Source organism: Segatella bryantii (genome assembly GCF_022024215.1).
Taxonomy (GTDB): Bacteria; Bacteroidota; Bacteroidia; order Bacteroidales; family Bacteroidaceae; genus Prevotella; species Prevotella bryantii.
In genome coordinates this window covers 1,431,201-1,488,871 of record NZ_CP091798.1, presented here as the reverse complement: position 1 = coordinate 1,488,871, position 57,671 = coordinate 1,431,201, and the positions used below count along the sequence as shown (strand labels likewise).

Sequence of the window (57,671 nt, the reverse complement as noted above, 5' to 3'; positions counted from 1 at the left end):
ATTAATTGTTGGCCATGAAGTTTTCCACGTCTTTTGGATGATATGGAATGCGGTCTTTACCTATAAAGCGACATCCGTCTTTAGTGATGAGTACATCGTCTTCAATGCGAATACCTCCAAAGTCTTTATAGGTTTCGAGCTTATCGAAGTTTATAAACTCTTTACAGTGGCCTGATGCCTTCCATTCGTCAATGAGGGCTGGGATGAAATAGATACCTGGTTCATCAGTTACGACAAAACCTTCTTCGAGTTTTCTTCCCATACGTAGACAATTTGTACCAAATTGCTCAAGGTTAGGGCGGGTTTCTTCGTCAAAACCTACATTAATTTGGTCAAAATTCTCCATGTCATGTACGTCCATACCCATCATGTGTCCAAGTCCATGAGGAAGAAACATTGCATGGGCACCTGCAGCTACCGCTTCTTCAGTATCGCCCTTCATCAGACCTAGCTCTTTGAGCTTGTCTGTCATATGCTTACAAACAGCGAAATGTACATCCCAATACTTTACGCCTGGTTTTGCCAATTTAAGTGTCAAGTCGTGACAACTTTCCACGATAGAGTAAATTTCCAGCTGTCGCTGAGAGAATTTACCATTAACAGGAAAGGTTCGTGTGTTATCAGAGCAATAATGGTTTATGGTTTCAGCTCCGGCGTCGCATAGTGCGAGACGACCACTTTCCAAAATGTTCATGGAAGGATTTCCATGCATAATTTCGCCGTGTTGAGAGAATATGGTAGGGAAACTAACCATAGCACCATAACTATTAGCAACTCCGTCTACTTGTCCACCTACAAATTTTTCAGTTACACCTGGTTTGGTAAGACGCATTGCGGTGGTGTGCATTTTATAGCCGATAACAGCAGCTCTTTCTAGTTCTTCAATTTCTTCAGTAGTTTTACTAGAACGCATCTTTACGATAGCCTGAATCAGGTTCATTGATGCTTCTTCTTTCTGCTGATTAGGGTGAATACCCATCAAATCGAAAATTTGCAATTTGATATCGTAGCGGTAAGGAGGCAAATAATGTATCTTGCGCTTAGCAGCCATAGTTGTATTGCAGATAGTCTTTAAAGTCTTCATAGGAGCAGTATTGGCTACACCTACTTGCTCTGCCATATCGTGTACACTATCTACTTTGCCGTACCATACGATATCTTCAATTTCGATATCATCCCCGACAAGTGTTTCTATATTGTTGTCGATATCAATGACGCCTACTAATCCATCCCGTTTCTGTCCGAAATAGTACAGAAATGAAGAGTCCTGACGGAACGGATAGTAACTATTATTAGGAAAGTTACAAGGCGATTCGTTGTTACCAAAAAGAATAATTACGCCGCTTCCAACTAGTTTTTTAAGTTCTTCGCGACGTTCTATATAAGTTTGCTTATTAAACATATTCGTTATAAAGTCATAAACTTTTGGCAAAGGTAAAACTTTTTTTGGTAAAAATATAGTAACTTTGCAATAAAATGGGATATTTACTTTAAAATTATCAATATTTAGCAGTTTACTGATGAAATTAAACTTAAACACAGGACTTGTACTGGAAGGAGGAGGCATGCGAGGAGTATTTACAAGTGGTGTACTTGATGCCTTTATGAAGCATGAACTGTATTTTCGTTATGTTTGTGCCGTTTCTGCTGGTGCCTGTAATGGTATGAGCTACATCAGTCGTCAGCCTCGTCGTGCTCGCATATCTAATATCGACTATCTTGATCGTTATAAATATATAGGTATACGTCATTTGGTTACTCAGGGATGCATTTTCGACAGAGAATTGCTTTATGATAAGTTTCCAAATCAGCTTTTGCCGTTCGACTTTGATACTTATTTTAAATATGCACATCGTTTTGAATGTGTAACGACTAATTGTAAGACAGGAAGACCTATGTATCTTCAGGAACTGAGTGATCGACAGCGTGCATTGGATATAGTTCGTGCTTCGAGTAGTTTGCCCTATGTTAGTAAGATCGTAAATGTTGATGGCATTCCGATGCTCGATGGAGGTATTGCTGACAGTATACCTGTAGAGCGTGCTATTGCAATGGGGCATCCTAATAATGTGGTGGTGCTCACTCGAAATAAGGGGTGGAGAGATGAAAGCAAAGATCGTAAAGTTCCTTATTTTATTTATAAAAATTATCCTCGTCTTAGACTGGCTTTAAGTAAACGACATGTTTCATACAATGCGCAGATAAACTTAATTGATGAATTGGAAGAGAAAGGGCAGATAAAGTGTATTCGACCAATTCGTCCGTTGGAAGTAGGAAGAATAGAGAAAGATGTCAATAAATTGGAACGTCTATATGAGGAAGGATTTGAATTGGGTGAAAAATTTTGTATAGAAAATGGATATTAGACGGGATTTTTAATGTCTTTTGTTTACATCATTTTATGGTTCATTTCACACTTACGTATAATGGCTGAGAAAAAATCTCAGCCATTATACGTATATCTTGTGTTAGAATTTTATGTATTCCTTCACTCTTTGTTACTCAATGGTGTTTGGCTTATTTTTTCTTGGCATTTCGTGCAAATGCAAATAATTCCAATGGAAGGTGGCAGTAACCATCAGGGTGCTTATCTAAGTAATTCTGATGATATTCATCTGCAGCATAATAATTCTTCAAGGGTTCTACTTCTACTACGATAGGCTTGTCATAAAGAGCCTGTTGCTCAGTCATAACTTTATCGATAATAGGTTTTTGACTTTCTTCTGTATAATAGATTCCTGTACGATAACGTGTACCTTCGTCTTCACCTTGTTTGTTGAGGCTGGTTGGGTCTATTGCCTTAAAAAACATATTGAGTAAGAATTCTAAGTCGAGCTTGGTCTCGTCATATGCGATACGTACAGTTTCTGCATAACCTGTAGTGTCTGTGTATACTTCTTTATATATTGGGTTAGGTGTATTACCATTAGCAAATCCTGTTTCTGTTTCCAGTACACCTTCGATTTGTTTAAAGAAGTGACTTACTCCCCAAAAGCAACCGCCTGCAAGATATAAATTCTTCATATTTTTGTGTTAGTTGTTAAATATTCTCTCTTTGTATTTATACGGCAAAGATACATATGTTTTTTGAATTGTACAAATATACAAATAGAATTATTTAGTCTGTTTGGGGAAGCATATAAAAAAGTGGAAGAAACTATTCGAAGTATCTTCCACTATGTATCTTATTCGGGAGTCTTATTTTTTCTTTTTAAGCAAATCAGGTCGGAGTGCTTTGGTTCTAGATAAAGCCTGATCCATTTCCCATTGCTTAATTTTAGCCTCGTTACCACTTAAGAGAATATCAGGTACTTTCCATCCCTTGTATTCTCTTGGACGGGTATAAATAGGAGCTGCAAGCAAATCATCCTGGAAGCAATCGCTTAGTGCACTCTGCTCATCACTGATAGCACCAGGAATAAGACGAACAATAGCGTCAGCCATAACAGCTGCGGCTAGTTCGCCACCGGTGAGTACAAAATCACCGATAGAAACCTCTTTTGTAATAAGGTGATCGCGTACACGCTGGTCTATTCCTTTGTAATGTCCACAAAGAATTATAAGGTTGCCTTTCAGTGACAGATCGTTGGCCATTTTCTGATCGAATTTTTCTCCATCAGGGCTGGTAAAGATAACTTCATCGTAATCTCTTTCTGCTTTCAGGGCAGAAATACAGCGATCGATAGGTTCACATTGCATGACCATACCTGCAAAACCACCGTATGGATAATCGTCTACACGCTTCCACTTGTCAAGAGTGTAATCGCGAAGATTATGCAAATGTATTTCGGCCAAACCTTTTTTCTGAGCTCTTGCCATGATTGACTCCTCGAAGAAACCTGTGAGCATATCTGGCAATATCGTGATAATATCTATTCTCATGTTTTTGTATACCTATTCTGATTTGTTCTTTTAACAAAACTAATTTTGTGCAAAGATACAAATTTTATTATGAAATATGATCTAAATATAGCATAACCTTATCCGAATTGCTCAATAAACTGGTCTTCTGAGATAATCGGGATGTTCAGTTGATGGGCTTTTTGGTTTTTACCACTAGTCGATGTCACATCATTATTGATAAGATAGGAAGTGCTTTTGCTTACGCTTCCTGTAACTTTTCCTCCTTGGCTCTCAATATACGCTTTGAGTTCGTTACGGTTCTTATAGTGATGTACATCACCGGTTATTACGAAGGTAAGTCCTTCGCATTTCTGTCCCAACGGGTTATTATCGTCTTGTGATAAGTGGAGTAGCCCTAATAAATTGCGGTATTCATTCTGATTTTCTTCATCACTAAACCATTTCACCACAGATGCACTTTTCTCTGGTCCTAAACCGTCTATTCCTGCAAAAATAGCAATACGTGTATCGATGCTGAGTGGAGTAAACGTATTTGCATCTGTAGTACCTTCTGTAGTATTCGATAGAAGATTTTCTTGCTCATGCTGTGCAAAGAGGTCGAGTTCGTAGTCATCCTCCTTTTCTGTAACAATAGGCTTGTTGATGTTCGGATTACCGCTGGCTATAGCTGCCAGTTTTTCAAGTGGATAGCTTTTGAGCAGGCGATTACATACATCTTTGCCGACTAAAGGAATGCAGAGCGCATAAAGTAACTTGTGTGCTTCAGCATTTCGACTCTTCTCAATAGCTTTGTGAATGTTATTGGCACTTTTTTTACCAAAGCCTTCTAGAGTTGCTATCTGATTGAGGTGAGCTGAAAGTCTGAAGATATCAGCATATTCCTTTATCCATCCCATGTTTATGAATCGAGAAAGAGTTTGTTCACTGATACCATCAATGTCGAGACCATCTTTCGAAACAAAACGTGCGAATTTTTTCAACTGTTTCGCTGGACATTTGGGATTGGAACAGTGCAGAGTCCGTGTTCCGCTGGCGATACTTGTGACAATTTGTGTCTGTGAATGACAGACAGGACAAGTTTCAGGAATATGTAGTTCACCTACTTTCTGTTGTACTTGAATAACCTTAGGAATAATCTTATTAGCTTTGATAACAGATAGTACACTATCTTTGTCACCAATGCCTAAGCGCTCACATTCGCTGATATTACAAAGGCTAGCTCGTTGTACAGTTGTCCCTTCCAACTCTACAGGTTCAAATACTGCTACAGGGGATATTGTGCTTGCTGCGCAACTCCATTCGATGTGGTCGAGCTTAGAAGTTGCGCTTTCATCCTTCCATTTGAAGGCATATCCTGCTCGTGTTGCATGATGGCCAGTGATGCTTCCTGTTTGAGAGTATTCGTAATCTTCGTAGGCGATAACCAATCCATCTACAGGGAAAGGATTCTTATTCTTGGTAACTTCTTCAGTCCATCGATCAATAACCTTTTGAATGTTGTCTTGGTTTGGAGTAAGTATACATTCGTGTTTTACGGTTTTCATACCATTATCCTCAAGGAATGCCATACGTTTTCCCCAACTATTGATATTCTCATCAGTATAGACCAAAGTGAAAGGTATCCACTGAAGGTGACGTGATTTTACTTCATCAATATCTTTCAGTGTGAGCGATCCTGATGCTAGATTTCTTGGATTGGCATAGTCTTCGCCACTTTCAATAAGAAATTGATTAAAGTCGGCATATGAAATAACGCACTCGCCTCTGACTACAATATGGCCTTTATTTTTAATCTTTTGGGGAATACCTTGGATAGCTGGTGCCAAGTGGGTAATATTCGTACCGAAATGACCATCTCCTCGTGTAACTACTTTTGTAAGTTTCCCTTTGTCGTAAGTAGCGACCAGTGTTAGTCCATCAAGTTTCCATGAAATCCAGATGGGCTTTCCATCTGCCCATTTTGTAAGATCTTCTGTTTTTTTTGTTTTGGCTAATGATAAAGCGGCAAATTCATGCTCCTCCTTTTGGCCTGTTATGCTGTCGGCGGATACATGATGAATAGGGGACTCTTCAAGTATAACTCCTGTTTCCTGTTCTAAAACTTTGAGTCTGTCAAAAAGAGCATCCCATTCGTAGTCGGTCATTATTTCTGCCTGACCGTTATAATAAGCGTCTGCAGCTCTATTCAATAGATCCACAGCCTTTCTCATTTCTAATATTTTGTCTTCAGCCATATTCGGTTTTATTTTTCAATGCAAAGATAAATAAAAAAAACGGGAATCCCTAATTTTAGGAATCCCCGTCTTTCTATTATTTCTCTCTCTAGAGTGAATTAAAAGAATCACTTCTTTAATCCACGATTTTTCAATGTTGTATTGAGAATAACCTCATACTGTTTATATTGGTCGGGTGTGAGGATATAACTCATGTTTGTGAGATTGTTGTGAATAGCTTGAGCTACCAATTCCTTTTTTTCTTCATTAGGAGCAACTGCAGCATTCATCATTTCTGCATCGAAAGTTTTGGCAATGTCATTGATACATTCCAATTGGTCGGTAGACAAATCCAAAGCTTCACCAATCTTACGTGTATTGAAATTAACCATAAAGGTTTTGGTCTCATTCATGACACTTGCTTCTTCGTTACCTGCAAATGTTGCAGTAACAGTTAGAATTGTAATTAGTGTTAAAATAACCTTTTTCATCTTTTTACCTTTCCTTTCTTCAATAAGAATTTGAATTCTTATCGTCTAATTATTTATCCTAATATCTCTTAAATACGATGCAAATGTATACATAAAAAGGATAATGAGCAAGTCTTTTTTTGTTTTTGTGTGCGTAAACAGTATGTTTTTTGACCTATATCAATGTCGTTCCATTTTCTTTTTATACCTTTGCAACATCAAATAAAAAAAATGGAAAAGATAGTTATTGGTATCGACGTAGGCATTAGTACTACTAAAATTGTAGGAGTAGACCATAAAGGAAATATTATTGCTCCTATTCGAATTAAGGCAACTGATCCTATCACTTCTCTATATGGTGCTTTTGGTAAATATCTTCATGATAATCAGATTACGCTTTCCCAGGTAGAAAAGGTGATGTTGACAGGTGTTGGAGCTGCTTATATTAATGAACCAATATATGGTTTGCCTACCGGAAAAGCCGAAGAGTTTGTTTCTGATGGTCTTGGTGCTCGTTATGAAGCTAAACTTGATCGGATGATAGTAGTTAGCATGGGAACTGGTACTTCTATCGTAAAGTGTGACGGTGACGAGATTAAGCATATTGGTGGTATTGGTATTGGAGGTGGTACTTTGGCGGGCTTGAGTCGTATTATGCTGAAAACTGATGATATAAAAACGCTGATAAACCTGGCTAACGAAGGCGATATTTCTAAAATAAATTTGCTGATTAAGGATATTAGTGCCAGTCCACTTCCTGGATTACCGATGGATGCCACGGCTTCTCTTTTTAGTGCAGCTAAAGCAAATGCCAGTAGAGAAGATATTGCCAAGGGGTTAATTCATATGGTGCTTCAGACTATCGGTTCAGCTACTATTTTGTCTTCTTTGGGCAGTGGTATTAAAGATTTCGTATTGATAGGCAATATGACTTTGCTACCTCAGTGCAGAGATGTTTATCCAGCGATGGAAAAAATGTATCACGTACATTTCCGAATACCTAAATATTCTGAGTTTTGTACGGCAATAGGGGCAGCTCTGAGTTATACCCAAAAAAAGCAGTATCAAAATATTTGATGATTTGATAAAAAGTATAAAGGTCACTTTTAGTAGTGGCCTTTTTTCATAGTAGTGTTTTGATATTTTTTCCTTAATAGAACTACTTACTTAGATAAAGGCTTTTTGTGTGCACTGTATTCTGTCACTACGATAATTGGCGAACTGTTGCTGATTTCTACAGTCCGTACAGAGTTGTATGTCAAATAATTTATCAAAAAACAGCGCTTTCAAAAATCGTCATCTAGCTCAAAATCTTTAGCTTTTGATCAGCCTGTTTGGACTTTTTTCTTCCCCTCGATTTTCTCTCCCGCCAAAACCACAGGTCCTAGGGGTCGAAACCTAAGACTTTGTTCGCTAAACTCTATGACCTTATCGCATCAACCCTAAGCTTTCGACCCCTAGGACCTGTGGTTTTGGCGCCCATTTGTTAAACCATCGAAGTGTAAAATGTGTAACGCGTTGATATTCAGGTAGATACAAAAATGCTTCAAAATTCGCGTATTTGAGGTGGTCTTACTTCGCAATTCCAAATACGCAAATTATAAGACGGCTTGTGTCAATTAAATTCAAATATGTATTATGTTTGTTATGGTTTTAGTTTGTAAAGTACTGAGATTTGCTAAATAACGATTGAGGGGTGGCATATTATCATGATGAAATGAAATATGTCACCCCTTATTGAGATTTTACCTTTTATGTATTCACGATATGTTTATTTATCTTATAGAATTCCTAATTTACAGAGCGAGATGAGAGTAATATATCCCATAACAAGACAAACTATACCTGTTATAAGACCAGCTTTAAGCATATCATTCTGCTTAATTAAACCAGTACTGTAAGCAATAGCATTAGGTGGTGTACTAATAGGAAGACACATCGCTGTAGAAGCTGCTATAGCTATGCCGATAAGTATAGTAGCAGTTCCACCGATAGGATTTAGACTGTTACCCATACCTTGACATACAACAGTAAGGATAGGGATGAGTAAAGCAGCGGTTGCAGTATTTGAAATAAAATTGCTAAGGGTGTAGCATACCAAACCACTGACTATGAGGATAAGCAGCGGGTTGAGGTTTGCAAATGGAATACTCTTGACTGCATTTTCCGCCAGTCCAGTACCGTTCATTGCTAATCCCAAAGCAAATCCACCGGCTACCATCCAAATTACTCCCCAATCGATATCTCTCAAATCTTCAGAATTAATTACTCCAGTGAAAGCAAATATGGCGATGGGTAACATCGCGACGGTGTTAGCATTGATGCCGAAGAGAGATTTTCCTGCAATCCACAGAAATATGGTAAGTCCAAATGTGAACGCAACTACATAAGTTCGCCAGTTCCACTGAATGTTTCCTTCTATATTGAGTTCTATGTTTTTTTGTGAGAATGGAAATAGTTTTTTAACGATAAACCAAGCAATTATCAGCATGATAAGCACCATAGGTACCATGATCATCATCCATTGGCCGAAACCTATTGTCATGCCAAGACTTTCCAACGTTTTATAGGCAAATGCATTAGGTGGTGTTCCGATGGGGGTTCCCATACCACCAAGATTTGCACCGATAGGAATTGCCATAGTCAGAGCTATGCGTCCTTTGCCATTGGCTGGTAACGAGCGAAAAACAGGGGTGAGAAAAGTAAGCATCATTGCTGCAGTTGCGGTATTACTGATAAACATAGAAAAAATGCCAGTAATAAGGATAAATCCTAAAAGTACATTTTCACTTTTCTTTCCGAATGGCTTGATTAAATTTTTGGCTAGGAGAACGTCGAGCCCAGATTTAGTGGCTGCGATAGCTAAGATAAAACCACCCAAGAAAAGAATAATAGTAGGATCTGCAAAGCATGCCATGATACCTTGATAATCAAGTAATTTTCCTGTTTCTCCTTCGCTTCCTTGCAGAAAATTGAATGCAGAGTCGGATACACAAAATAGTAATACAAAGATAATCGTAACAGAAGTAGCCCATGCTGGAATTGCTTCTGTAAGCCATAGAAGTACAGCCATGGTGAAAATAGCGATAACGCGCTGTTGAACTATTGTCAAGCCTTCAATGCCGAAACTGTCGATAGGAAGATTCCATACGATAACGGTTAATAAGGCCGTAACAAGAAACATAATTCCTTTTCGCTTGTTAAAATCTCCGGTCAATACTTTTTTAATAGGGTTTGCCATAAGCTTTATGTTTTAAATGGTAATTTATTGCATTGTATTGTGTCTATTTTGTCAAAACTCCGGCTAAGATACAATGATTTTATAAATAATTTGACGTCTTAAATATTAAAAAAAATAAAATTAGAAATATCTATCGTATTTATTTCTGATTTTATTATCTTTGCTCCTAAAACTAGGTTTTATGAAAATATATACAAAAACAGGTGATCAGGGGCAAACATCTTTAACTCAAGGCTTACGAGTGGATAAGGATGATGTACGTATAGAGGCAAATGGAGAATTGGATGAACTGAATGCTATAATAGGTATTGTGAAAAGTTTGATGCAAGATGATTATATTCATGTGAAAAAGTTAGATCGTATTCAGCAGTGTTTGATGTATGTGATGAGTTGTGTGGCATCAGATGAGCGAATGAGGCAGAAAAAAGATGTGGATATGCTAATAGAAGTGAATTCAGGTATGGAAAAAGAAATTGACCTTATTGCTGGAGAAAAAAACTTTGGATTCGTGCTTCCTGGGCAGAATCGTTTGTCTGCTTTTGTACATCTAGCTCGTGCCAAAACTCGAACGGGGGAACGTCGACTTTGGACGGTTAATCGTTTATATCCAGTAATGCCTGAAATTATGCAATTTATGAATCGTCTTTCTGATTATTTTTATGCTCTATCTCTATTATAATAGGATATAATAGTAAAAACGAAAAATACAAAAAGGCTACATTGTAAAAGTGTAGCCTCTTTGTATTTTTTTAAATCAATTGTTATTTACTGATTAGTTAGCAGATTCAAATTCATTCAAGAACTCCGTGTCGTTCTCCGAGAAGAGACGAAGGTCGCTAACTTTATACTTTAAGTTTGTGATACGCTCAACTCCCATACCGAATGCGTAACCGGTATAAACCTTAGAGTCAATGCCTGCAGCCTCGAGTACATTAGGGTCTACCATACCACAACCAAGAATTTCTACCCAACCTGTATGTTTACAGAAAGAACATCCTTTGCCTCCACAGATGTCACAACTGATATCCATTTCTGCACTAGGCTCTGTAAATGGGAAATAACTTGGACGAAGACGTATTTTTGTTTCAGGACCAAACATTTCACGTGCAAATGTAAGTAAAACTTGCTTTAAGTCTTCAAAACTAACATTTTTGTCAACGTATAGACCTTCTACTTGATGGAAGAAGCAGTGAGCGCGAGCAGAAATGGCTTCGTTACGATATACGCGACCTGGGCACAAAATACGGAATGGAGGTTTATGTGTCTCCATGAAGTGACTCTGATCACCAGATGTGTGACTACGAAGCAATACATTCTTGGTTACATCGTTAGGATTGCTCTGCTCGATGAAAAAGGTGTCCTGCATGTCGCGTGCAGGATGGTCTGCAGCAAAATTAAGTTTGGTAAATACGTGCAAGTCATCATCAATTTCAGGACCATCGGCTAGCACAAACCCCATACGGCTGAAAATTTCAATAATTTGATTCTTTACCAAAGTCAAAGGATGACGAGAACCAAGGCTAATAGGATAGGCTGTACGTGTCAGGTCTATATCTTCGCTTGTTACGTCAGCTTCAGCTTGAGCTTCTCTCAATTCATTAATTTTATTGAGAGCTGTTTGCTTCAGTTCATTAATTTTGATACCAACTGCTTTCTTTTGGTCAGCTGCCACATTGCGGAAGTCTGCCATAAGAGCGTTGATTTCACCTTTCTTACTGAGATACTTTAGTCGCAGTTGCTCAATTTCTTCAGCGTTCTGCGCATGTAAGTTGTTCACTTCTTGGAGAAGTGCTTCAATCTTTTCTAGCAACATATATTGTAAAAACGTTTTTATTCTTTTTCGAAAATCGATTGCAAATATACAAATTATTTTAGACATAATGATAGTGAATAAAAAATTATTTGTATTTTTGCCGGTGATTTGAGGGAATGACACAAAAGTCAGTTACATTTTAGATATATGAAGAAAGCTTTTTTAACAAGCATGTCATTAATTGTGCTGTGCATATGCTTTACTGCGACAGGATGTTCTGAGAAGAAACCATCTTCTATAGATTCGACAAGCATTGACTCTATCGTTGCTGCAGATACGGTAAAAACGGATTCTGCAGAGAATTTGATAGCAGAAACTCCTATGCCTAAAGCAGCGGACGAACTTTTTGATGACTTTATCTTCAATTTTTCTGCAAATAAAAAGTTGCAGCATGAACGTATTCATTTTCCTCTGCCGGTATATAGAAATGGAAAAGTCGAAAAGTCGATTGCTAAAACCGAGTGGAAAATGGAGCATTTCTTTATGCGTCAAGGGTATTATACGCTGATTTTTGATAATCGCAAACAAATGAATTTGGTGAAAGATACTACTATTGATCATGTAATCATAGAAAAGGTATTTTTTAAAATTAAAACTGTTAAGCAATATTTGTTTAATCGAATTAATGGCCGATGGATGATGACTAGTATTAATCTGAAACCTATGTTCGAAAATAATAATGCTAGTTTCCTCAAGTTCTATCAGCATTTTGCAGTGGATACAGCTTTCCAGTCTCGTCATTTAGCATCTACTATAAAATTTACAGGCCCAGATCCTGATGATGATTTTAGTACAATGACTGGAGATATTGATGCCGAAACATGGCCAGCTTTTGCACCTAAGTTGCCTGCTGGAATGATATATAATATAGTTTATGGTCAGAAGTATGCCGAAAGTACGCAAAAAATATTTGTGATTAGAGGTATTGCTAATGGTATGGAGACGGAATTGACTTTTCGTCGCATAAAAGGTAAATGGCAACTTGTACAACTTACAACCTAATTTTGGCTTTTTTGACTCAATTTTTATTAAAATGAAAGACTTAAAAAACTTCAACTTGTTGCCATATAATACATTTGGCATTGAAGCATATTGTAAACGTTTCGTGGAGTTTGATACGGTAGAGGAATTATCTGTATTTGTCAAAACGCTTACCCAAGAAGATTCTCCCTTACTTTTACTTGGAGGTGGCAGTAATTTGCTTCTTACAGGTGATTATCCAGGTACTGTTCTTCATAGTGCCATTAAGGGTATTGGTGTCGTAAAAACAGACGCTAAGTGTGGTGATGTATTTGTGCGCTGTGGAAGTGGTGAAGTCTTTGATGATGTCGTGGCATACTGTGTAGAGCATGGGTATTATGGCATGGAAAACTTGAGCCTAATACCAGGTGAAGTTGGTGCTAGTGCTGTACAGAATATAGGTGCTTATGGTGCAGAAGCTAAAGATGTTATTCAGATGGTAGAGGCCATTGAAATTGATACAGGAAAAAAAGTTTGTTTTTCCAATGCTGATTGTAAATATAGTTACCGGCAAAGTAAATTTAAGAATGAGTGGCGAGATAAATATGTTATTACTTATGTTACTTATCGTCTTAGTCTGACTTTTCAGCCTAATATAGATTATGGAAACATTCGTGAAAGGTTAGGTGGATATACAGAAAAAGTTACAGCGTCTATTCTTCGCAATGCGATAATTGATATTCGTCGAGCTAAATTGCCTGATCCAAAAGTTCAGGGCAATGGTGGTAGCTTCTTCATGAATCCAATTATAGAAGAGGAGCAATTTAAGAAGCTAAAGGCAAAATTTCCAGATTTAAAATATTATGAAGTTGCATCACCTGACAAATTGAGTTATAAGATTCCTGCAGGATGGATGATCGAACAATGTGGATGGAAAGGTAAAAATGTAGGTCCTGCAGGTGTACATGATAAGCAGGCTTTGGTATTGGTAAATCTTGGAGGTGCTAAAGGGAAAGATATTATCCACCTTTGTGAAATGATACAAAGGGATGTAAAAACAAAGTTCGGTGTAGATATTTATCCTGAAGTCAATATTAAATAATGAGTAAGTCTCTTCATATTACATTATTAGGAACAGGAACATCTCAGGGTGTTCCTGTTTTGGGTTGTGAGTGTGATGTTTGTCGCTCTCAAGATCCACGTGATCATCGTTTAAGGTGCGCAGCATTAATAGAGGATGAGCATACTAGAATTTTAATTGATGCAGGTCCGGACATTCGCCAGCAATTATTACAAGTCCCATTTCGCAAGATAGATGCAGTTTTAGTTACTCACGCTCACTATGATCATGTGGGGGGAATGGATGATTTGCGTCCATATTGTAAGGCTTTTGGTGATATAAATATTTTTGGAAATGAGACAGCAATAGTTAGTTTGCGTCAAATGTTGCCTTATTGTTTTCCTAAAGATGCTTCTTTGCTTTATCCTGGAGTTCCTAAGCTTAAACTTCATAGCATTAAACCTCATGAAAAGCTTAGTTTTGGAGAAATAGAAATCACTCCGATTAGTGTGATGCATGATAAATTGCCGATATTAGGTTATCGGTTTGGGAAGTTTGCTTATATTACAGATATGAAGTCTATGGATAATGAAGAATATACTTATCTGAGTGGTGTAAAGGTGCTAGTTGTTAATGCTTTGCGTTTTGATAAGCCCCATCATAGTCATCAGTTGGTAGACGATGCTATAGCTTTAGCTCAAAAAATTAATGCACAAAAGGTATACCTTATTCATGTTACTCATGATATTGGTATTCATTGTGAGGCAAACAAGAAACTTCCTGAGGGTATATGTTTTGCCTATGATGGGATGTGTATAGATGTATAATTTGCTGAATTACAAAAAAAAGATGTAATTTTTTTATCTTTTTTTTGTGTTTCATATAGAAAATTATTACCTTTGCACTAATAAAATGAAATACAAACGTTTAATGTTATATATAGGTTATAAATCGAATTAAGGTTTTAAGGTAAAATTGATTAGCGAATCATTTTAAAAATTTAACGTCCAAATTTCCCTCTGAGAAGAGTGAAATTTGGATTTCTTATATAAAGAGGTCTTGTCGTTATTCAAACGACAAGACCTCTTTATGGTCTGAACTTTCGATAAAGTTTCCATCCTAAGATAGCTCCATCTAATAGAGAAGCTCCTGTACTTAATAAACTTCCTAACTTTTTTGAAGGTTTGGCTTGCTTGTCGAAAAGAGGAGCTTTATGGAAAAGTTTGCCCCAAAGTTTTTCAATTTTTTGGTTATCTTTCAGAATTTCATTCCGAAGTAGTTCTTTTTTTAGCTTGATATCGTTGAGATCATTATAATCCATCATGTTACAATTCATTGTTATTGTTCTCAAGTAGAATTCCAGCCAAGAAGTGGACCAGAGGCTTTTCTATCCAACGTTGACGAAAAAGGACAACGAGTAATAGAAAGAAGAGATAAATTGCACCTATAATAGCAAAAGCTCCAGCCATTCCGGTATGTGGAGCAATAGCGAATGCTGCTGCGAAACTGATATATATAAGGGAAATCAGAAGTAAAAGAATGATAGATACAGCGATCGCTGTTGCTGTAAGTAATCGTACAATTTTATCTACTACATCGAGCATCACATATTCTTTTTGGAGCCCGATGTAGTGTTTTAGTACCTCTACCAGTTGTCCGATAGTTTCTATATTCTGATCGTTACTAAACATAGATAAGATTAAGAGTGATTATTCTGCAGTTGCAGAATCTTTGATATCGTCTACTAAGTCTGCGACCTCTTTACTGCTTAATTTAATATCATGTTTTTTGAGGAAGTCATCAACTGTGTCTGTAATTTTTTTGCGGGTGTCTTCTCCCTTTTCTGGGGCACATAATAAGCCTAAAGCTGCGCCTGCAATTGCACCACCTAAAAAAGCACCAATGTAACCTAATGTTTTCATAATCTCTAATTTTAAGTTAATATTTACTTGATAGAATTTATCTGAAAGCAAATATACTAAAAAAACTCTAGTGATAATAGGTTTTAGTATCATTTTTTGTTAAATTACGTGCTTTAATTTGATTTAACAAAGTTTTTGCCGTGTGTCAGCAAAGAATATGAATAAAAAATTGTACCTTCGCAAAAATTAATAATCAGAGAATATTTAACTAACAAAAAATTAGCAAAATGAAGAAATATTTGGTATTGTGCGCAGGTCTTTGTGCTTTTATGGCTTTTACAAGTTGTAAATCAAGCGAAAGTGCTTATAAAAAAGCTTATGAAAAAGCTAAGGCTCAAGAAGCCGCTCAGACCAATGAGCCAATCGCAACTGCAGCTCCTGTTGTAACTCCTCTTGAAAACAAGCAGGTTAGTGAAACAACAGTTATGGATAATGCTGATAATGCAACTGTACGTTCTGAAGATGTTACAGTAGTAAGCGGTCCTGGTCTCAAGAATTTTAGCGTGGTTGTAGGTTCTTATTCATTAAAAGCAAATGCAGAAGGTATGCAGCGTACTTTGAAAAATGCAGGATATGATGCACAGATAGCTTATAATAGTGCTCGTAATATGTATCGTGTTGTTGCCACTACTTTTGCAGATAAAGCTGCTGCTGTTTCAAGCCGCAATCAGCTTCGTAGTAAGTATGCAGATGCATGGTTGCTCTTTAAGAAATAATTTATTACTCTCTGATTCGATCTCGGTTTATGGGTAGAATTTTGAGTATTGACTACGGAAAAAAAAGAACTGGACTGGCTGTGACAGACCCGATGCAGATTATCGCAAATGGTCTTACTACAGTCAGTACAGTAGATTTATGGGATTTCCTGCAGAATTATTGTAAAAAGGAGGGAGTAGAGCGTATCATTATGGGTAAGCCTACTCAACCTAACGGTTTGCCAAGTGAAAACATGGGGCGCGTTGAAAATTTTTATAATCGATGGCGTAAAGCACATCCGGAGATCCCTATTGAATATTATGATGAGCGTTTTACTTCAGTAATTGCTCATCGTGCCATGATAGATGGTGGCGTTAAGAAAAAGGTAAGAAGAGAAAATAAAGGTTTGGTCGATGAAGTGTCGGCAACTATTATTTTGGAAGACTGGATGTCTTCACATCGTTATTAAAACGTTTTCAAGGTATACACTTTTATAATAAAATCTATACAGATTTAAAATATGATTTTACCAATTTATGTTTATGGTCAGCCTGTTTTACGCAAGGTGGCTTCGGATATTACTCCAGATTATCCAGAACTTAAACAACTTATCCAGGATATGTTTCAAACATTGGATAATAGTAATGGAGTGGGTTTGGCAGCCCCTCAGATAGGTAAGGCTATTCGTCTTGTTGTAATTGATCTGGATATTCTTAAAGATGAATTTCCTGAATATGAAGGCTTCCGTAAGGTTTTCATTAATGCGCATATCTTGGAATACGATGATACTCAAGAATCTCGTATGGAGGAAGGGTGTCTTTCTATTCCTGGCTTGTCCGAGAATGTAGTGCGTCCTACTCGTATTCATGTTAAATATATGGATGAAAATTTTGTAGAGCATGATGAATGGGTGGAAGGCTATAAAGCTCGTGTTATGCAGCATGAATTCGATCATTTGGAAGGTATTATGTATGTAGATAAAGTGAATGCTCTTCGTAAGAATATGATAGGAGGTAAACTTAAAAATATTATGAAGGGAAAATTCCGCTGTTCTTATCGTACTAAGGTACCAAGATAAGATAATCCTTCACCTCTTCAAAGGGTCTGAGAAGCTTATAATCAGTATAAAAAAATCTGAATATGCGAAAATTTTTGTCTTTGATTGCTGCTGCCTTTATGACCCTGGCAGTTCATGCACAATATAATATTGATAGAATACAAGTGGCAGGTCGCATAGCCCTCGATTATAAGGACTATGTACTTGCCATTCAACATTTTAATATTTGTGTTAGCTATAAGCCTTATCTTTATGAACCTTGGTATTACCGTGGAGTAGCTAAGTTTTATCTTGATGACTTTTCTGGTGCAGAAATGGATGAAACTGAAGCAATAAAATTAAATCCGTATATTTCGGATATATGGAATCTTAGAGCGTTGAGTCGTATTAAGCAGGATAAATTTCAAGAGGCTATATCAGATTATGATCAGGCCTTGAAAAGAGATCCAAATAATCGTGGATATATTTTTAATAAAGCGTATTGTGCAGTTAAGTTAAAGGATTATTCTTCGGCTCATCGCCAGCTGGATTCAATAGTGGCAAGGTGGCCTCAAATGGCTGATGCGTATAGTCTTCAGACTGAAGTATATCTTACGGAAAATGATACGGCTACAGCTGCAAAATGGTTAGATAAAACGTTAGAAATAGATCCGTATAATGGTGATGCTTGGGCTATACGTGGAAGATTGCATCTTTCCAGAAAGAGTTATAAAGTGGCTTTTGAAGCATTTAGTAATGCTATTCATTATGAACCAAAGGTCGTAAATAACTATGTTTATAGAGCCATGGCTAGTGTGAATCTGAATAAGTTACGTCAGGCTATGGAGGATTATGATAAGGCTGTAGAAATGGACCCTAATAATTTTATAGCTCATTATAATCGTGGATTATTGAGATTAACGTTAGGTGATGATAATCGTGCGATTAAGGATTTTGATTTTGTGTTGAGGCTTGAGCCTAATAATATTCAAGCTCTTTATAATCGTGCTTTATTAAATGATAAAACAGGAAATCTTAAAGCTGCTATTCGTGATTATAGCCGTGTTATCCAAAAATTTCCTAATTTCTGGAATGGTTTGTTGGCTAGAGCAAATTGCTATAGAAGACTTGGTATGAGGAATCAAGCAGAACTTGATGAATTTAGAGTCTTCAAAGCGCAGATGAATAAGCATTTAGGTGTACAACAACGATGGAGCAGGGCGAAACTGAACCAGGTTCGTCGTATGAGTGATATAGATGTCGATAAGTATGATCAGTTAGTAATAGCTGATGATGATATCGTAACAAAGACAACAGAATATAAGAATTCTTATCGTGGTGAAGTGCAGAATAGAGAAGTTGCTGCAGAATTTTTGCCAATGTTCCAACTTTCTTATTTAAAATATAAGAACGGAATAAAATCATTCGAGTTGGTGGATGGAGATTTGGAACTTTATAATAATCATCAAAAGCCGTTGAAACGTATTTATTTAGTGTGTACACCTCAAGCAATGGATGCCGAACAGACTTCTTCATTTATGAAGACTGTAATGCAGTTGAATGAGAAAATTTCAAATACGAGGGATGCCAAAATCGCAAGCAGCTTCTTGTTGCAAAGAGCAGTGGCTCAAGCTACTATACATAATTATGAAGAGGCAATAAGCGATTTGGATGATTATATACGAATGGATAGTACAAATGTCTTGGCATTTATGCAACGAGCCAGTTCGTTAGCAGAATTGGATGCTTATAATAGAAGTCAGGGCAGGAATAGCAGTATGTATACTACTCGTATAAATGATGACCTTCGACAGGCTATTCATCTGCGAAAGAATAACGCTTATTTGCTTTATAATATGGGGTGTGCTTATGCAGCAATAAAAGATTTTAATAAAGCAATTTTGTATTTCAGTCAGGCTATTGGTGTTAATCCAAATTTGGCTGAGGCTTATTATAATAGAGGTTTAGCCAAGTTGAGATGTAATGATATTGGATCGGCTGTCAAAGATTTAAGTCGGGCAGGCGAACTTGGCCTTTATGATGCTTATAGTTTGATAAAGTCGGCTTCAAAAGAAAAAAAGGTGAGTACGAACAAGGCAAAATAGGATAGATATTGTCTATTACGTTAGCTGGTATGATATAATAGGGGATGAATCTTTGTATTCATCTCCTTTTTTATTGGTTTTCTGAGGAATACTTGTATTTTAATAGAATCTAAAGTGCTATATATTCAAATAAAAAATGAAGAATTTTGATTATATTTAAAATTCTTCATTTTTTATTTGGATATTGTGTATATTCTTTCTACTTTTGTGCTTGATTAAAAGAAATACTAATTTGTTATGGTAAAAATCACTTTTCCAGATGGTTCTGTTCGTGAATACGAAGAGGGCGTAACTGGGTTACAAATCGCCGAGAGCATTTCACCGGCTCTCGCTCGCAACGTTGTATCTTGCGGTGTAAATGGTGAGGTTGTTGAACTGAATCGTCCAATCACTAAGGACGCTGCAGTAGAACTTTATAAGTTCGAAGATGAGCAGGGAAAGCATACCTTCTGGCATACTTCTGCGCACTTGTTGGCTGAGGCTCTTCAAGAGCTCTATCCGGGTATCCAGTTTGGTTTTGGACCAGCTATAGAAAATGGATTTTTTTATGATGTTATGCCTCCAAAGGGTGTAACTATCTCTGAAAATGATTTTCCAAAGATTGAAGCTAAAATGAAGGAACTTGCCAAGAAGGATGAGGCAGTTGTTCGTAAGGAAATAGCAAAGGCTGATGCTTTGAAAGAATTTAAGGCTGACGGTCAAGATTATAAGTGCGAACATATAGATCTCGACTTGGCAGATGGCTCAATTACTACATATACACAAGGTAACTTTACAGATCTTTGTAAGGGACCACACTTAGTATCTACAGGCGATATCAAAGCTGTTAAGATTACAAGTGTAGCCGGTGCATTCTGGCGTGGAGATGCTAAACGTGAGCAGATGACTCGTATTTATGGTATCTCTTTTCCAAAGAAGAAAATGCTGGATGAATATCTAGTGATGCTTGAGGAAGCTAAGAAACGCGATCATCGTAAGATCGGTAAGGAAATGGAACTCTTTATGTTCTCTGAGCGAGTAGGTAAAGGTCTTCCTATTTGGTTGCCAAAGGGTACTCAGTTACGCCTCCGTCTTCAGGAGTTGCTTCGTCGAGTATTGAAGCCTTATAATTATCAGGAAGTAATTACTCCAGGTATTGGTAGTAAAAATTTGTATATTACTTCTGGTCACTGGGCTCACTATGGAAAGGATGCATTTCAGCCAATACATACTCCAGAAGAGGATGAGGAGTATATGTTAAAGCCAATGAACTGTCCTCATCATTGTGAAATTTATGCTCGTAAACCTCGTTCTTACAAAGATCTTCCTCTTCGTATTGCAGAATTCGGAACGGTATTCCGTTATGAAAAGAGTGGCGAGCTTCATGGCTTGACTCGTGTTCGTACATTTACTCAGGATGATGCTCATATCTTTGTTCGTCCAGATCAGGTAAAAGCTGAGTTTGAAAATAATATTGATATTATCCAGAAGGTATTCTCTATTTTTGGCTTTAATGATTATGAAGCGCAGATTTCATTGCGTGATCCTAAAGATACTGAAAAGTATATAGGCTCTGATGAAATTTGGGAAGAAAGTCAAAATGCTATTCGTGAGGCTTGTAAGGAAAAGGGTCTTAAAGCTGTTGAAGAAGAAGGTGAAGCTGCTTTCTATGGTCCTAAGCTTGACTTTATGGTTAAAGATGCTATAGGTAGAAGATGGCAGTTGGGTACTATTCAGGTAGATTATAATTTGCCAGAGCGTTTCAAATTGGAATATACTGACGTAGATAATACCAAGAAGACTCCAGTTATGATTCACCGTGCTCCATTCGGTAGTCTAGAGCGCTTTACTGCTGTTCTTATCGAACATACAGCAGGTCGTTTCCCATTGTGGTTGATACCTGACCAGGTAGCTATCCTTCCTATTTCAGAGAAATATAATGATTATGCTAAAAAAGTAAAGGCATATTTGGATAAGCACGATGTACGTGGTTATATTGACGATAGAAATGAGAAGGTAGGTCGTAAGATTCGCGATAATGAGTTAAAACGTGTTCCTTATATGGTAATTGTCGGTGAAAAGGAAGCAGAAGGTGGTCTCGTTTCTATGCGTAAGCAAGGTGGTGGCGATCAAGCTTCTATGACTATGGAAGAATTTGCTAAGCGCATTAATGAAGAGGTAGCTGAGCAGCTCAAAGTAGTTGACAATGAATCAAATGATTAAAAGGTAAGGTATTATTTATGAATATTTCAAATAATACAGAAATATAATGTAAAAAGGTCAGGAATTATTTTGTTAGTTCCTGACTTTTTTGTAAATTTGCACCCGATTATTAAAAAACGACTTTATAAAAGTTAATGCAGAAGAACGACAAAAATAATTTGAAGAACCAGTATCGCGTGAATGAACAGATTCATATCCGTGAGGTTCGTGTAGTTAGTGACGAGGGCTCAGAGGTGATGCCTACCCGTAAAGCTTTGGATCTTGCACGTCAGCAGGGTGTTGACTTGGTCGAGATTTCTCCAAACGCCCAGCCACCAGTTTGCCGTCTTATAGACTATTCTAAGTTCCTTTACCAGCAGAAGAAACGTCAGAAAGAGATGAAACAGAAGCAGGTTAAGGTTGAGGTTAAGGAAATTCGTTTTGGACCTCAGACAGACGAGCATGATTATCAGTTCAAGTTGAAACATGCTCAAGAATTCTTGGAAGAAGGAAATAAAGTACGTGCATATGTATTCTTCCGTGGACGTTCTATTTTGTTTAAAGAACAAGGTGAAGTCCTTTTATTACGCTTCGCTAATGATTTGGAAGAGTTTGGTAAAGTTGAGCAGATGCCTAAGTTGGAAGGAAAGAAGATGTTCCTTTATATGGCCCCTAAAAAGGTAGGACAGGCAAAAAAGAGCCAACAGCGTGTGGATCGTGAAAAGCGTGAAGCTGAGGCTAAGGCTGCTGCAAAGGCTGGAAAGATCGAAAGCGTAGAATAAATGGTCGGGGTAATACTTGATGTAGTACTACTTTGAAAAGGTCTGCAGAAATTTCATAAGACTTAAAAAAAAGTGCGTAACGCCCTGGTATATGCGTTGCCACTTGTTATTAATAAATAATTTAAAATAAACAAAAATGCCAAAAGTAAAGACTAATTCCGGCGCAAAGAAGAGATTCCGTTTCACCGGTACCGGTAAAATTAAGCGTCATCACGCTTATCACAGTCACATTCTGACTAAGAAGACAAAGAAACAGAAGAGAAATCTGGTTCACCAGACTCTCGTAGATCATGCAAACGTAAAGCAGGTACGCGATCTGCTCTGCCTTCGCTAATTAAAACTTTTTAGTCAAAACAATTAAAGGAAAAAATTATGCCAAGATCAGTAAATCACGTCGCTTCACGTGCTAAAAGAAAGAATATTTTAAAGCTTACAAAAGGCTACTATGGAGCAAGAAAGAACGTTTGGACTGTAGCTAAAAATACCTGGGAGAAAGGTTTGACATACGCTTATCGCGATCGTCGCAATAAGAAGCGTAATTTCCGTGCCCTTTGGATTCAGCGTATTAACGCAGCAGCTCGTCTTGAGAATATGAGCTATAGCCAGTTGATGGGTGCTCTTCATAAAGCAGGTATCGAGATTAACCGTAAGGTTCTTGCTGACCTCGCTATGAATAATCCAGAAGCTTTCAAGGCAATCGTAGAAAAGGTAAAGTAATTATTTACACCTAAATATAAACGCACTTCTCACAAGGAAGTGCGTTTTTTTGTATATGCTAAGTATTTTTTCACTATAATTTTGTATCTTTGCAACTAAAAAATTAGCTTTTAATGATATCAGTAGAAGGGTTAACAGTAGAGTTTGCTGCCAAACCATTGTTTGAAAATGTAAATTATGTCATTAATCCTCATGATCGTATAGCGCTCGTGGGAAAAAATGGAGCAGGAAAAAGTACAATGCTCAAGCTCTTATGTGGATTGCAAAAACCTTCATCAGGAACTGTATCCATACCAAATGAGTGCAAGATAGGTTATCTTCCTCAGGTCATGAAACTTCAAGATGATACTAGTGTTCGCGAAGAAACCCGAAAGGCTTTTTCTGAAAGTGTAATGTTGAAGGCCAAATTAGATAAAATGCAGCGGGAATTGGCAGAGCGAACAGACTATGAAAGTGAAGGTTACACAAAATTAGTTGATAATTTTACGCAAGAGCATGAACGCTATATTATGCTTGGAGGCGAAAATTATGAGGCTGAAATGGAGCGTACATTATCTGGACTTGGCTTTAGCAGAGCAGACTTGGAACGTCCAACTAAGGAATTTTCAGGTGGTTGGCGTATGCGAATAGAGCTAGCAAAAATTCTTCTTAAAAAACCAGATGTGTTACTTTTGGATGAGCCAACGAATCATCTTGATATCGAAAGTATTCAGTGGTTGGAGCAATTCTTAGCAACAAGTTCAAGTGCTGTCGTATTAGTTAGTCATGACCGTGCTTTTATTAATAATGTAACTAATCGTACTATCGAGATAACTTGTAGGCATATAGAAGATTATCGAGTTAAGTATGATGAGTATTTGGTTCTTCGTAAAGAGCGTCGTGAGCAGCAATTGCGTGCTTATCAAAATCAGCAAAAAGAAATAGCTGATATAGAAGCCTTTATCAATCGTTTTCGTTATCAGGCATCAAAAGCAGTTCAGGTGCAACAGCGTATCAGACAATTGGAAAAGATAGTTCCTATAGAGGTTGATGAAGTTGATAATTCTGTTATGCATCTTAAATTTCCTCCATGTCTTCGCTCTGGTGATTATCCTGTGATTTGTCAAGATGTTCGTAAAGACTATGATAAGAATGTTTTTGCAGATGTCAATCTAACTATCAAAAGAGGTGAAAAAGTTGCTTTTGTAGGAAAGAATGGTGAAGGTAAATCTACTCTTGTCAAGTGTATTATGGGGCAAATTCCATTTGAAGGAACCCTTAAAATAGGGCATAATGTTCAAATTGGCTATTTCGCTCAGAATCAGGCCCAAATGCTAGATGAATCCTTGACTATTTATGAAACTATAGATCAGGTTGCAACTGGTGATATTCGTTTGATGATAAACGATTTGCTAGGTGCATTTATGTTTGGCGGAGAAATATCAGAGAAAAAGGTTGGCGTTCTAAGTGGTGGTGAACGTAGTAGACTAGCTATGATTAAACTATTATTAGAGCCTGTTAATTTATTGATTCTCGATGAGCCGACCAATCACTTGGATATACCTAGTAAGGAAGTTCTAAAAGAAGCGATTAAGTCTTTTGATGGTACTGCGATTATTGTTAGTCATGACCGTGAATTCTTGGATGGGCTTGTTAGTAAAGTCTACGAGTTTGGTAATGGTAGAGTGAAAGAACACTTGGGCGGTATCTATGACTGGTTGAGTAGTTTACAAGTGACATCAGCTGTGAATGCTTTTAAATCGGATGTTCCAACTGTAGAAGATCGATTAGCTATGAGCAGCAGTAATACTATAAAACAGTCTGCGTCTTCAGAGAAAATAACTAATCCTGCAAAAGAAGCTTCGAGGTTGAGTTATGCAGAGCATAAAGAACTTCAAAAAAAGATTAGAAAAGCAGAAAAGGCAGTAAAGGAGAGTGAGAATAAAATTGCAGAAATGGAGAAGCGAATCAAAGAGTTGGATGAAATGCTCATGAGTCCGGAGAATGCAACGAATATGAGTATTATTAATGAGTATGCAGAAATTAAAGAACGATTGGATGCAGAAAATGATAATTGGTTTATTCTCAGTGAGAAACTCGCCGAATTGCAATAATATAGTAACTTAATAAATTATAAAAAATGAACATGAAACAGATCCTTCCGATAATGTTGATGTGTGCTTTGCCTATGGCTTCTCAGGCACAACATAAATCGGGTCTTGTTGAAAAGAATTTCAACAAAAGTGTACGTCCTCAGGATGATTTCTATGAGTTTGCTACTGGTGGTTGGCAGAAAAATAATCCGTTGCCTGCAGCCTTTAGTAGATTTGGTAGTTTTGATCAATTACAAGAAGATAACAATAAACGTATTAATAGTATCCTTAGTGAACTTCTAAAAAAGAAATACAAAAAGGGTTCTATAGAGCAGAAACTTGGTGATTATTATAAGCTTGCTTTGGACGTAGACCGTCGAAATCGTGAGGGTATTGCCCCAGTGAAGCCTATTTTAACGGAGTTGGTTGCTGCAAAGACAAAAGAGGATTTGAGAAAAATTCAGCTCAAATATTATGTGGATGGTTTAGGAGATCAATATGAAGGATTCTTTGATGCTGATCAGAAAAATGTTACGGAAAATATCCTTAATCTGTATCAGGGTGGACTTACTTTAGGTCAGAAGGACTATTACTTGAATAATGACTCTGCTACGGTTGCTATTCGTGAAGCTTATAAGGATTATATCGTCAAGATGTTTAAGCTTTATGGTTTTAGTGAGGCTGAGTCTCAAATCTACGCTGGTAATATTTTCCGCCAGGAAACTTTAGTAGCTTTGATCTCTAAGAGTATGACAGAACTTCGTGATCCACAAGCTAACTACAATAAGATGACTTTAGCTGAGTTTAAAGCGAATTATCCAAATATTCCTTTAGAAGCAGAACTTAATGCTCAAGGTATTAAAAGTGAGTATTTCCAACAATTAATTGTAGGTCAGCCTTCATTCTTTACAGGTTTAGATAAGCTAATTTCTTTGCAGAGTGCAGATGAAGTTCGTTCATTAATGTTATGGGATGTTATTTGTCATTCAACAGGTTTACTTACCGATAAAATTAGAGAAGCTTCTTTTGACTTCTTCGGTAAGACGATGAGTGGTCGTAAGGAAGATTATCCTCTGTGGAAGAGAGCTACATCTCAGGTTGAAGGAAAGTTGGGTGAGGTTTTAGGTCGTCTTTATGCTGAACGATACTTCCCTGAATCTTCAAAGAAAAAGATGGAAGAATTAGTTAAAAACTTGCAAATCAGTCTAGGTCAACGTATTGATGCACAAACATGGATGAGTGATTCAACAAAGGCTAATGCACACAAGAAGCTTGATAAATTCTATGTAAAGATTGGCTATCCAAATAAATGGACAGATTTCAGCAGTTTATCTATCGATCCAGAAAAAAGTTTTTATGAAAATGAAGCAGCTTGCCGTAAATTCATGTTGGAAGATATGATTAGACGTAAGGTTGGTAAGCCTGTAGACCGTGATGAATGGGGTATGACTCCACAGACGGTTAATGCTTATTATAACCCTACTACCAATGAAATTTGTTTCCCAGCTGGTATTTTACAGTATCCTTTTTTTGATGTAAAAGCAGATGAAGCGTTTAACTATGGTGCAATTGGTGTTGTAATTGGCCATGAGATGACACACGGATTTGATGATCAGGGCCGTCAGTATGATGCCGATGGAAATCTAAAAGACTGGTGGACAGCTTCTGATGGTAAGAACTTTGAGAAAAGAGCTAAGCTCTATGCAGATTTCTTTGATAATATAGAAGTATTGCCAGGTCTTCATGCAAATGGCAAGTTTACACTTGGAGAGAATTTAGCTGATCATGGTGGTCTTCAAGTTGCCTATAATGCATTTAAAAATGCAACAGCAAAGAAAAAACTTGGTGAAAAAAATGGTCTTACTCCAGAACAAAGATTCTTTGTTGCTTATGCTGGTGTATGGGGGCAAAATATAACAGACCAGGAAATACGCAACCGTGTAAAAAGAGATCCTCATTCATTGGGTAAATGGCGTGTAGATGGAGCTCTTCCACATGTTAAAGCTTGGTACGAAGCCTTTGGTGTTAAGAAAGGTGATAAGATGTTTATTCCAGAAAATGAGCGTCTTGAATTGTGGTAAATTGTATTTAAATTGAATATAAAAGTAAGGATGTCAATCTTTTGGCATCCTTTTTTTTATTTATCGATAAAAAAGTATATCTTTGCATTTGGATTAGTTTTTTAAGAAAGGAATTTTTAGAATGCCATTAAATTTACCAGATAAATTACCTGCAATAGAGATTCTGAAGAAAGAGAATATTTTTGTGATGGACGAAACGCGAGCACAAAATCAGCAAATTCGTCCATTAAGAATAGTTATTCTTAACTTAATGCCGTTGAAAATAACTACAGAAACGGATTTAATAAGACTTCTTTCTAATACGCCTCTTCAGTTAGAGATCTTTTTTATGAAGTTGAAAAGTCATACTTCTAAAAATACACCTGTAAAGCATATGAAGATGTTTTATAAGGATTCGTCTGAACTTATGAAGCAGAAATTTGATGGCATGATTGTTACTGGAGCTCCTGTAGAAACAATACCTTATGAGAATGTTGATTATTGGAGTGAAATTAACAAAATATTTGATTGGGCTCGTACTCATGTAGAAAGTACACTTTATTTATGTTGGGGTGCTATGGCTGCATTGTTTCATTTCTATGGAATTCCCAAATATAGTTTAAAGTCGAAAAAATTTGGAGTTTTCAAAACTTATCCGTGTGATCCTCAAGCTCAGATATTCCGTGGATTTGATGATTATTTCTATATGCCTCATAGTCGTCATACAGAAGTGCGTCGAGAGGATATTAGTCAAGTGAATGATCTGGAGATTTTAGCAGAATCACCTGATGCTGGAGTCAGCATCGTTTCCTCACGTAATGGTCGTGAATTCTATATTCTTGGCCATATGGAATATGCACCGAATACATTGGATCTGGAATATAAACGTGATAAGGGGAAACGTTCAGATGTGAATTTACCACAAAATTATTATCGTGCTGATAACCCAGAAAATGGTGTAGAGGTGCTATGGCGATCAGCTGCAAATCTTTTTTATAGCAATTGGATAGACTATTATGTTTATCAAGAAACTCCTTATGATATAAACGATATCAAATAAACTTTTAACAACATTATGCTTATGCGAAGCCTAGAGTTATTAGCTCCGGCAAAAAATTTAGAATGTGGTATTGCTGCCATAGACCATGGTGCAGATGCAGTATATATAGGTGCTGAACATTTTGGCGCGCGTCAGGCTGCGGGAAATAGTGTGGATGATATTGCACAATTATGTAGCTATGCTCATCAGTTTGGCGCAAAAATATATGTGACTGTAAATACTATAATCTATGAGCAGGAGCTGAACGATACTCAAAGATTAATAGACCAACTGGCTCAAATTCACGTAGATGGTATACTCATACAGGATATGGGACTGATTGATATCTGTAATCGTGCAGGAGTTGCGATTCATGCAAGTACACAATGTGATACAAGAACTGCAGAAAAAGTAAATTGGCTATATTCTTTGGGATTTAAGCGAGTAGTGTTAGCGAGAGAATTGTCTGCAGAAGAAATTAATAAGATTCACAAAAATAATCCGGATGTTGAACTTGAAGTTTTTGTTCATGGAGCTTTGTGTGTAAGCTATTCTGGAGTATGTTATGCTTCTCAACATTGTTTTAAACGTTCTGCTAATCGAGGTGAATGTGCTCAATTCTGTAGATTGAAATTTGATTTAAAAGATTCTGACGGTAAGGTTATCGAACGTCAGCGCCATCTCTTGTCTCTAAAAGATATGTGTCAGATAGATAATTTGGAGACGTTGGCAGAGGCTGGTGCTTGCTCTTTTAAGATTGAAGGTCGGTTAAAAGATGTTACTTATGTCAAGAATGTAGTTTCTGCTTATAGTCAGAGATTAGATCAAATAGTGAAAAAGCACCCAGATCGATATTGTAGAGCTTCGGAAGGAACTATTGAATATCGTTTTGAGCCAAACCTAAAGAAAACGTTTAATAGGGGGTTTACAGATTATTTTATTAATGGTAGAAAACCAAATATTGCCAGTTTTGATACGCCTAAGGCCTTAGGGGAATATGTAGGTAGAGTGAAGGAGTTAAGACATACTAGCTTTAATGTTGCAGGAACAGCTACTTTCGCAAATGGAGATGGGTTATGTTTTATAAATGATGAACATGAACTGGAAGGCTTTCGTGTGAATAGAGCTGTTGGTAATAGATTGTATCCTTTACGTATGCCAAATCATCTACGTCCGGGGCTTGCGCTCTATCGGAATAATGATATGGCATTTGAAAAACAACTTGCAGGGAATACTGCTGTAAGGAAGTTGGCTGTTAATATGTATTTTTCATTGACGGATGAAGGCTTTTCATTAACTGTTATTTCTGGTCGTAAGAAGGGACAGGCATCTGTTGTATTTGCCCATCAACTGGCAAAAAAGCCACAGCGTGATAATATTATTAAACAGTTATCAAAATTAGGTAATACGCCGTACATTTGTGATGAAATCAAAATCGAAGAGGATGCGGATCGATATTTTTTACCCTCAAGTATTCTTAGTGATTTGAGACGAGAAGCGATTGATAATCTTTTGGTTGAACGAGCGGTTAAAGATACGGTCACAGATAATCTACAAGAAAACAAAAAGTTTTGTAATCTAGTTTGGCAGCCTGAGTATAAGGATTATCCTTATCTTTATAATATTAGTAATCATGTTGCCAAGTTATTTTATGAAAATCAGGGTATGTCGCAGATTGGTAATGCTTTTGAATTGGATGCTTATCAGAACAATCCTTTGATTATGCAATGTCGCCATTGTATCAGATATTCTTTAGGCTATTGTGTAAAACGAGGTGGTGAAGTTCCATCTTGGCATGAGCCTTTACGGCTGGAATTATCTGATGGACGCAGATTCAGATTAGAATTTAAATGTTCGGAATGTCAAATGAATGTATATGCAGAGAACTAGAATCTATATTTTACTATTGTTTTTCATAGCAGCTTTTTCTTTGAGTAGTTGCTATAAGAGTCGCCATCATCATCATTTAAAGGAAAAGCCTTTTGTTGAATTGAGCGAAAAACAACAGGACTCTATAGATTTTAGAACAATTCATCATTATACGAACAATTATAACTTTGTGGTCAAAGCTGACAGTATGGAGTTGATGAGACAGTTGCCAGAAGAAAAACTTAGCAACATGTTAACAGATTCTTTTACAGTCAAGAAATATGATCATCTAGTAGTTTCCGATATTCGTATTGTACCAACTGACAGTGTAGATTCTGTTTGGATTCAATTAGGAACCGAAACATCAATGTTCGGATGGATACATGAAAGCAGTATGTTACATAAAGTCGTGCCTGATGATCCTATCTCTCAGTTTATATCTCTGTTTTCTGATATCCATTTGCTGATATTTTTAATAGTTATCGTATTAATAGGGGTGGTTTACTTATTTAGAAGAATTGTCAATAGTGATGCAAAAATCATACATTTTAATGATATTGATAGTTATTATCCTACAGCATTAGTATTGATAGTGGCATCTTCTGCAGCTTTCTATGCTAGTATCCAGATGTTTACCCCAGATACCTGGCAAGAATTTTATTTTCATCCAACTCTGAATCCTTTTGCAGTTCCAGGTATACTGTCTATCTTTTTAAGTTCAGTTTGGCTTATGTTGATTGTAGGGATTGCGTGTATTGATGAGGTTTCAAGAAAGCTACCTATTGGAGATGGTATGCTATATCTATTTGGTCTTCTTGCAGTATGTGCAGTGGATTATATAGTATTTAGTGTTAGTACTCTATATTTTGTTGGCTATATTCTTCTAATATGGTATTTTTATTATTCAATATCCATAAAAATATAAAACAGACTAGATTCAAAAAGTAAGTATTTCATAACTATCTTTCTTTTATAGCGTAGTTACAATGTTTATACCTTATAATACCTATGCTTTGGGCTATCAAAAGCTATAAAATCAAATGTATAGATAATACGAATAACTGCTGTGTGTGAATCTGTACGTACCGTGGTATGAGAGATTGGAAAAATCGAGTAGGAAGAAAATAACTTCATTTTCTTCCTACTCGATTTTTTATAGATGTAAGTAATGTATATTCTGTTGAGTAATTTGTGCTAAATATTCAAGAAATAACATTTTTCATTTCATTTTGCTAAATAATTTAGTCTTTATTCTTTCAAATTGAAAATATATTTGTATATTTGCAACCAATTAATAAATAAACTAATAGGTGAACAACGATTATGATTTTGGATATTGATATGTTGAGAAGCTTTTATGCTTCCTATTCGGAAACGGTAAAGGCTGCCAAGAATGTGATGAAGAGACCAATGACCTATGCAGAAAAGGTTCTTTATGCTCATATTTATGATTTTGAAGATTTGAAGCCTTTTAAGCGTGGTGAATCTTATGTCAATTTTCGTCCTAATCGTGTGGCTATGCAAGATGCAACTGCTCAAATGGCTTTGCTTCAGTTTATGAATGCTGGTAAAGACAAAGTTGCCGTTCCTGCAAGTGTTCACTGCGACCACTTAATTCGTGCTGATGTAGGTGCAGACAAAGATCTCCCTTTAGCATGTCAAACAAACAAAGAGGTATACGATTTTCTAAAGTCAGTATCTCAAAAGTATCATATCGGTTTTTGGGCTCCTGGTGCAGGTATCATTCATCAGGTAATATTGGAAAATTATGCTTTCCCTGGTGGTATGATGGTTGGTACAGATTCTCATACACCTAATGCAGGTGGTTTAGGTATGGTTGCTGTTGGTGTTGGTGGTGCTGATGCTGTAGATGTGCTTACTGGACAGCCTTGGGAACTTAAAATGCCTCGTTTAATAGGTGTACATCTTACAGGTCATCTTTCTGGATGGGCAAGTCCAAAAGATGTAATTTTAAAAATTTTGGGTATTCTTACAGTTAAGGGTGGTACTAATGCTATTCTTGAATATTATGGTGATGGATTGAAGGATCTTTCTACTACAGGTAAGGCTAGTATTTGTAATATGGGAGCAGAGCTTGGAGCAACCTGCTCTTTGTTTCCTTTTGACGAGAATGCTGATGAATATTTACGTAAAACAGGACGTGAAGAAATTGCTATACTTGCTCAGCAGAATGCAGCAGAGTTACGTGCAGATGATGAAGTTTATGAACATCCAGAGTTATTCTATGATCAAATTGTAGAAATCGATTTGAGTAAAATTGAACCTCATCTCAATGGTCCTTTTACTCCAGATGCAGCTACACCAATTAGTCATATGAAGGCCAAGGGACCTGCTAATGATTATCCAATGACAGTGGAAGTAGGTCTTATCGGTAGCTGTACGAATTCAAGTTACCAAGATTTGGCTCGAGCAGCTTCTATAGCTCGACAAGCTTATGAGAAGAATATTCCTGTAAAAGGTCAATTAATCATTAACCCTGGATCTGAACAGATACGATATACTGCAGAAAGGGATGGAATTCTTGATGATTTCAAACGTATAGGTGCGCTTATTATGACTAATGCATGTGGTCCATGTATTGGTCAGTGGAAGCGTCATACAGATGATAATAATCGTAAGAATGCTATTGTTACATCTTTTAATCGTAACTTTAGACGTCGTGCTGATCAGAATCCTAATACTTATGCTTTTATTGGTGGTCCTGAAATGACAACCGCTTTAGCTATTGCTGGTCGTTTGGACTTTAATCCTGCTACAGATACACTGTTGGATAGAGATGGTAATCCTGTATTGCTGGATGAACCCCAAGGTTTTGCATTCCCGCCTAAAGGATTTGAATGTGCTTCTGATGAAAATGTAAAGGGTGTTGAAGCTTTAGAAAAATATTCTCTCTTTATAGCTCCTTCTGAAGGTCATAAAGATATTGATGTGGTAATTTCTCCTGATAGTAATCGCTTACAGCGGTTAGTTCCATTTGAGCCTTGGGATGGCAATGATTTTGAGAATATGCCAGTGTTAATCAAAACAAAAGGAAAGTGTACTACTGACCATATTTCAATGGCAGGTCCTTGGTTGAAGTTTAGAGGGCATCTTCAGAATATTTCAGATAATTTGCTGATGGGTGCTGTAAATGCTTTCAATGGAGAAAATAATAAGGTTAAAAATCAGTTGAATGGTAATTACGAAGAGGTTTCTTCTTCAGCAAAGGCTTATAAAGCCCAGCATGTATCTTCAATTGTTGTGGCAGAAGATAACTATGGTGAAGGTTCAAGTCGTGAGCATGCAGCAATGGAACCAAGATTCCTTAATGTAAAGGTGGTCTTGGCAAAAAGTTTTGCAAGAATCCATGAAACAAACCTTAAAAAACAAGGTATGTTGGCGTTGACATTTGTTAACAAAAATGATTATGATAAGGTTCAGGAAGATGATAGAGTCTCTGTGACCGGTTTGAATAATATTGCCCCTGGTCGTAATATTCAAATTACATTGAAGCATAAAGATGGAAGTGTAGAACAGTTTGATGCTGCTCATACTTACAATGATACCCAAATAGAATGGTTTAAGGCTGGATCGGCTTTGAATTATGCAAAAATGAAAGGAATTTAAATAATGAAGAAAGAATATCTAATCTATAAATTATCTGATGAAGTAAAGAATTCTTGCAAAATTGATACCGAACTCTTTTCTAAGTATGGTGTAAAGCGAGGTCTTCGTAATGACGACGGAAGTGGTGTACTTGTGGGTTTGACGAATATAGGTAATGTTGTTGGTTATAATCGTGCTGAAGATGGAAAGTTAACACCATGTCCTGGAAAACTCTATTATCGTGGCTATGAGCTTGATGATTTAGTAGCTCCACTGCTCAAAGAAAAAAGATTTGGTTTTGAGGAGATTGCATATCTTTTGCTTTCAGGAAAACTTCCTGACAAAGAGGAATTGTCGGCTTTTAGTGAACTTCTCAACGATAATATGCCTTTGGATCATCGTACAATCGTGCATATCATAGATTTGGAAGGCAATAATATCATGAATATTTTGGCGCGATGTGTCTTGGAAATGTATACTTTTGACCCAAATCCAGATGATATTAGTAGAGATAATTTGATGCGTCAGAGTATTGAGTTGATTGCAAAATTTCCAACGATAGTTGCATATGCGTATAATATCTATCGTCATGGTGTGCAGGGTAGAAGTTTGCACATTCGTCACCCTCGTGAGAATTTGAGTATTGCAGAAAATTTCCTTTTTATGCTGAAGCATAATCATTATACAGAACTCGATGCACGTATGCTTGATTTGCTTTTGATTATTCAGGCCGAGCATGGCGGTGGTAATAACTCTACTTTCACCGTTCGTGTTACAAGTAGTACTCGAACTGATACATATTCAAGTATTGCTGCAGGTATTGGTTCTTTAAAGGGACCTTTACATGGAGGAGCTAACATTAAGGTAATTAATATGTTTCATCACTTAAAAGAGCAGATCAAGGATTGGACTAACTTAGATGAAATAGATACCTATTTAAATCGTATGCTTAATAAAGAAGCTTATGATAAAACTGGCTTGATTTATGGAATTGGTCATGCCGTGTATACAATGAGCGACCCTCGTGCTGTTGAACTTAAGAAATTGGCTGGCGAACTTGCTAAAGAAAAGGGGAGAGTGGAGGAATACGAATTTTTGAAGCTTATAGAGCAAGAGGGTATTAAATGTTTGACAAAATTCCGTCAGGGTAATAAGCCTGTTTGTGCAAATTTGGATTTCTATAGTGGTTTCATATATGAAATGATCGGTCTTCCTCAAGAAATTTATACTCCAATTTTTGCAATGGCTCGTATTGTAGGCTGGACAGCGCATCGTATCGAGGAACTGAATTTTGCAGGTAGAAGAATTATTCGTCCTGCATATAAGAACGTTCTTGACGAAAAAGAATATATTCCAATTTCCAAACGATAATTATACTTGTCAAGTAATTATAGTATATTAAAAAAAAGTTAGAAGTAAATCGATATGGTATTTATCTTCTAACTTTTTTGCGTTTTGTGAGAAATAAAGTATCTTTGTAAAAAAATAAAAACTATGAATACTAAACTTTATTTTGGTAGCTTGATTGCTACATTGCTAATACCTTCAGAATCCAAAGCACAGATAAGTAAGGCAACTCCAGATCATCCAAACATAATCTTTATTTTGGCTGATGATATGGGCTATGGTGATTTACATTGCTATGGTAATCAATATATTAAGACACCCAACATAGATCGATTAGCTGAAAGTGGTACACGCTTTGAACAAGCTTATGCTGGTAGTGGAATCTCTTCTCCATCAAGATGTTCTTTGATGACTGGGAAAAATACAGGAAATACGAGAATTCGTGATAATCAATGTCCTGTAGGTGGAAAAATAGGAATAAAAATTAATCCTAAGGGAGATACTACTTATATTCATCGTGCTAATTTATTACCTGAGGATACAACAATAGCAACCGTTCTTCAAACTGCTGGATATCGTACATGCTTGGTTAATAAATGGCATTTAGATGGTTATGATCCGATGGCTGCTCCAAACCATAGAGGATTTGATGAGTTTTACGGATGGACAATTAGTACACCGCATAGCAACGGCCCGTATTATTATTATCCATATTATCGTTTCCATGGAGACTCTTTGATAAACATTAAAGAAAATGAACATGATGCCCATGTACGTCATAATACAGAGATCTCTACTGATGATGCAATTGCTTTTATACATCGAGAAAAAGATCATCCTTTTTTCTTGTATTTAGCTTATGATGCACCTCATGAGCCTTATCATATTGATGATACTTCATGGTATGATGAAAAAGGTGAATGGAGTATGAATACAAAACGATATGCAGCTTTAGTAAGCCACATGGATTATAATATTGGTCGTGTCTTGGGTACTTTAGATGCTTTAGGGCTTAGGGAAAATACTCTAGTTATTTTTGCAAGTGATAATGGTGCTGCTGTTATGGCTCCAATCCAGGATTTGAATAGTGGCGCTGGTTTAAAGGGACATAAGGGACAACTTTATGAGGGAGGTATAAAGGTTCCTGTAATCGTTAATCAACCAGGTAAAGTACCTGTTCAAAAGTTGAATAATATTATTTATTTCCCTGATTTTATGCCTACTTTTGCAAAAATTACAGGATGTACGAAGAGTTTGCCTAAAAATATTAATGGTATGGATATTTCTCCATTATTTTATGGTGAGCAGATGGATACAGATAATCGTTATTTATATTGGGAATTTCCAGGTAAACAGCGTGCAATACGTTTTGGTAAATGGAAGGCTGAAAGTATAGGAAAAAATAAGCCTTTAGAGCTTTATAATATTGAAGACGATAAGTATGAGACTACCAATTTAGCAGATAAATATCCTAAATTATTAAAGCAATTGGACAAGCAAATGAAAAAGATGAGAACTCCTTCTGAATATTGGCCTATTGAAGGAGAAAAAGGGTATAAAAATCTGTCTCTAAAGAATTAATAAACAAAGAGGTCTATTTCAAGAAACCTGATATTGAATTTACATGCAATATCAGGTTTTTTGATTTGATTATTTTAATTTTCGGGTGACAATATATTTGATTAAGAATAGTAAGATAGTAATAATAATGATGACGATAAACTCTATAATTGTTTTAAGCAAAGAACTCTGAATGGTGAGGATATCATCCAAAATATTCATGGTGATGATTGCTAATACTATAATAGAGATATTCCATATTCCAAAATTTTTTCTTTCAGATGCTTTCATATTATTTTATATTTGATATAAATATCAAATCGCTCATGATTGAGTCGCTGATATATAATCCTTTTCTAGTAAGAGACAATTTATTATCTTCGATTTTCATTTCATGAAGATTAATGTACTTTTGAGCTTCTTGAGTAAGATATAAGAACAGTTCTTCTCCATATTCATCCTTCAATTTTGTAAGATTAATGCCCTCGCGAGTTCTAAGTGCTGTTGTTATTAAATCATTATACCTTGTGGTAGCATCTAAATACTCACTCTCTGAAGGAAGTTTGTTGTCGTGAATGGATTGGATGTACTGATGGATGTTATCGACATTCCAACTTCTGTAATCTTTGTTGTATGAATGGGCAGCTGCTCCTATACCAATATAAGGAATAGCATTCCAATAAGAAGAATTATGTTGACTTCTAAATCCAGGGCGTGCAAAGTTACTGATTTCATAATGCTCATAGCCGGCTTGTGTTAATAAGTCTATGAGTTTCTTATACATCGCAAGACTTGTTTCTTCATCAATCTCTTCTATTTCACCCTTTTCTAACATGCGATATAGTGGTGTACCTTCTTCATACATAAGACTATAAGCTGATATATGCTTGGGTTCGAGTGAAACAGCTGTTTTAATATCTTCCTCCCATTCTGTAAGTGTCTCACCTGGAAAGCCAAACATTAAGTCTATGCTTATATTGTCAAAACCTGCGGACTTTAGTCTGTCAACTGCAAGTTTTACTTCATTAGCATTGTGGCGTCGATGAAGAAATTTCAGTCTTGCAGGGTCGAAAGTTTGTGCACCCATACTAACACGATTTACTCCTAGATAAGCAATAAAATTTGCAAAATCTTCAGTGATGTCATCGGGATTACATTCAAAAGTTATTTCGCAATTCTTCCTGATGATAGATCCATTACAATTCCAAATACTGTTTATAGAAGAAAAAATCTGCTGTAATTGCTCTTTTGATAATTGTGAAGGTGTTCCACCTCCGAAATAAATTGTCGAAATTTCAATAGGGCGTTTATCTATATTCTGCTTTCTAAGTTCCATTTCTCGACAAATTGCATCAGTGTATTTTTGTTTCAATTGTGAAAGTGTAGTACTATAAAATCCACAGTAAATACATCGACTAGCGCAAAATGGAATGTGTATATAAAGACCTGTCATTTTGCAAAAGTACTAATAAGTATCAAAAAAATGACTTTTTTTCTGAATTTCTTTTGGATTCTAATAAAAAAATACTATCTTAGTCGAGTATTAATAAAAAGCATCTGCATCTGCAGAAATACCTTGAAAAGTACAGAAAACACTTAAATATTCAACTTTAAATCTATAAGTTATGAGGGTATATCAAACTAACGAGATTAAAAATATTGCGCTTGTTGGCGCTTCGGGTAGTGGCAAGACGACTCTTGCCGAAAGTCTTATGTATGAAGCTGGCTTGATTAAGCGTCGTGGTTCCATTGATGCAAAAAATACAGCTAGTGATTATTTCCCAGTAGAGTTAGAGTATGGATATTCTGTATTCCCTACCGTTTTTCATGCTGAGTGGAATCATAAAAAATTAAATTTTATTGATTGTCCGGGTTCTGATGATTTTGTAAGTGGAGCTATAACATCACTGAATGTTACAGATTTGGCAGCGGTTGTAATTAATGGCCAGTATGGTCCAGAAGTGGGAACACAGAATGCCTTTCGATATACTGATAAATTAAAAAAGCCAGTTATTTTTTTAGTGAATCAGTTGGATTCTGAAAAATGCGATTTTGAAAATGTGCTGGCTCAAATGAAAGAAATATATGGTCAGAAATGTGTTCAGATTCAATATCCTTTGAATCCAGGGCCTGATTATAATAGTTTCATTGATGTTTTAGTTATGAAAAAGTATACATGGCTTCCTGAAGGTGGAAAACCTGTTATTGAAGATATCCCAGAGGAAGAAATGGAAAAAGCAATGGAACTTCATAGGGCTCTTGTCGAAGCGGCAGCCGAAAACGACGAGGGATTAATGGAAAAATTCTTCGAAGAGGAGTCTCTTACGGAGGATGAACTTAGAACAGGAATCCGTGAGGGATTGATAACTAGAAGTATATTTCCTGTTTTTTGTGTTTGTGCAGGTAAAGATATGGGGGTGCAACGCTTAATGGAATTCTTAGGTAATGTTGTGCCTTTTGTTAGTGATATGCCTAAAATATACAATACTAGGGGAGAAGAAGTTGCTCATGATAGCAATGGGCCTGAAAGTTTGTATTTCTTTAAGACTAGCATGGAACCGCATATTGGTGAAGTTAGTTATTTTAAGGTTATGAGTGGAAGAGTTAAGCCTGGTGATGACTTGACAAATGCAGATCGTGGTAGCAAGGAGCGTATCGGACAAATATATGCTTGTGCAGGTGCTATACGTATTCCTGTCGATGAAATGTACGCTGGTGATATTGGATGTACGGTAAAGTTGAAAGATGTAAAGACAGGTAATGCCCTTAATGGTAAAGACTGCGATTGGAAATATAATTTCATTAAATATCCGAATTCAAAATATGCGCGATCTATAAAGTCTAAGAACCCTCAGGATATGGAAAAAATGATGGCAGCAATATTAAAGATGCGTCAAGAGGATCCAACTTGGGTTGTTGAAAATAGTAAGGAACTGAGACAGACGATTGTTCATGGTCAAGGTGAGTTTCATTTGCGTACCTTGAAATGGCGTTTGGAAAATAATGAGAAAATTATGGTGGAATATGGTGTTCCACGTATTCCTTATCGTGAGACTATTACAAAGTCTGCAAAAGCAGAGTATCGCCATAAAAAGCAGAGTGGAGGTGCTGGTCAGTTTGGTGAAGTTCATTTAATCGTTGAGCCATATGCTGAAGGTATGCCAGACCCTGTAAGTTATAGGTTTGATGGACAGGAGTTTAAAATAAATATCAAGAATAAGCAAGAGATTGATTTAGACTGGGGTGGAAAACTAGTATTTATCAATAGTGTTGTTGGTGGTGCGATAGATGCACGTTTCATGCCTGCTATTTTGAAAGGTGTAATGGACTGTATGGAGCGTGGTCCGCTGACAGGAAGCTATGCGCGTGATGTTCGAGTTGTAGTCTATGATGGTAAGATGCATCCTGTTGATAGTAATGAACTTTCATTTATGTTGGCTGCCCGTCATGCATTCACTGATGCATTTAAGAATGCAGGTCCTAAAATACTTGAGCCAATATATGATATTGAAGTCTTTACTCCAGAAGATATAGTAGGTGATGTCATGAGCGATTTACAAGGTCGTCGTGGAATGATAATGGGTATGGATAGTGAAGCCGGATATCAGAAGTTACAAGCGAAAGTACCTTTGGCTGAGCTTGATGATTATAGCATAGCTTTAAGTTCTATTACAGGAGGTCGTGCTTCATTTACGACAAAATTTGCAAGTTATGAATTGGTTCCTAATGATGTTCAGCAAAAATTAATTGCTGCATATGAAGCGGAAGAAAAAAGCGTTGAATAATCTATGAAATATTAAAAGAGCATTCTGAAAAGAATGCTCTTTTTGTTAGTTGTATATTTGTAATTAAAAAATGGATAAGGTGTTAAATCGTCTAAAATGACTGGAAATAATTAACGCTATTATGTTAATTTATTAAGTATTTGCTATCTTTGCAATATGAAGAAGAAAACAATTTGGACTATTGCTCTGATTATGGGGTTCTCGTTTTTAGCATTGCTCTATCTTCAGTTGAACTATATCTCAGCTATGGCTAATATGAAGAAGGAGCAGTTTGATGAGTCTGTTAATCGTGCTCTTTATCAGGCTTCTCGTAATTTAGAGCTGAACGAGACACTTCGATATTTGGAAAAAGATATAAGTCAGACTACTCGTAGTCGTAAAGATACGGTAGGTGGATCGGATGCACATAATTATAATGTTGGTGCTAATGGTAATGTCTATTCGTCTTTTGAATTAAAGACATTAACCAGTAAACCTTCGAATATGCCAAAAGCTATGATTTTACATAGTGATAAAAATACTTTGTCAGAGGCAAAAAAGTCTTTGCAGGAGGCTGTTAAAAATCGCTATGTGTATCAGAAGGCTTTATTAGATGAGGTGGTTTATTCTATTTTGTATTCGGCTTCAGATAAACCTCTAAAAGATAGAATCAATTTTAAACTGCTTGATCAGGATCTTAAAGCAGAATTGATGAATAACGGTATTAATATACCTTATCACTTTACAGTTTGTACTCAAGATGGTCGTGAGGTTTATAGATGTCCAGATTATACAGATGAAGGTGAGCAGTATACATATACACAGTTGTTGTATCGTAATGATCCTCAGTCTAAAATGGGAATTGTAAAAATTCATTTTCCAGACATGAGTGGCTATATATTCTCGTCTGTTCGATTTATGATTCCAAGTATCATTTTTACCTTGGTATTGCTTGTAACTTTCATCTTTACCATTGTTGTGATATTCCGAAGCAAGCGATACAGCGAGTTGAAAAATGACTTTATCAATAATATGACACATGAGTTAAAAACCCCTATAGCAAGTATCTCTCTGGCAGCTCAGATGTTAAATGATAAGTCTGTTCCTAAAAGCGAAATGATGGTAGCTCATCTTGGTGGAATCGTAAATGATGAGAGTAAACGTTTGCGCTTCTTGGTTGAGAAAGTTTTGCAGATGTCCATGTATGATCGCAAAAAGGCTGTACTCAAGAAAAAAGAAGTAGACCTCAATGAAATGGTCGAAACAATTGGGCACTCGTTCAGCTTGCGAGTTGAACATACAGGAGGTAAGGTTTATATAGATATAGAAGCTATTGAGTCGACAATCTATGTAGATGAGATGCACTTCCAAAATGTTATATTTAACTTGTTGGATAATGCTGTTAAATATAGGAAACCGGATCAGCCTCTTGATGTCTATCTTAAAACATGGAATGAAGGGGATAAAGTTTGCGTTTCAGTTAAAGATACTGGATTAGGAATAAAGAAAGATAGTTTAAAGAAAATATTTGAAAAATTTTATCGTGTTCATACCGGTAATGTGCATGATGTAAAAGGTTTTGGTCTTGGACTTGCTTATGTGAAAAAAATGGTTGATTTGCATAATGGTGAAATTCATGTAGACAGTGAGTTTGGAAAAGGAACAACTTTTACAATAAAAATAGATTACGTAAGAAATTAAAGGAAATATTAATTAAATAAGAATGACTATGGACGAAAATTTAAAAATTCTGCTTTGCGAAGATGATGAAAATCTCGGAATGCTGTTAAGAGAGTATTTGCAGGCTAAGGGCTATGCTGCAACACTTTGTCCTGACGGGGAAATTGGCTATAAAGAATTTATGAAAAGTAAATTTGATATATGCGTTCTCGATGTCATGATGCCTAAAAAGGATGGATTTACCTTAGCTCAGGAAATTAGACAGGCGAATGCTGAGATTCCAATTATATTTTTGACAGCTAAGACTCTGAAAGAGGATATTTTGGAAGGGTTCAAAATTGGTGCTGATGATTATATCACTAAACCTTTTTCTATGGAAGAGCTTGTATTCCGTATTGAGGCTATATTAAGACGTGTACATGGAAAGAAAAATAAGGAATCAACACTTTATCATATTGGACGTTTCACGTTTGATACACAAAAGCAATTGTTGGTGATTGGTGATAAACAGACAAAATTAACAACAAAGGAAAATGAATTGTTGGGTTTGTTGTGCTCACATGCAAATGAAATTCTTCAGCGTGATTTTGCCTTAAAGACCATTTGGATAGATGATAATTATTTCAATGCCCGTAGTATGGATGTTTATATTACCAAATTACGTAAACATCTTAAGGATGATGACCAAATTGAAATTATCAATATTCATGGTAAAGGTTATAAACTTATTGTTCCAGAGCAAGAATAATCAATGTTTATAATATAAGCAAGACTTCTTGTGATGATATATATATCCTGCTATTCCAGCGAAAACAAAAAATAATCCGCTGAATAGCAGGATATTATTATTTATCTGGAAGATAGTGTAAACACAAAAGATGAGAACACCCAAAATAGTCATCGGTATATTGAATATATATATAACTTTTGAAAGTACTTTTTTAAAAAATTTTTTATTTAATTTCATATGAAAAACTAATTTTGCTCACAAAAGTACAAAAAATATTTGTGTATCTCATGGAAAAGTTGTACTTTTGCACCGCATTTATTAAAAATGCAATACAAATTAATTAATTTAATAATTTTTAGGTAGTATGAATCAATACGAAACCGTTTTCATTTTAACTCCCGTTTTGTCTGATGAACAGATGAAGGAAGCGGTCGCTAAATTCAAGAAGGTCCTCACCGATAACGGTGCTGAAATTCTGAATGAAGAGGCTTGGGGTCTTAAGAAGATGGCTTATGCTATTCAGAAGAAATCTACTGGCTTCTATTGCTTGGTAGAGTTCAAGGGCGAGCCAACTTTGGTTAATAAACTCGAAACAGCTTATCGTCGTGACGAGAAAGTTATTCGTTACATTACAGTTAAACTCGACAAGTATGCTGCACAGTATGCTGAGAAGAGAAGAAAGAAATTAGGTAATAAGGAGGCTTAATCATGGCAGATCAGAAAAAATCAGAAATCCGTTATTTGACTGCTCCTTCTATCGACACAAAGAAGAAGAAGTATTGCCGTTTTAAGAAGAGCGGTATTAAGTATATCGACTATAAGGATCCTGAGTTCTTGAAGAAGTTCTTGAATGAGCAGGGTAAGATTCTTCCTCGTCGTATCACAGGTACATCTTTGAAGTATCAGCGTCGTGTAGCACAGGCTGTTAAGCGTGCTCGTCAGATTGCTTTGCTTCCTTATGTAACCGATTTGATGAAATAATTTAAAAAGGAAGGTAACGCATGGAAATTATTCTTAAAGAAGATATTATCGGTCTTGGATACAAGAACGATATCGTAAATGTAAAGAATGGTTATGGCCGTAACTATCTTATCCCACAGGGTAAGGGTGTGATTGCTTCTCCTTCAGCTAAGAAAATTTTGGCTGAGAACTTGAAGCAGCAGGCTAAGAAACTTGCAGCTATTAAGGCAGAAGCTGAGAAGAAGGGTGAAGCTTTAAATGGTGTGGCTCTTACTATTGCCGCTAAGGTAGCAGCTACTGGTGTAACTTATGGTTCTATTACTGTAGCTCAGGTAGCTGAAGAACTTGCTAAGAAAGGTATCGAAGTTGATCGTAAGATTATCACTATGAAAGATATCAAGAAGGTAGGTGAGTATGAGGCAACTATTCACTTCCACAAGGAAGTAGAAGTTAAGGTTCCTGTAACTGTTGTAGCTGAAAATGCTCCAGTTGAGGAAGCAAAGGCAGAGGCTAAAGCTGAAGTTGCTGAATAATTAAAAATCTCAGTAATATTAACTATTGCACTGTAAAGCAAATCAATATAAGATCCCGATCACTTTTGACAAGTGTTTCGGGATTTTTTTGTATCTTTGCATGTAAATACTATTAATAACAAATTAATTAAATATAAAAATGAAAGCATTTGTATTTCCTGGTCAGGGCTCTCAGTTTGTAGGTATGGGTAAGGACCTGTATGATAATAATCCATTAGCAAAAGAGTTGTTTGATAAGGCAAATGAAATTTTAGGCTTTAAGATCACTGATATTATGTTTGCTGGTACTGATGAGCAGTTGAAGGAAACAAAAGTAACTCAGCCTGCTGTTTTTCTGCATAGTGTTATTTCAGCTCTGTGTTTGGGTGATGATTTTAACCCTGATATGACTGCGGGTCATTCCCTTGGTGAATTCTCTGCTTTGGTTGCGGCTGGTGCTTTGAGTTTCGAAGATGGCCTTAAGTTGGTTGCAGCTCGTGCTAATGCAATGCAGAAGGCATGTGAAGCAAATCCAGGTACTATGGCAGCAATTATTGGTTTAGCTGATGATGTAGTAGAAAAAGTCTGTTCAGAAGTTTCTGCAGATGGTAACATTGTAGTTGCTGCTAACTATAACTGTCCTGGACAGTTGGTAATTTCAGGTAATGTAGATGCTATTAATGCTGCATGTGAGAAGTTGAAAGAAGCAGGTGCGAAGCGTGCTCTTCCTCTTCCTGTTAGTGGCGCTTTCCATTCTCCATTGATGCAGCTCGCTAAAGATGAGTTGGAGGCCGCAATTGAGAAGACTACCTTTAATGCTCCAAAATGTCCGGTTTATCAGAATGTTGATGCACAGCCTCATACTGATGCTGATGAAATTAAGAATAATTTGATTGCTCAGTTAACAGGTTCTGTACGTTGGACTTCAAGTGTTCAAAATATGATTGCTGCAGGAGCAGATGAATTTGTTGAATGTGGTCCAGGTCGTGCTCTTCGTGGTATGATTGGTCGTATTGATAGAAATGTAAATGCCCATGGCATTGACTAAGAAAATATTAATTTATCAGGTATTACCTAGACTCTTCGGCAATCGTAATGTTACTCATCAAGAGAACGGCTCGATTGCCGAAAATTCTTCTGGTAAATTTAATACCTTTGATCAGTCTATTCTCAAACGTATCCATCAATTGGGATTTACGCATGTGTGGTTTACGGGTGTTATTCGTCATGCTACTCAGACTGATTATTCTGCTTTTGGTATTCCTCGCTGCCATTCTGCTGTTGTTAAAGGTAAAGCCGGTTCTCCATATTCTATAACAGATTATTATGATGTAGATCCTGACTTGGCAGAAAATGTCGTTTGTCGTATGGAGGAGTGGGAGGCCTTGATAGCTCGTACTCATGAAGAAGGGATGAAAGTCATTATTGATTTTGTTCCAAATCATGTATCCCGTCAGTATCATTCAATATCTAAACCTTATGGTATAAAAGATTTAGGAGAAGATGATAATGTAGAAAAAGGTTTTGATCCACAGAATAATTTCTATTATTGTGTTGGACAAAAGTTTGATCCTCAATTTGATTTATTGCAAAATGAAGAATCTCCATACATAGAATATCCTGCTAAAGTAACAGGTAATGACAGATTTGATGCTCATCCTGGAATCAATGATTGGTATGAAGCCGTAAAATTAAATTATGGTGTTGATTATTTAGCAGGTCGTCAATGTCATTTTGATCCGATACCCGATACTTGGTATAAGATGAAAGATATCTTGCTTTTTTGGGCAGGAAAGGGGGTAGATGGTTTCAGGTGTGATATGGCTGAGATGGTGCCTGTAGAATTTTGGAAGTTTGCAACAGAAGCAGTTAAACTCCGATATCCAGATTTAATTTTCATCGGTGAAGTTTATGATCCTAATCAGTATAGGAACTATATAGCTTCAGGATTTGATTATCTTTATGATAAAGTGGGAATGTATGATTGTCTGCGTGGAATCATTCGGTCAGAGCGTCCAGCGTCTTCTATTACTTATGAATGGCAGCGTACAGATGATATTCATGATCACATGTTATATTTTCTTGAGAACCATGATGAACAACGTATAGCTAGTGATTTTTTCTGTGGAAATGCCTGGAAAGCTATTCCTGCAATTATTGTTTTGGCATTAATGCGTTCTAATCCTTTTATGTTATATAGTGGGCAGGAATTTGGTGAGCGCGGTATGGATAAAGAAGGCTTTAGTGGTTTGGATGGGCGTACTACAATATTTGATTATTGGAGTCCAGATACATTGAGTAGAGCGTATTCTGATAGGCGAAAATTGACAGATGACGAACGTGCACTAGCTATAACCTATAAGAAGATTCTTGCGATAGCAAATGGTGAAAAGGCTATTAGGGAGGGTGAATTCTTTGATCTTATGTATGTAAATCCAGCTTCATGGCAGTTTAATCCGCGTGAACAGTTTGCTTTTATAAGAAAAAAAGATGATGAGGTAATTCTTATAATCTCAAATTTCTCTGGTAATCATGTTACGGCAAATGTGATTATTCCTACACATGCTTTCGAATTTTTGCATCTTCCGGAAAAGACAGTTGCGGCAACAGATTTGCTAACGGGGGATACTCAGTTGGTGAATTTAAAAAAAGACACTGTGTTTCCATCTGAAATAGAACCTTTTAGTGGTAGAATTTTCAAATTCAGTGTAAAAATGAATGATAATGAATATTTGTTCAATGAGCATAACAAGGATGAATTTCCACCGGCTCATACTGCTGAGCATTTATTGAATCAGTTGATGGTGCGAATGTTTGGTTGTGAGCGAAGCCATAATGCGCATATAGAGCGTAAAAAGAGTAAGATTAGCTATATTCTTGATCATAAGCCATCTAGGCAGGAAGAAAAAGAAATTGAGCGCACCATGAAGCAACTTATTGAAGACGACTTAGATGTTACTTATGAATTGAAGAGTCGTTATGATCTACCTGAAGGTATTCAGTTGGATCGTCTTCCTAGTAATGCGCCAGATATGGTTCGTTTAGTACGAATAGGAGATTATGACGTGTGTCCATGTATAGGAAAACATGTTCGTTCTACAGGTCAAATTGGAAAATTTGTGATGTTAGGTACGAATTGGGATGAGAAGACACATGTTTTTAGAATTCGTTTTAAAATAGTTCCATAGTATTTTTATTTATATTACAAAAAGAGGGTATGTTCAAAATGGCATACCCTCTTTTTGTTATTTTGTTTCTTGCTCTTCTTTCATGTCAAGAAATTCTTTTTTATCATCATAGAATTCGTATTGTAAAAATGACATCTTTTGCGATGGAACAATATGTACTCCAAACCCATACTTAAACTGCCATTTTCTTTTTAAAGATATAAATCCTTTGTTGATAAAGGCAGCTACATAAGGATTGACGTATAAATAGAATTTTTTTACACCGATCTTGTTGACTAGTCTATCAATTTTCCTTTCAAGAGTATCTGTAAACAGTATGCTAGATTTAATTTTTCCTGTTCCAAAACAACTTGGGCAAGTTTCTTCTACGTTTACATCTATGGCTGGCCTTACTCGTTGTCGAGTTATCTGCATAAGACCAAATTTGCTCAATGGAAGAATATTATGCTTTGCTCTATCTTTTTGCATATTTTTACACATTCTTTCATATAGTAATTGTCGGTCTTCTGCTAAGTTCATGTCAATGAAGTCCACTACGATAATTCCTCCCATATCTCGTAGTCTTAGTTGTCGTGCAAGTTCGTCTGCTGCTCCTAAATTTACATCGAGAGCATTAGCTTCTTGCCCTTTTTCGCGGGTTCTATTTCCGCTATTGACATCAACAACATGTAGCGCTTCAGTGTGCTCTATGATGAGATAAGCACCATGTTTATAATTGACGGTCTTGCCAAAACTTGATTTTATCTGTTTGGTAATATTAAAATTATCAAAAATAGGGACTTTGCCAGAATAAAGCTTAACAATGTTAGTTTTCTCTGGTGCAATGAGAGATACGTAATTCTTGACTTCATTCATTACGTTCTCATCATTAACATAGATGTTCTCGTAAGTTGGATTAAACAAATCTCGCAACATAGCAACAGCTCTACCTGTTTCTTCGTAAATCAGTTGCGGACGTTTTTGGGTTTTCTGAACTTTACTAATGGCATCTTCCCAACGTTTTACCAAAATCTTCATTTCAGCATCAAGTTCAGCTACACGTTTACCTTCTGCTACAGTTCTTACGATAACTCCACAGTTGTTTGGTTTGATGCTATGGATAAGTTGTTTTAGTCTTGCTCTCTCTTCTCCTTTTTTGATTTTAGAAGAAACTGACACTTTATCACCGAAAGGGATTAAAACCAAATATCTTCCAGCAAATGATAATTCGCCAGTAAGTCTTGGTCCTTTTGTAGATATTGGTTCTTTTACAATTTGTACAAGAACATCTTGTCCAGCTTTAAGTACATTTTGTATACTTCCTTCTTTATCAAGGTCAGGTTGAGTTGTAGCTTTAGCAAAAGGGTACAATTTCCTATTGTCGCTTTCTACCTGTTTAACGTACTTTTGGTAAGAGTTGAATTGACTTCCTAGGTCTAGATAGTGAAGAAAAGCATCGCGTTCATATCCTACATCAACAAAGCAGGCATTTAGGCCAGGCATTAATTTCTTTACCTTAGCTACATAAATGTTACCCACAGAAAAAGAAGCCTGTCTAGATTCGTTTTGGTATTCAACCAATTGCTTATCTTCTAATAAAGCAATAGATATCTCTTTTTGTTGGGCGTCAATTACGAGTTCGCTAGTCATTTCTTTACTTAATAAAACTTAGTAGGTTTGTTTTTAAAGAAAAAGGGCGTGCCAAAAACCATAAGATTGCTTTGACACGCCCCTCAGTCCGAATAGACTGACGAGCAATTACTTGCTCTTATGTCTGTTCTTTCTTAATCTTTTTTTACGCTTGTGAGTTGCCATCTTGTGGCCCTTCTTTTTCTTTCCGTTTGGCATAATTTTAATGTTTTAAAATATTATAATTTAAATTCCTTTATTTTATTCAGCATGATTTTTTCATATCGTCGATGAAATTCTTGGCCGGTTTAAAGCTTGGAAGATCGTGAGCAGCAATTGTAATTGTTGTATTTTTAGAGATATTACGTGCTGTTTTCTCAGCTCTGTGCTTGATTACAAAGCTTCCGAAACCACGGAGATAGACATTTTCTTTTCTCTCAAGCAGGCTAAGTTTAACGCAATCCATGAATGATTCTACAACTGCACTAACTTCTTTCTTAGACATTCCGGTCTGCTCTGATACTTCAGCGATGATATCTGCTTTAGTCATTTCTGTTTATCTTCTTATTTAATTATTTATTGTTTCAAATCGGTTTGCAAAGATAATAGTTTTTATCGAAATAACAAAAGTCTAATCGGGTTTTTTAAAAAAAATCTTTCTAACTAGTTGAAAATCTTTGTTTTAAATCTAATTATACAATATACTATAATAAATTCATATATTAATTAGCTCAATTTACAAGATAAATTTGTAACTTTGCAAACATAACGGAAAACTAGTGTAATGAAACAAACAAAGATTGTAGCTTCCATCAGCGATTTAAGATGTGAACAGGATTTTATTCGTAAGTTATTCCTGGCTGGTATGAATGTTGTAAGAATTAATACAGCTCATGCTACTCCAGAGGGAATTAAAAAGGTTGTCGAAAATGTGCGAGCTGTTTCTGCCCATTTGGCTATTATGATTGATACAAAAGGTCCAGAAGTTCGAACAACTGGTACAGCTGCACCTATTTCATATAAAGTGGGTGATGTTGTAAAAATATTTGGACGGCCAAATATGGATACAACTCATGATATTATAAATGTATCTTATATCAATATTACGCAAGATGTAAAAGTTGGCGATCATTTACTTTTCGATGATGGCGCAATTGATATGCTTGTAATTGAAAATTCAGGTCCTATGCTTGTTGCCCAAGTTCAGAATGATGGTATTTTGGGTTCCCATAAGAGTGTAAATATTCCTGGAGAACATATTGAATTGCCAGCTTTGACAGAGAAGGATATAAGGAACATCAATTTGGCTATTGATCTTGATGTTGATTTCATTGCTCATAGTTTTGTTCGTAATGCGGCTGATATTAAAGCTGTACAGGATATTTTGGATGCTCGTAACAGTGATATTAAGATTATTTCTAAAATTGAAAATCAAGAGGGCGTTGATAATATCGAAGAGATCATTGATGCATGCTATGGTATAATGGTTGCTCGTGGTGATTTGGGTATTGAGGTTCCTATCGAAAAGATTCCTGGTGTTCAAAGACGTATTATTCGTAGTTGTATTCGTAAGCGTAAACCTGTAATTGTTGCTACACAGATGCTTCATACAATGATCGAAAATCCTCGTCCAACACGTGCTGAGGTTACAGATATTGCAAATGCTATTTTCTATCGTACTGATGCTTTGATGCTTAGTGGTGAAACGGCTAGTGGTAAATATCCTGTAGAGGCCGTAGAAACTATGGCACGTATAGCTGAGCAAGCTGAGAGTGATAAGTTAAGAGAAAATGACATAGATCCGATGGGAGAGGGCGATATTGATCAGAAGTTATTTTTGGCTCAATGTGCAATAGAATCTACCAATTGTATTGGTGTTAAGGGTATTATTACAGATAGTGAAACAGGTGAGACTGCACGAGATTTAGCTGCATTCCGTGGTAAAACTCCAATTCTTGCAATCTGTTATAAAGAAAAGACTCAGAGATGGCTTAATTTGTCTTATGGAGTATCTGCAATTTATCAAAGAGATAAGATGGATACGGAAGCTATGTTCTTTGCTGCTGTAAGAATGTTGCGTCAGAAAGGATATGTTGCAAATGATGATAAAATTGCTTATTTGAGTGGTAGCTTCGGAGAAGGTGGAGGTACTACCTTTGTCGAAATTAATAAAGTTAAGACAGTCTTTGATAAGAGTTATAAGTTTAACTTGCCATCTGTAAATAGAGAATGATTCTATTTATAATAGAAAAGATGTTAAGGCTTTGGATAAAAAATGTCCAGAGCCTTTTTTATTAATTATTTTTTTATATCTTTGGCCCCAAATTAAACATCTTTAGTTTTAGGCCTTTTTAGAGACGATATGTATAAGTAATTGACATCAAACAAGAATAATAAATTTATGAATAAAGAACGTTTTAAGGCTAAAGCGTTCGGGATGGTAATCATATTTGCTGTCCTGTTGCTCGGTGGTATTATGCACTCCTGTTTTCCTAAAAGTAGTGATAATTCTTTTAGGATAATTTATAGTGAGATATTGAATCTTATAGATTTACCTAGTATGTGGACGGAACCTGAATTATACAGGAGTAATCTGCCCAAAATTTATTCAAAAACTCAACCGGGAGATCCTATACCGTTTACAAGAATAGTATATGGCAAGGGCTTAACGGTCAAATCTATAGGACATGGATTTGAATATTCTGCGACAGATGAGCATGCTTTTGCTCTACGTATAGAATCTTATTTGGATTTATATTTTTATGCTGATTTTAGAGATAAAGGAGATGCTGAAGATTTCTATCAGGAGATTTTAGATTATGGTATGATAGAGGATCCTTATGGGGCAAGATTCGTGACAGAGAGAAAATTACAAGGTGGTGTGACAAAAGTTCCTTCAGAAGAATTTGCAGATTATCAGCGAACAATTTGTGTAACTGCTCCAAAAGAATTAATTAAAGGTTGGTATACGGTTAGTTTCGAGATTTGATTAGTTTATTGTTTTATAAATTAACAATTTGTGTTTATCAAGTAATATGAGCACTTCAATATTGAGTTTCAAAATGATATTGTAATGTACCTGTACTTAATGATATGTTGTTTTATATAAAAAAAGAATATTCAAATTTCTTGAATATTCTTTTTTTATATTGAAATAGAAAGTTGCTAATTATTTTATGGCAATCTTACTAACTCTTCTTTCGTGGCGGCCGCCTTCAAAAGAAGCCGTGAAAAATTCGTCCATAATAGCTTCAGCTGTTTTATTATCAATGAAGCGTCCTGGTAGTACCAAAACATTAGCATCGTTGTGCTGACGAATAAGCTGTGCGATTTCTTTGTTCCAAACAAGTCCAGCGCGTACACCCTGGTGCTTGTTCAGTGTAATAGCCATACCTTCACCGCTACCACAAATACCAATGCCTGGATAAACTTCTCCACTCTCTATGCCTTCTGCAAGAGCATGGCCAAAGTCAGGATAATCAACACTTTGATCACTATAAGTTCCGTAATCCTTTACAGGGTATCCTTTTTTCTCAAGATACTGTAACACGAATTCCTTTAATGGATAACCAGCGTGATCGCTAGCAACTCCTACTGTCTTGACTTCCATATGTATTGCATTTTTAAAGGGGTGTCCGCATGAAGTGGACGCCCCTTTGGTTAATAAAAATTATTTTTCAGCTAAGAATGCCTTAACCTGATTATAGACATTCTCTGCAGTGAATCCCAATTTTTCATCGAGCACAGTATATGGAGCAGAGAAACCAAAGCTCTCCATACCAAATACTTTTCCATTAGCACCTACAAGGCCTTCAAGAGTTACAGGAAGACCTGCTGTCATACCAAAGATTTTTGCATTTTTAGGTAAAACGCTCTCTTGATATTCCTTAGACTGATTGCGGAACAAACCTTCAGATGGAGCACTGACGATACGTACTTTGATGCCATCTTTACGGAGTAACTCAGTACCAGCTTCAAGTGTAGAAACTTCTGATCCTGAAGCTACGAGAATAACATCACAATTCTCATCGCTACCAGCTACTACATAAGCACCCTTACGTGCATTTTGATAATCGTTACCTTCTGGTAACTTAGCAATATTCTGTCGAGAGAAAATCAAAGCAGTAGGAGTGTCTGTATTCTCCATAGCCATTTGCCAGCAAACAGTTGTCTCATCAGCATCAGCAGGACGGAATACTCGTACGCTATCTTGACCCTTGTGATTCTTTAATTTCTCCATCAAACGAATCTGAGCTTCCTGTTCAACCGGTTCATGGGTAGGTCCATCCTCACCAACGCGGAATGCATCGTGAGTCCAAATAAATTTAACTGGAGTACCCATCAAAGCTGCCACACGAACAGCTGGTTTCATATAATCAGAGAATACAAAGAAAGTACCCATTGCAGCAATAACACCACCATGGAGCATCATACCGATACACATATCAGCCATGGTCAACTCGCTAACACCTGCCTGGAAGAAAGCACCACTGAAATCACCCTTTTTCAGGCTATGGGTCTCTTTCAAGAAACCATCAGTCTTGTCAGAGTTACTTAGGTCTGCAGATGCACAGATCATATTAGGAACTTGTTTTGCCAGCTCGCTCAAACATGCAGATGATGCAGCTCGGGTAGCAGATCCAGCCTTCTGCTGAACTTTGCTCCAATCTATTTGTGGAGCTTTACCACTGAACCATACATCCATCTTAGCTTTCAATTCTGGGTTTGCTTTAGCCCATTCTGCTTCTGCAGCTTTGCGCTCAGCAACAATTTTCTTCAATTCTTCAGAACGCTTAGCGTAAAGTTCCTTAACGTCATCAAAAATAACGAATGGATTAGTTGGATCACCACCCAGATTTTTAATGGTGTTGATATATGCATCACCGCCAAGAGGTGCACCATGAGTCTTTACATTGTGTTCGTAGCTTGAACCATCTGCTTTGAGGGCACCTTTACCCATAACAGTTTTACCGATGATAAGGGTTGGACGTTCGCTTTCAGCGATTGCTGCGTCAAGTGCTTTGCGAATCTGCTCAACATCATTACCATTAATAGTAATAACATTCCAGTTCCATGCCTTGTATTTTGCAGCTGTATCTTCTGCCATAACATCTTTGGTTTCGGTAGAAAGCTGAATATCGTTAGAATCATAGAACATCACGAAGTTATCGAGGCCTAAAGTACCAGCTAAGCGACCTACACCCTGTGAAATTTCCTCTTCAACAGCACCATCACTGATGTAGCAGAAAATGTTATGCTGCATCATGGTCTTACCAAGGCGAGCCTCAAGGAATTTCTCTGCTACTGCAGCACCTGCAGCCATAGCATGTCCTTGTCCTAATGGACCTGATGAATTCTCGATACCACGGTTTACGTCTAATTCTGGATGACCAGGACATGGAGAACCCCACTGACGGAACTGAGCAATCTCATCAAGTGTAAATTTACCTTGTAGTGCTAAAGCAGAATACAGCATAGGACTCATGTGACCTGGATCTAGGAAGAAACGGTCGCGACCTGTCCAAGAAGGATCAGTTGGGTCGAATACTAAGTATTCAGAGAAGAGAACATTGATAAAGTCAGCACCTCCCATTGCACCTCCAGGGTGACCAGAGTTAGCTTTCTCTACCATAGAAGCAGCCAAAATACGGATATTGTCAGCTGCATGATTCATAACTTTAATTTCGTTCATTTTTAATTTAAGGATTTATGCAAATATGCTTTATGAGCGTATTGCAAATATACTAATTTATATTTAATACTACAATTGATTTAGATGGAATTTTTGCTGTAATGGTATTTTTCTTAGCTTTAATACTTTTGAATGCTACAGGTTTTACCACTTCAGGGTGTTCAAAGTCATTATAGTCTTGAATATTCTTAGAAGTAAGAATTTCTCCTGTTATATTTTTTGCAGCAGCTCCATCCAAGTTAATTTCTACTGTTTGATTCTTTTCAAGATTAGTATTGGCCAGAGAAATGATAATACCACCATCTGTCTTTTTTGCAGCAGAAATAGAAATAGCAGGTATTTTACCATCTACCATTTTGTGCATTTTTCCACCTTTTACATCCATAGAATCACACTTTACATCCATAGGGAGATAAGTGGCTTCTTGGAAGCCTTTATACATACGGAAAACGTGATAGGTTGGTGTTAATACCATATGACCTGTTCCTTTTGTATCAGTAAGAATCATACTCTGTAAAACATTTACGACCTGTGCAATGTTAGCCATTCTTATACGATCTGTGTGACGCTGGAAAACGTTTAAAGACAATGCTGCAACCATAGCATCTCGCATAGAATTTTGTTGATAGAGGTGACCTCTAATTGTACCTGGTTCTTCGTCCCACCATGTTCCCCATTCATCAACAAGAAGTCCTATCTTTTTATTAGGATCTTTCTGATCCATGATGGTTTCATGCTTTTTGATGACATCTTCTATTTGTAGACATTTACCTATAGTGGTGTAATAGTCTTGATCATCAAATTTGAGTGCAGAACCTTTATGATCACTCCAGTCTTTTACTGTATAATAGTGCAGTGATATACCATTCATATGGTTTCCAATCTGGTTCATAAGAACTTTTGTCCAGTTGTAATCGTAATCGCTGGCTCCAGAGGCAATTTTATAGAGATTGTGTCCATCATAATTGCGACAATAGGTAGAGTAACGGCGATATAGATCGGCATAATATTCTGGACGCATGGATCCACCACATCCCCAACTTTCGTTACCGACACCTAGGAATTTTACATTCCATGATTTTTCTCGTCCATTCTTTCGACGGAGATTAGCCATAGGAGTATCACCATCACTAGTCATATATTCTACCCATTTTGCTAGTTCCTCTACGGTACCGCTACCTACATTACCACTAATGTATGGTTCTGTACCTAAGAGTTCGCAAAGGTTTAAAAATTCATGTGTTCCGAAAGAATTATCTTCTATAGTTCCACCCCAGTTATTGTTCTGCATTTTAGGGCGTTGCTCTCGTGGTCCAATACCGTCAGTCCAGTGATATTCATCCGCAAAGCATCCACCAGGCCAGCGAAGAACAGGTACCTTTAAATCTTTAAGGGCTTTAAGAACGTCAGTGCGATAGCCTTGGGTGTTAGGAATTTGAGAATTAGTACCGACCCATAAACCTCCATAGATACAAGAGCCTAAGTGCTCTGCAAACTGTCCATAGATTTCTTTGTAGATCTTATTTGTACCTTTGTTTACATGAATCGTAGCCGTTGCATCTTGAGCTATAGCTGGAATAGTAGTAATAGCAGTAACTGCTAAAATTGTTAGAGTCTTTTTCATTATAATAGGTTATTTTCAAGTAACCTTATAGCGTTTTGGGTACGCTATAAGGTTTTTATTTATTTTGCAACTTTGTATTCTACAGCAGCTTTTTCAATAGCTAATCCTTTTTTATATTGTTCGATATATGCATTGAAACCTTCAACATCTTCTTTGGTTGGTTTAATTTCAATACCAGTATTGCCTGCAAATACTTTTGTTTCAAGGTAATCAGATAATTCCTGATTTGAACTCTTATTTATTAGATAAGAAGCGAGTAGGGCAATACCCCAAGCTCCACCTTCTCCAGCTGTTTCCATAACAGAGATAGGGGAATTTAAGGCAGCTGCTAAGAAGCGTTGGCCAACACCTTTTGTGGTAAAATAGCCGCCGTGCCCAGTTATTCTATCAACATTGATTTTTTCTTCTTTGAAGAGAATGTCGTTTCCTATTTTTAGAACGCCGATAGCGGCATAGAGCTGAGTACGCATAAAATTTGCAAGGTCGAATTTATCATTTGCTGCGCGGACAAACAAAGGACGACCATCTGCTAGTCCTGTTACAGGTTCACCTGATACGTAGTTATATGAAATTAACCCACCACAGTCAGCTTGGCCTTCTAGTGCGGCATTAAACAGCTTGGTGTATATTTCGTTCATATTAACAGGGAATCCCATGAGCTCTTGATATTGTTTAAAGATATTGACCCATGCATTAATTTCAGATGTACAGTTGTTACAATGTACCATAGCGACAGGACTTCCATCTGGAGTTGTTACAATATCTATCATCTCGTAAGGTTTAGACAAATTCTTTTCCAATACAATCATTGAGAAAGAAGATGTTCCTGCAGATACATTACCTGTACGTTGTTTGACAGAGTTGGTTGCAACCATACCCGTACCAGCATCTCCTTCTGGTGGGCAAACAGGAATTCCTGCTTGTAGATTACCAGAGATATCTAGTTTCTTTGCACCTTCAGCAGTTAGTATACCTGCATTTTCACCTGCATTTAAAACGGTCGGGAGAATATCTGACAATTTCCAACTAAATCCTTTAGGCGTGATAAGTTTATCGAACTCTTCAACCATTTTGGCATCGTAGTTCTTAGTCTTAGGGTCAATAGGAAGCATACCAGAAGCGTCGCCTATACCTAAGACTTTTTGTCCTGTAACTTGCCAGTGAATATATCCTGCAAGAGTGGTGATATAGTTGATATCTTTTACATGTTCCTCACCATTTAAAATAGCTTGATAGAGGTGAGAAATACTCCACCGAAGAGGAATATTAAAATTAAACAATTTTGAAAGTTCTGCGGCAG

At 36.6% G+C, this 57,671-nt stretch carries 49 protein-coding genes (1 of these 49 only partly in view); 32 read left to right on the top strand and 17 right to left on the bottom strand.

The genetic code is table 11. The features are described 5' to 3' along the window. Position 1: 1 nt before the first annotated feature. Positions 2-1,402 (bottom strand): aminopeptidase P family protein, encoded by a 1,401-nt coding sequence (locus tag L6471_RS10310; RefSeq protein WP_237797290.1) that lies wholly within the window; start codon positions 1,400-1,402, stop codon positions 2-4. Positions 1,403-1,520: 118 nt separating this feature from the next. Here L6471_RS10310 and L6471_RS10305 point away from each other — a divergent pair, with 118 nt between their 5' ends. After that, entirely contained in the window at positions 1,521-2,366 is an 846-nt protein-coding gene (locus tag L6471_RS10305; RefSeq protein ID WP_006283396.1) for a patatin-like phospholipase family protein, read from the top strand. Positions 2,367-2,517: 151 nt separating this feature from the next. On the opposite strand, the gene msrA is transcribed toward L6471_RS10305, so the two are convergent. The 4 genes from msrA to L6471_RS10285 all read right to left on the bottom strand — a co-directional run bounded on the left by msrA (position 2,518) and on the right by L6471_RS10285 (position 6,568). Continuing rightward, the gene (msrA, locus tag L6471_RS10300; RefSeq protein WP_006283397.1) at positions 2,518-3,024 is read right to left on the bottom strand and encodes a peptide-methionine (S)-S-oxide reductase MsrA; all 507 of its coding nucleotides are present in this window, start codon (positions 3,022-3,024) and stop codon (positions 2,518-2,520) included. A 174-nt stretch (positions 3,025-3,198) separates the two neighbouring features. Then, positions 3,199-3,882: a tRNA (guanosine(37)-N1)-methyltransferase TrmD gene (trmD, locus tag L6471_RS10295; protein WP_006283398.1), complete on the bottom strand. Its 684-nt coding sequence runs from the start codon at positions 3,880-3,882 to the stop codon at positions 3,199-3,201. A 98-nt stretch (positions 3,883-3,980) separates the two neighbouring features. Further along, positions 3,981-6,098 carry an NAD-dependent DNA ligase LigA gene (gene ligA / locus L6471_RS10290; protein WP_237797289.1) on the bottom strand — a complete coding sequence of 706 codons (2,118 nt, stop codon included), beginning with the start codon at positions 6,096-6,098 and terminating at the stop codon, positions 3,981-3,983. A gap of 107 nt (positions 6,099-6,205) precedes the next feature. Further along, positions 6,206-6,568 (bottom strand): hypothetical protein, encoded by a 363-nt coding sequence (locus L6471_RS10285; protein ID WP_006283400.1) that lies wholly within the window; start codon positions 6,566-6,568, stop codon positions 6,206-6,208. Between the two features lie 210 nt (positions 6,569-6,778). Between L6471_RS10285 and coaW the strand changes: the two genes are divergently transcribed. Then, a complete protein-coding gene (gene coaW / locus L6471_RS10280) occupies positions 6,779-7,624 on the top strand; it encodes a type II pantothenate kinase (protein WP_094447910.1) in 846 nt (281 codons plus the stop codon). A gap of 703 nt (positions 7,625-8,327) precedes the next feature. On the opposite strand, the gene L6471_RS10275 is transcribed toward coaW, so the two are convergent. Further along, on the bottom strand, positions 8,328-9,788 hold the full coding sequence (locus L6471_RS10275) for an SLC13 family permease (RefSeq protein ID WP_237797288.1): 1,461 nt from the start codon (positions 9,786-9,788) through the stop codon (positions 8,328-8,330). Positions 9,789-9,969: 181 nt separating this feature from the next. On the opposite strand from L6471_RS10275, the gene L6471_RS10270 reads away from it, so the two are divergent. After that, a complete protein-coding gene (locus tag L6471_RS10270) occupies positions 9,970-10,467 on the top strand; it encodes a cob(I)yrinic acid a,c-diamide adenosyltransferase (RefSeq protein ID WP_006283403.1) in 498 nt (165 codons plus the stop codon). A gap of 93 nt (positions 10,468-10,560) precedes the next feature. Here the strand turns inward: L6471_RS10270 and pheS are convergent, their stop codons facing one another. After that, the gene (pheS, locus tag L6471_RS10265; protein WP_006283404.1) at positions 10,561-11,601 is read right to left on the bottom strand and encodes a phenylalanine--tRNA ligase subunit alpha; all 1,041 of its coding nucleotides are present in this window, start codon (positions 11,599-11,601) and stop codon (positions 10,561-10,563) included. 147 nt (positions 11,602-11,748) lie between these two features. Between pheS and L6471_RS10260 the strand changes: the two genes are divergently transcribed. Genes L6471_RS10260 through L6471_RS10250 form a run of 3 tightly spaced genes read left to right on the top strand, consistent with a single transcriptional unit; the run spans position 11,749 to position 14,448 of the window. Beyond that, positions 11,749-12,603 (top strand): DUF4348 domain-containing protein, encoded by an 855-nt coding sequence (locus tag L6471_RS10260; RefSeq protein WP_006283405.1) that lies wholly within the window; start codon positions 11,749-11,751, stop codon positions 12,601-12,603. 31 nt (positions 12,604-12,634) lie between these two features. Next, entirely contained in the window at positions 12,635-13,663 is a 1,029-nt protein-coding gene (murB, locus tag L6471_RS10255) for a UDP-N-acetylmuramate dehydrogenase (RefSeq protein WP_006283406.1), read from the top strand. Then, positions 13,663-14,448, top strand: a complete 786-nt coding sequence (locus tag L6471_RS10250) for an MBL fold metallo-hydrolase (RefSeq protein WP_006283407.1) — start codon at positions 13,663-13,665, stop codon at positions 14,446-14,448. Before murB ends, L6471_RS10250 begins: the two co-directional genes overlap by 1 nt. Before the next feature lie 260 nt (positions 14,449-14,708). Here the strand turns inward: L6471_RS10250 and L6471_RS10245 are convergent, their stop codons facing one another. Genes L6471_RS10245 through L6471_RS10235 form a run of 3 tightly spaced genes read right to left on the bottom strand, consistent with a single transcriptional unit; the run spans position 14,709 to position 15,543 of the window. Then, a complete protein-coding gene (locus L6471_RS10245) occupies positions 14,709-14,957 on the bottom strand; it encodes a hypothetical protein (RefSeq protein WP_027452892.1) in 249 nt (82 codons plus the stop codon). Then, positions 14,947-15,312 (bottom strand): hypothetical protein, encoded by a 366-nt coding sequence (locus L6471_RS10240; RefSeq protein ID WP_027452891.1) that lies wholly within the window; start codon positions 15,310-15,312, stop codon positions 14,947-14,949. Before L6471_RS10240 ends, L6471_RS10245 begins: the two co-directional genes overlap by 11 nt. A gap of 18 nt (positions 15,313-15,330) precedes the next feature. Further along, complete coding sequence (locus L6471_RS10235) at positions 15,331-15,543, bottom strand: YtxH domain-containing protein (RefSeq protein WP_006281743.1); 213 nt, start codon at positions 15,541-15,543, stop codon at positions 15,331-15,333. Between the two features lie 227 nt (positions 15,544-15,770). Between L6471_RS10235 and L6471_RS10230 the strand changes: the two genes are divergently transcribed. The 16 genes from L6471_RS10230 (at position 15,771) to L6471_RS10155 (ending at position 36,634) form a co-directional block, all read left to right on the top strand. After that, complete coding sequence (locus tag L6471_RS10230) at positions 15,771-16,259, top strand: SPOR domain-containing protein (protein ID WP_074548783.1); 489 nt, start codon at positions 15,771-15,773, stop codon at positions 16,257-16,259. 29 nt (positions 16,260-16,288) lie between these two features. Further along, on the top strand, positions 16,289-16,708 hold the full coding sequence (gene ruvX / locus L6471_RS10225) for a Holliday junction resolvase RuvX (protein WP_027452890.1): 420 nt from the start codon (positions 16,289-16,291) through the stop codon (positions 16,706-16,708). Positions 16,709-16,759: 51 nt separating this feature from the next. Further along, positions 16,760-17,317 carry a peptide deformylase gene (def, locus tag L6471_RS10220; RefSeq protein WP_006281740.1) on the top strand — a complete coding sequence of 186 codons (558 nt, stop codon included), beginning with the start codon at positions 16,760-16,762 and terminating at the stop codon, positions 17,315-17,317. A gap of 62 nt (positions 17,318-17,379) precedes the next feature. After that, on the top strand, positions 17,380-19,380 hold the full coding sequence (locus tag L6471_RS10215; protein WP_074548781.1) for a tetratricopeptide repeat protein: 2,001 nt from the start codon (positions 17,380-17,382) through the stop codon (positions 19,378-19,380). Between the two features lie 237 nt (positions 19,381-19,617). Next, complete coding sequence (gene thrS, locus L6471_RS10210; RefSeq protein WP_006281738.1) at positions 19,618-21,582, top strand: threonine--tRNA ligase; 1,965 nt, start codon at positions 19,618-19,620, stop codon at positions 21,580-21,582. Between the two features lie 134 nt (positions 21,583-21,716). Beyond that, the gene (infC, locus tag L6471_RS10205) at positions 21,717-22,343 is read left to right on the top strand and encodes a translation initiation factor IF-3 (RefSeq protein WP_006281737.1); all 627 of its coding nucleotides are present in this window, start codon (positions 21,717-21,719) and stop codon (positions 22,341-22,343) included. A gap of 136 nt (positions 22,344-22,479) precedes the next feature. Beyond that, positions 22,480-22,677, top strand: a complete 198-nt coding sequence (gene rpmI / locus L6471_RS10200; protein ID WP_039869836.1) for a 50S ribosomal protein L35 — start codon at positions 22,480-22,482, stop codon at positions 22,675-22,677. Positions 22,678-22,715: 38 nt separating this feature from the next. Continuing rightward, a complete protein-coding gene (gene rplT, locus L6471_RS10195; protein WP_006281736.1) occupies positions 22,716-23,060 on the top strand; it encodes a 50S ribosomal protein L20 in 345 nt (114 codons plus the stop codon). A 113-nt stretch (positions 23,061-23,173) separates the two neighbouring features. Further along, on the top strand, positions 23,174-25,153 hold the full coding sequence (locus tag L6471_RS10190) for an ABC-F family ATP-binding cassette domain-containing protein (RefSeq protein WP_027452887.1): 1,980 nt from the start codon (positions 23,174-23,176) through the stop codon (positions 25,151-25,153). Positions 25,154-25,179: 26 nt separating this feature from the next. Next, entirely contained in the window at positions 25,180-27,213 is a 2,034-nt protein-coding gene (locus L6471_RS10185) for a M13 family metallopeptidase (protein ID WP_039870934.1), read from the top strand. 121 nt (positions 27,214-27,334) lie between these two features. Then, positions 27,335-28,252 (top strand): homoserine O-acetyltransferase MetA, encoded by a 918-nt coding sequence (metA, locus tag L6471_RS10180; RefSeq protein WP_006283126.1) that lies wholly within the window; start codon positions 27,335-27,337, stop codon positions 28,250-28,252. Between the two features lie 21 nt (positions 28,253-28,273). Beyond that, positions 28,274-30,121, top strand: a complete 1,848-nt coding sequence (locus tag L6471_RS10175) for a peptidase U32 family protein (protein ID WP_027452885.1) — start codon at positions 28,274-28,276, stop codon at positions 30,119-30,121. Beyond that, complete coding sequence (locus L6471_RS10170; RefSeq protein ID WP_231390698.1) at positions 30,108-31,025, top strand: zinc ribbon domain-containing protein; 918 nt, start codon at positions 30,108-30,110, stop codon at positions 31,023-31,025. The genes L6471_RS10175 and L6471_RS10170 overlap by 14 nt, the downstream gene beginning before the upstream one ends. A 398-nt stretch (positions 31,026-31,423) precedes the next feature. Further along, positions 31,424-33,727 carry an aconitate hydratase gene (locus L6471_RS10165; RefSeq protein WP_094448564.1) on the top strand — a complete coding sequence of 768 codons (2,304 nt, stop codon included), beginning with the start codon at positions 31,424-31,426 and terminating at the stop codon, positions 33,725-33,727. Between the two features lie 3 nt (positions 33,728-33,730). Further along, positions 33,731-35,077, top strand: a complete 1,347-nt coding sequence (locus tag L6471_RS10160; RefSeq protein WP_006283131.1) for a citrate/2-methylcitrate synthase — start codon at positions 33,731-33,733, stop codon at positions 35,075-35,077. Between the two features lie 123 nt (positions 35,078-35,200). After that, positions 35,201-36,634: a sulfatase-like hydrolase/transferase gene (locus L6471_RS10155; protein ID WP_173651896.1), complete on the top strand. Its 1,434-nt coding sequence runs from the start codon at positions 35,201-35,203 to the stop codon at positions 36,632-36,634. A 271-nt stretch (positions 36,635-36,905) separates the two neighbouring features. On the opposite strand, the gene hemW is transcribed toward L6471_RS10155, so the two are convergent. Then, positions 36,906-38,066, bottom strand: a complete 1,161-nt coding sequence (gene hemW / locus L6471_RS10150; protein ID WP_237797287.1) for a radical SAM family heme chaperone HemW — start codon at positions 38,064-38,066, stop codon at positions 36,906-36,908. A gap of 172 nt (positions 38,067-38,238) precedes the next feature. On the opposite strand from hemW, the gene L6471_RS10145 reads away from it, so the two are divergent. The 8 genes from L6471_RS10145 to L6471_RS10110 all read left to right on the top strand — a co-directional run bounded on the left by L6471_RS10145 (position 38,239) and on the right by L6471_RS10110 (position 47,447). Then, complete coding sequence (locus L6471_RS10145) at positions 38,239-40,398, top strand: elongation factor G (protein WP_237797286.1); 2,160 nt, start codon at positions 38,239-38,241, stop codon at positions 40,396-40,398. Positions 40,399-40,554: 156 nt separating this feature from the next. After that, on the top strand, positions 40,555-42,078 hold the full coding sequence (locus L6471_RS10140) for a sensor histidine kinase (RefSeq protein WP_006283136.1): 1,524 nt from the start codon (positions 40,555-40,557) through the stop codon (positions 42,076-42,078). Positions 42,079-42,106: 28 nt separating this feature from the next. Continuing rightward, entirely contained in the window at positions 42,107-42,805 is a 699-nt protein-coding gene (gene rprY / locus L6471_RS10135) for a response regulator transcription factor RprY (protein ID WP_006283137.1), read from the top strand. A gap of 346 nt (positions 42,806-43,151) precedes the next feature. After that, positions 43,152-43,493: a 30S ribosomal protein S6 gene (gene rpsF, locus L6471_RS10130; RefSeq protein WP_006283138.1), complete on the top strand. Its 342-nt coding sequence runs from the start codon at positions 43,152-43,154 to the stop codon at positions 43,491-43,493. Between the two features lie 2 nt (positions 43,494-43,495). After that, positions 43,496-43,768, top strand: a complete 273-nt coding sequence (rpsR, locus tag L6471_RS10125) for a 30S ribosomal protein S18 (RefSeq protein WP_006283139.1) — start codon at positions 43,496-43,498, stop codon at positions 43,766-43,768. A 20-nt stretch (positions 43,769-43,788) separates the two neighbouring features. Next, complete coding sequence (gene rplI, locus L6471_RS10120; protein WP_006283140.1) at positions 43,789-44,280, top strand: 50S ribosomal protein L9; 492 nt, start codon at positions 43,789-43,791, stop codon at positions 44,278-44,280. Between the two features lie 139 nt (positions 44,281-44,419). After that, the gene (gene fabD / locus L6471_RS10115; protein WP_006283141.1) at positions 44,420-45,307 is read left to right on the top strand and encodes an ACP S-malonyltransferase; all 888 of its coding nucleotides are present in this window, start codon (positions 44,420-44,422) and stop codon (positions 45,305-45,307) included. Further along, on the top strand, positions 45,300-47,447 hold the full coding sequence (locus L6471_RS10110; RefSeq protein WP_237797736.1) for an alpha-amylase family glycosyl hydrolase: 2,148 nt from the start codon (positions 45,300-45,302) through the stop codon (positions 47,445-47,447). Before fabD ends, L6471_RS10110 begins: the two co-directional genes overlap by 8 nt. 57 nt (positions 47,448-47,504) lie before the next feature. Here L6471_RS10110 and L6471_RS10105 read toward each other — a convergent pair whose 3' ends face one another. After that, positions 47,505-49,076: an Rne/Rng family ribonuclease gene (locus L6471_RS10105; RefSeq protein WP_006283143.1), complete on the bottom strand. Its 1,572-nt coding sequence runs from the start codon at positions 49,074-49,076 to the stop codon at positions 47,505-47,507. A 244-nt stretch (positions 49,077-49,320) separates the two neighbouring features. Continuing rightward, entirely contained in the window at positions 49,321-49,605 is a 285-nt protein-coding gene (locus tag L6471_RS10100) for an HU family DNA-binding protein (RefSeq protein ID WP_006283144.1), read from the bottom strand. Positions 49,606-49,839: 234 nt separating this feature from the next. Here L6471_RS10100 and pyk point away from each other — a divergent pair, with 234 nt between their 5' ends. Beyond that, positions 49,840-51,288 (top strand): pyruvate kinase, encoded by a 1,449-nt coding sequence (gene pyk, locus L6471_RS10095; protein WP_094448560.1) that lies wholly within the window; start codon positions 49,840-49,842, stop codon positions 51,286-51,288. Positions 51,289-51,456: 168 nt separating this feature from the next. Further along, positions 51,457-52,044: a hypothetical protein gene (locus tag L6471_RS10090; RefSeq protein ID WP_237797285.1), complete on the top strand. Its 588-nt coding sequence runs from the start codon at positions 51,457-51,459 to the stop codon at positions 52,042-52,044. A 180-nt stretch (positions 52,045-52,224) separates the two neighbouring features. Here L6471_RS10090 and rpiB read toward each other — a convergent pair whose 3' ends face one another. The 4 genes in view from rpiB to L6471_RS10070 are tightly spaced (at most 60 nt apart) and all read right to left on the bottom strand, a layout consistent with a single transcriptional unit that may run on beyond the window. Beyond that, the gene (gene rpiB, locus L6471_RS10085; RefSeq protein WP_006283147.1) at positions 52,225-52,665 is read right to left on the bottom strand and encodes a ribose 5-phosphate isomerase B; all 441 of its coding nucleotides are present in this window, start codon (positions 52,663-52,665) and stop codon (positions 52,225-52,227) included. A gap of 60 nt (positions 52,666-52,725) precedes the next feature. Beyond that, positions 52,726-54,747, bottom strand: coding sequence for a transketolase family protein (locus L6471_RS10080; RefSeq protein WP_027452877.1), 2,022 nt, complete (start codon positions 54,745-54,747; stop codon positions 52,726-52,728). 52 nt (positions 54,748-54,799) lie between these two features. Next, positions 54,800-56,371 (bottom strand): alpha-N-arabinofuranosidase, encoded by a 1,572-nt coding sequence (locus L6471_RS10075; RefSeq protein WP_027452876.1) that lies wholly within the window; start codon positions 56,369-56,371, stop codon positions 54,800-54,802. A 59-nt stretch (positions 56,372-56,430) separates the two neighbouring features. Further along, positions 56,431-57,671 carry the 3' portion of a xylulokinase gene (locus L6471_RS10070; RefSeq protein WP_006283150.1) on the bottom strand. 358 nt of this gene lie beyond the right edge of the window, so 1,241 of the gene's 1,599 nt are visible here — the last part of the coding sequence; the start codon falls outside the window, past its right edge; it ends in the stop codon at positions 56,431-56,433.

Coding starts and splice junctions, on each gene's coding strand:
- L6471_RS10310 (WP_237797290.1), bottom strand. CDS start 1,402: ATGTTTAATAAGCAAACTTATATAGAACGTCGCGAAGAACTTAAAAAA.
- L6471_RS10305 (WP_006283396.1), top strand. CDS start 1,521: ATGAAATTAAACTTAAACACAGGACTTGTACTGGAAGGAGGAGGCATG.
- msrA (WP_006283397.1), bottom strand. CDS start 3,024: ATGAAGAATTTATATCTTGCAGGCGGTTGCTTTTGGGGAGTAAGTCAC.
- trmD (WP_006283398.1), bottom strand. CDS start 3,882: ATGAGAATAGATATTATCACGATATTGCCAGATATGCTCACAGGTTTC.
- ligA (WP_237797289.1), bottom strand. CDS start 6,098: ATGGCTGAAGACAAAATATTAGAAATGAGAAAGGCTGTGGATCTATTG.
- L6471_RS10285 (WP_006283400.1), bottom strand. CDS start 6,568: ATGAAAAAGGTTATTTTAACACTAATTACAATTCTAACTGTTACTGCA.
- coaW (WP_094447910.1), top strand. CDS start 6,779: ATGGAAAAGATAGTTATTGGTATCGACGTAGGCATTAGTACTACTAAA.
- L6471_RS10275 (WP_237797288.1), bottom strand. CDS start 9,788: ATGGCAAACCCTATTAAAAAAGTATTGACCGGAGATTTTAACAAGCGA.
- L6471_RS10270 (WP_006283403.1), top strand. CDS start 9,970: ATGAAAATATATACAAAAACAGGTGATCAGGGGCAAACATCTTTAACT.
- pheS (WP_006283404.1), bottom strand. CDS start 11,601: ATGTTGCTAGAAAAGATTGAAGCACTTCTCCAAGAAGTGAACAACTTA.
- L6471_RS10260 (WP_006283405.1), top strand. CDS start 11,749: ATGAAGAAAGCTTTTTTAACAAGCATGTCATTAATTGTGCTGTGCATA.
- murB (WP_006283406.1), top strand. CDS start 12,635: ATGAAAGACTTAAAAAACTTCAACTTGTTGCCATATAATACATTTGGC.
- L6471_RS10250 (WP_006283407.1), top strand. CDS start 13,663: ATGAGTAAGTCTCTTCATATTACATTATTAGGAACAGGAACATCTCAG.
- L6471_RS10245 (WP_027452892.1), bottom strand. CDS start 14,957: ATGAATTGTAACATGATGGATTATAATGATCTCAACGATATCAAGCTA.
- L6471_RS10240 (WP_027452891.1), bottom strand. CDS start 15,312: ATGTTTAGTAACGATCAGAATATAGAAACTATCGGACAACTGGTAGAG.
- L6471_RS10235 (WP_006281743.1), bottom strand. CDS start 15,543: ATGAAAACATTAGGTTACATTGGTGCTTTTTTAGGTGGTGCAATTGCA.
- L6471_RS10230 (WP_074548783.1), top strand. CDS start 15,771: ATGAAGAAATATTTGGTATTGTGCGCAGGTCTTTGTGCTTTTATGGCT.
- ruvX (WP_027452890.1), top strand. CDS start 16,289: ATGGGTAGAATTTTGAGTATTGACTACGGAAAAAAAAGAACTGGACTG.
- def (WP_006281740.1), top strand. CDS start 16,760: ATGATTTTACCAATTTATGTTTATGGTCAGCCTGTTTTACGCAAGGTG.
- L6471_RS10215 (WP_074548781.1), top strand. CDS start 17,380: ATGCGAAAATTTTTGTCTTTGATTGCTGCTGCCTTTATGACCCTGGCA.
- thrS (WP_006281738.1), top strand. CDS start 19,618: ATGGTAAAAATCACTTTTCCAGATGGTTCTGTTCGTGAATACGAAGAG.
- infC (WP_006281737.1), top strand. CDS start 21,717: ATGCAGAAGAACGACAAAAATAATTTGAAGAACCAGTATCGCGTGAAT.
- rpmI (WP_039869836.1), top strand. CDS start 22,480: ATGCCAAAAGTAAAGACTAATTCCGGCGCAAAGAAGAGATTCCGTTTC.
- rplT (WP_006281736.1), top strand. CDS start 22,716: ATGCCAAGATCAGTAAATCACGTCGCTTCACGTGCTAAAAGAAAGAAT.
- L6471_RS10190 (WP_027452887.1), top strand. CDS start 23,174: ATGATATCAGTAGAAGGGTTAACAGTAGAGTTTGCTGCCAAACCATTG.
- L6471_RS10185 (WP_039870934.1), top strand. CDS start 25,180: ATGAACATGAAACAGATCCTTCCGATAATGTTGATGTGTGCTTTGCCT.
- metA (WP_006283126.1), top strand. CDS start 27,335: ATGCCATTAAATTTACCAGATAAATTACCTGCAATAGAGATTCTGAAG.
- L6471_RS10175 (WP_027452885.1), top strand. CDS start 28,274: ATGCGAAGCCTAGAGTTATTAGCTCCGGCAAAAAATTTAGAATGTGGT.
- L6471_RS10170 (WP_231390698.1), top strand. CDS start 30,108: ATGCAGAGAACTAGAATCTATATTTTACTATTGTTTTTCATAGCAGCT.
- L6471_RS10165 (WP_094448564.1), top strand. CDS start 31,424: ATGATTTTGGATATTGATATGTTGAGAAGCTTTTATGCTTCCTATTCG.
- L6471_RS10160 (WP_006283131.1), top strand. CDS start 33,731: ATGAAGAAAGAATATCTAATCTATAAATTATCTGATGAAGTAAAGAAT.
- L6471_RS10155 (WP_173651896.1), top strand. CDS start 35,201: ATGAATACTAAACTTTATTTTGGTAGCTTGATTGCTACATTGCTAATA.
- hemW (WP_237797287.1), bottom strand. CDS start 38,066: ATGACAGGTCTTTATATACACATTCCATTTTGCGCTAGTCGATGTATT.
- L6471_RS10145 (WP_237797286.1), top strand. CDS start 38,239: ATGAGGGTATATCAAACTAACGAGATTAAAAATATTGCGCTTGTTGGC.
- L6471_RS10140 (WP_006283136.1), top strand. CDS start 40,555: ATGAAGAAGAAAACAATTTGGACTATTGCTCTGATTATGGGGTTCTCG.
- rprY (WP_006283137.1), top strand. CDS start 42,107: ATGGACGAAAATTTAAAAATTCTGCTTTGCGAAGATGATGAAAATCTC.
- rpsF (WP_006283138.1), top strand. CDS start 43,152: ATGAATCAATACGAAACCGTTTTCATTTTAACTCCCGTTTTGTCTGAT.
- rpsR (WP_006283139.1), top strand. CDS start 43,496: ATGGCAGATCAGAAAAAATCAGAAATCCGTTATTTGACTGCTCCTTCT.
- rplI (WP_006283140.1), top strand. CDS start 43,789: ATGGAAATTATTCTTAAAGAAGATATTATCGGTCTTGGATACAAGAAC.
- fabD (WP_006283141.1), top strand. CDS start 44,420: ATGAAAGCATTTGTATTTCCTGGTCAGGGCTCTCAGTTTGTAGGTATG.
- L6471_RS10105 (WP_006283143.1), bottom strand. CDS start 49,076: ATGACTAGCGAACTCGTAATTGACGCCCAACAAAAAGAGATATCTATT.
- L6471_RS10100 (WP_006283144.1), bottom strand. CDS start 49,605: ATGACTAAAGCAGATATCATCGCTGAAGTATCAGAGCAGACCGGAATG.
- pyk (WP_094448560.1), top strand. CDS start 49,840: ATGAAACAAACAAAGATTGTAGCTTCCATCAGCGATTTAAGATGTGAA.
- L6471_RS10090 (WP_237797285.1), top strand. CDS start 51,457: ATGAATAAAGAACGTTTTAAGGCTAAAGCGTTCGGGATGGTAATCATA.
- rpiB (WP_006283147.1), bottom strand. CDS start 52,665: ATGGAAGTCAAGACAGTAGGAGTTGCTAGCGATCACGCTGGTTATCCA.
- L6471_RS10080 (WP_027452877.1), bottom strand. CDS start 54,747: ATGAACGAAATTAAAGTTATGAATCATGCAGCTGACAATATCCGTATT.
- L6471_RS10075 (WP_027452876.1), bottom strand. CDS start 56,371: ATGAAAAAGACTCTAACAATTTTAGCAGTTACTGCTATTACTACTATT.